The organism is uncultured Brachyspira sp., assembly GCF_944390845.1.
Classification (GTDB): Bacteria; Spirochaetota; Brachyspiria; order Brachyspirales; family Brachyspiraceae; genus Brachyspira; species Brachyspira pulli.
Genome location: NZ_CALXRM010000021.1, coordinates 1 through 49,564 on the forward strand (window position 1 = coordinate 1; position 49,564 = coordinate 49,564).

Genomic DNA, 49,564 nt, shown 5'->3' on the forward strand with positions numbered 1-49,564 from the left:
TGTCTTGTGTCTTGTGTCTTGTGTCTTGTGTCTTGTGTCTTGTGTCTTGTGTCTTGTGTCTTGTGTCTTGTGTCTTGTGTCTTGATTTCATAATACATGCCTTTTATAATATAATATTAGTTAATATAAGTCAATATATCAGTTAATATTATGTAAAATTATTCTATTGCTTATTTTATATTTTTATACTATAATTTGCAATGTTATAATTTATAATGAGGATATATTATTTATGAAAAAGGTATATATAATTATTAGTTTATTTTTATTAACTTTTGCCTTATATTCACAGGAAGCTGAAAACCAAGATACTACTAACGGTACTAACAACATATTTTTTTCATCTATAGAAAATGGTGATATAAAAAAGGTTAGAGAGTTATTAGCTCAAGGAACAGATGTTAATAGTGTAAATGAAGAAGGTTGGTCTGCTTTACATGTAGCTGTTAAAGCTAATAATGCAGCTATAGTAAAAGAATTATTATCTCATAAAAAAATAAATATGAATCCTGTTTTGCCTGTAGATACTATATTTACAGAAGGGGATAATAAATGGTATGCAGACGGACAAACACCTCTTTTACTTGCTTCTTATTATGGATATTATGATATAGTAACTATACTTTTAAGTTATGGTGCTGATGTATTAGCTAAAGATACTATAGATGATGCTATGGCTATACATATTGCTGCAGCAAGAGGATATGCTAATGTTGTAAGTGCTATATTAGATTCTAGTGCAGCAAAAAATTCAGGTGTGGATATTGCTAATATAGGAGATAATACAGGAACTACACCTTTAATGTGGGCTGCTATGAATAATCAGGTTCCAGTAATAGCTGTACTTTTTAGATATAAAGCAAATGTTAATTTACAAGATGATGATGGTTGGACTCCATTACATTTTGCTGCAGCTTCAGATAGTTACAGAGCAGTTGAAATACTTTTGAAAAATGGTGCTGATGCCAATATTGCTGATATAGAAGGTAAAAAGCCTATTGATGTTACTACTGATACAGATATAAAAGCATTATTGAATAAATATACTGAAACAACTGATGTGGCTGAAACATCAGAAATTACTGAAGTAGAAGAAACTGTTAATCAATAATTATGGAATCAAAAAAATTACAAAGATTTAGTGAATATAGCATGTCTACATATTTGCTTTGTCCTAGAAAGTATAGATATACATATATAGAAAAGCCTTTCAAAAAGCAAAAAAGAAGTGTTAATGTTTACTTTATCTTTGGTAATGCCATTCATTTAGCATGTAAAGAATTCTACGAGCAAAGAGCTGAAGAACGCACATTGGATAATTTGCATAATATATTTAGAAATGTGTGGAAAAGAAGCGGCATAAGAGCTTTTTTCAATAATAGAGAAGAAGAAAAGGAATTAGGAGAAAGAGGTCTTTATATGCTTTCTAATTTCTTTAATTCATTTGGTCAGAAAGTTCCATATAGAATGGAAAGCTATATGGAAAATAGAGTCAGAGATTATATTTTATTTGGAAGAATAGACAGAATAGATTTGTCTGCTGATGGAACTTTACAAATAGTAGACTATAAAACTACAAAGTATTATGATGTTGGTGAAGATAATGATGAAAGAGACAGAAAAACTATACAGCTTAAATTGTATGCTTGTATATTAGATGGTCTTAAATGTAAAGTTACTAGCGGTTCTTATTATCATTTTGAAGATGATAAATTTGATACAATAGAATTTACTCCGGAATCTATTAATTATTTAAGAGAATGGTTTGATGAAATTGTTGATGATATAAGATATGACAGGGCTTTTGATAAAAAAGTAGGAAGGCATTGTGAGTTTTGTGATTTTTTCAAACTTTGTCAGGGTAAAGAAGATGATGTTGATAATTTAGTGTTGCCTTCTGATGAGATTTTTATGGCTAATATAGAAAATTCTGATAATAATTAATTTTGTATTTTTAACGCTTTATTTTTTAAATTGACAATTATAAATATTTTAGTATTATTATTTTTATATTATCAAAATAATAGGTAATTTTTATGAGTAATCATAATAAAAAAGAAGATTCAAAAGAAAGCATAATAAAAAGAAAGAAAGATAAATTTAAAATAAGATATTTAACAATAGAAGATTTAGATGATTTTAATAATTTATTAAGATATGCATTCCAAGTAAGTAATAATGAACTTATAAATTTAGGTTATGAAATAGATGAAATAAAACAATCTAAATCTGCTGTTTTAAGCAAGGCCAAAGTATTAGGTTGGTTTGACGGTGAAAAACTTGCTTCTCAAATTGCTGTTTATCCTATGAAAATGAATATTCATGGTGTCATATATAAAATGGCTGGAGTTACAGGAGTTGCTACATATCCGGAATATTCTAATTTGGGACTTATGAATGATTTGATGATAAAAAGCATTGAGAACATGAAAAAAGAAGGACAAACCATATCTGTATTGTACCCATATTCTATTCCATTTTATAGAAGGAAAGGTTGGGAAATTATTTCTGACAAAATGAGTTTTACTATTAAAGATACTCAATTACCAAAAACTATGACAAGTAAGGGAAGGGTAGAACGTGTTGCTACTGATAGTGAGGATTTGAAAGGACTTTATGATAAATTTTCACATATTAGGCATGGTGCTTTGATTAGAGGTGATTTGGAATGGGAAGAATATTGGAGATGGGACGTTGATGATACTATAGTTGCTATATATTATGATGAAAAAGAAGAGGCTAAAGGCTTTTTAGTATATGTTATAGAAAATGATGTTTTTCATGTTAAGGAAATGGTATATTTGAATTTTGAGGCAAGATTGGGACTTTGGAATTATATATCAGCACATTTTTCTATGGTAGATAAAGTTCAAGGTTATAATTATACTAATGAACCTGTAGCTTTTTTGCTTGAGGATAGCGAAATAAAAGAAACTATAAGACCATATATAATGGCTAGAATTACCGATGTTAAAGGCTTTATTGCTAATTATCCTTTTTTAAGAAAACCAAAAAATAAAAAAATCAATTTGATAATAAAAGATAATATGGCAAAATGGAATAATGGAAGTTTTCTGATTTATTGGGACGAAAATAGAGAGGTTGTATGTAAACGACTGAATAAAGAATATAAAAGAAATGGTAAAGATAGATTTATTGTGAAAATGGATATTCAGACACTTACAACTATGCTTATGAGTTATAAAACACCTTCTTATTTGTACAAAATTGGAAGAATAGAATCAAGTACTAAAGGTATAAATTTATTGGAGTCTATTATACCAAAAGAACAGGCTTATTTCTCAGATTATTTTTAATTTGTTAATCATTTTTTATTTTGACAAACTTTATATTTTCAGTATAATATATTTATGAGAAATAATTTAAATATAAAAAAATATTTCAATCCTTTAAATGATTATTTTGTACGATATCTCTTTACTGATAAGGGAAGCAGTGAGTCTATACTTTTAGATTTTATAAATTCTATAATGCTTAATGCCAATATGAAGACTTTCCGCTCTGTTGAAATTTTAACCCCTTTTAATCTAAAGAAAAATAAAAACTTAAAGGAAACTATTGTCGATGTAAAATGTATTACTCAAAATGGTTCAGTAGTCATAATAGAGATACAATTACAAGGTAATTCAAGATTTCCAGAGAGAATACTTTATTATTGGGCAGCTAATTACAATAAGCTATTAAAGCATGGTGAAAGATATGATGAATTAACTCCTGTAATAAGTATTAATCTATTAAATTTCAATTTAGATAAGACAAAAAATATACATTCTTGTTATATGCTTTATGAGATGAATAATAAAAAGTTATTAACAGATCATCTTCAAATACATATAATAGAGTTAAAAAAATTCAAGAAAAACATATTAAGTAAAGATTTAAACTGTTGGTTAAAAATATTTACAAGCAAAAATTTGGAGGCTTCTATGTCTGAAATAGTAAAAGAAAAACCTATAATGGAAGAAGTACAAAAAAAATATAATAATTTTGTAAAAAGTAAATTGATGATGATGGAATATGAGAAGAAAGAGGCTTATTTATATGGTAATCAAATAATGCTTGATGAAGAAAGAAGATTAGGAAAAGAAGAAGGTATAAAAGAAGGTATAGAACAAGGTATAGAGAAGGGCATAGAACAAGGCATAGAACAAGGTGAAAAAAATAAGGCAATAAATATAGCAAAAAGTCTTAAGAAATCAGGACTCGATAATAAATTTATAAGTGATAATACAGGTTTAAGTTTAGAAGAAGTTGAAAAACTTTGAAGGTTTTATATTTATTAAAATTTTAGATTTTTTTAATTGATAAATAATTGTTTATATAAATAAAAAATTAATTTGTATGTTGTTTGTTTATGGAAGTGAAAATAATTGATACAGCTTATGGCGGATATGGAATTGCTAAAGATAATGACGGTAAAGTAATATTTGTGCCTCATTGTGTGGAAAATGATATATTAGATATTGATATAATAAAAGAAACTAAAAAATTTTCTTATGGATCTATAAATAAGATAATAGAACCGTCAGAATATAGAATTAATCCAAAATGTAAATATGCTGGTATTTGCGGAGGCTGTGTATTTAATCATATTGATTATAAAAAACAGTTGGATATAAAGAAAAATATAGTTTTGAATGCTGTTAGAAATATTGAATATAATAATGACATAAAAATTATTTATAATAATAATTCCAATTACAGACTTAGAGTTAATATGGTTTCTGTTAATGGAAAAGTTGGATTTTATAAATTTAAAACTAATGATTTTGTCAATATAGATGAATGTGTTATATTAAAAGAAAGCTTATTTGAAAGAATTAAAAATTTTATATCAGAAAATAATATAACAGGCAGTATATATGCTTTAGAAAATAATAATGATGAAGCCATTGCTTTTCTTGAAGTTAATAAAAAAACTAATTTAAAATGTTTTAATAAATATTTCAATGGAATTAGTGTTAAGCATAATAAAACAATAAAAAGTTATGGTGATGATACTATTGTTTATAAAACTAAGTATGGTGATGTAGGTATTGGTCATAGAACATTTTTTCAAAGTAATTTATATTTATTAAATGATTTTCAAAAAGAAGTTGTAAAATATTTAAATGATAATGACAGAATAATAGTTGAACTTTATGCAGGAAGCGGATTTTTTACTTCAGCTTTCTTGAATATCTTGAATAATTTTAATAATGATTATAAATTGATTTCATCAGAGATAAGTAAAGATTCAGTAACTGTTGCTTCAAAGTACGGAATAAATATTATAAATGAGGATGCCGCATTAACTTTAAAAAATATTAATTATGATATAGAGGTTTTAGTAGTAGACCCGCCTAGAGAGGGTTTAAATAAAAATGTTGTGGAAAATATTATTAGAATTAAGCCCAAAAAAATTATATACGTTTCATGTGATCCTATGACTTTTTCACGTGATATAAATTTAATTAAAGATTATTATAAATTATCAGATTTAAATATTATAGATATGTTTGCGGACACTTATCATATAGAAGTTATTTCGTTATTAGAGAAAAAATCTTAATTATTTTATTATTTTTTAAATTTGTATTATATGATGTAATAGATTACTATATTTTTTCTTAAAAAGTCATATAAATTCAATATTTTTTATTTAATACTATTGAAAACTTTAGAATTATTTATATTATTTATCAAAGAATTTATTTCTATATTTAGGAGATATAAAAAAATGATCAGCATTATTGAAAATGATAAAAAAAGAAAATTATTCTTTTTAAACACTATTTCTACATCTTTGGTTGTAATGGTTCATGAAGACAATTATGTATTTTTACCATATTGGGGAAGCAGAATAGAAGCAATTGATATAGATTATATTATTGACGGTATTACTGAAGCTAATTATATGGCTGATACAGATAATAGAAAAAAATTCCAATTAGAAGTTATACCTCAAATATATCCTTCTTATGGTTATACAGATTTAAAAGAACCTGCTTTTCATTTCGTTCATAAAGATGGTTCAAGGATTACAGACTTACGTTATAAATCACATAATATATATAAGAATAAGAAAAAATTAGAAGGACTTCCTACAGTATTGTCAGATGATGATAGTGAAGTATTAGAATTAGTTTTGTTTGATGATTTAAAACAAGTGGAAGTTATAATTACTTTAGCAGTATTTGAAAAACATAATGCTATAACTAAATCAGTAAAAGTTATAAATAAAAATTCTGCAGATTCTTTGTATATAGAAAAAATAGCTTCAGCAAATATTGATATTCAAGACTCTAATTTTGAGTTTTTACATTTAGCAGGTGCTTGGGGCAGAGAATGTCATATAAAAAGAAGAAGATTAGAACAGGGAATGCAGTCTATAGGAAGTGCAAGAGGAGCTTCAGGACATGGACAAAATCCTTTTGCGGCTTTAATATCTCCAAATACTGATGAAAATAACGGCGAAGTATATGCTATGAATTTTGTTTACAGCGGAAACTTTACTGCAAGTGCGGAAGTAGATATGCATTTGAATACTAGATTTCAAATGGGAATAAATAGTTTTGATTTCGGCTGGACATTAATGCCTAATGAGGAATTCCAAACTCCTGAAGTAGTATTAGTGTATTCTAATAAAGGTTTAGGAGAGATGTCAAGAACATTCCATAAACTTTATCAAGATTGTTTAATGTCAAGAAAGTATGCTTATAAAGAACGTCCTATTTTAATTAATAGTTGGGAATCTAATTATTTTGATTTTAATAAAGAAAGTTTATTGAAACTAGCAGAAGAAGGAAATAAAATAGGTGCTGAATTATTTGTATTAGATGACGGCTGGTTTGGAAAAAGAGATGATGATAAAAGTTCTCTTGGTGATTGGACTCCTAATGAAAAAAAACTTGGAGGAAGTTTATCAAATTTAATAGATGAAGTAAATAAAAAAGGAATAAGTTTTGGATTATGGGTTGAACCAGAAATGGTATCTCCTGATAGTGATTTATTCCGTAAGCACCCAGAATGGGCTATTCAAGTAAAGAACAGAAAAATAGAAACATCAAGACATCAGTATGTTTTAGATTTGAGCAATCCTGAAGTATGCGAATACATAGTTAATTTCATGACAGAACTTTTATCTAAAAACAATATTTCTTATATTAAATGGGATATGAATAGAAATATTACTAATATGGGTTCTTCTTATTTAAGCCCTGAAAGACAAAAAGAACAGGCTCATAGATATATGTTAGGACTTTATAGCGTATTGGAAAAGATAGTTAATGCATTTCCTAATGTATTGTTTGAAAGCTGTGCAGGCGGCGGCGGAAGATGTGATGCTGGTATGCTATATTATATGCCTCAAGTTTGGACAAGTGATGATACTGATGCTATAGAAAGACTTGCTATACAATATGGTGCTTCTTTGATTTATCCTTCAATATCTTTAGCTTGTCATATTTCAGATATACCTAATCATCAAACTCATAGAAAAGAAAGAATAGAAACAAGAGCTAATGTTGCGTCTTGGGGTAATTTAGGATTAGAGCTTAATTTAAATAAGATCAGTGAAGAAGATAAAAAAGTTATATCCGAAAAATTAGAATTGTATAAATCTATAAGAAGTACAGTTCAATTTGGAAGTCTTTACCGTTTAAAAGGTTTAGATGCAGGTAATGAATATGCTTGGCTTTATAAAAGTATTGATGAAAAAACAATAGTTGTTACTTATGTGCAAATAAATGTAAGACCTAATTTAGTTACTAAGCGTTTGCGTTTACAAGGATTGGATGCAAAATCTCAGTATAAAATAAATGATTCTAATAAAATCTATACAGGTGAAGAGTTGATGAATATAGGTCTTTTACTTGGTGAGATATTAGAAGATGCTTTATCTTATCAATGGATTATAAAGAAAATTAGTTAAATCGATATAATTAGTATTTGAGCACCTTCATTTATAAAAATACTTATTGATATTAAGAATAAAAATTATATAATATTAATTAGTATTAATAAATGGAGGTGCAATTTTATGAAGATAACTTTTTTAGGAACAGGCACTTCTGACGGTGTACCTATGATAGGCTGTAAATGTAAAGTATGCAGCAGCAAAGATAAAAGAGATAAAAGGACACGTTCTTCTATTTTAATTCAGCATAATAATAAAAATTATATTGTAGATACTTCAGCAGATTTCAGATATCAAATGCTTAGAGAAAAAATTGATAGGCTTGATGCTGTATTTTATACACATTCTCATGCGGATCATACTTCAGGTATAGTGGATTTAAGATCATTAAATTTTATTATGCATGATTCTATAGATTGTTATGGTAATAAAAATACTATGGATATATTGAGAGATAAATACGATTTCTTTTTTAATCCAATTCAAGTTGGAGGAGGGCTTCCACAAGTAGTTTTTCATCATATTGAAAATACTATGATTTTTGATGATATTAAAGTTACTCCTATTCCAGTAAAGCATGGTATTTTGGATATATTAGGATATAGATTTAATAATTTTACTTATATAACTGATGCCAGTTTCATAAGCGATGAAAGTTTTAAATTGATAGAAGGAACAGAAATTTTAGTTTTGAATGGTTTAAGATACAGACCGCATCATACACATTTATCATTACAGGAATCAGTTAATATAGCTGATAAATTGGGAGTTAAAAAGGCTTATTTTACGCATATGACACATGATGTATTGCATAGGCATTTAGAAAGAGAACTTCCATCTAATATGCATCCTGCTTATGACGGACTTACTATAGAAGTATAATCGGTTTATATAGTGTTATTATATATTTTGCTCAAATCTTATAAGTATTAACAATTTTATATTCTTGTTATTAATATGTTCTATGCTATAATTAAATAAATATATAATTGGAATAGATTTTAATATGAATAAAAAACTTATAGAAAGAAATAATTTATCTAGTATACTAGATGAATATAGAAAAGAAAATAAAAAAATAGTATTTACAAACGGCTGTTTTGATATACTTCATAGAGGACATGTTGAGTATTTACAAAAGGCTAGGGAATTGGGAGATTTACTTGTACTTGGGCTTAATAGTGATGATTCTGTTAAGCGTTTAAAAGGTAATGACAGACCAATAAATAATGAGATTGACAGAGCTATAGTTTTAGCTGCTTTGGAATGTATTACTTTTATATCTATATTCGATGAGGATACACCTCTTGAATTGATAAAGATTGTTAAACCAGATATTTTAGTAAAGGGCGGCGACTATAAAATAGAAAATGTAGTAGGCAGAGAATATGCAAAACAGACAATATTGATTGATTTTGTAGATGGTTATTCTACTACAAATATTATAAAAAAAATTAATAGTTAATTTAATATTAACAAAATAAAATTAAAGGAGTATAAATATGATTATAGTAACAGGCGGAGCTGGATTTATAGGTTCTAATATAGTAAGAGGATTAAATAATTTAGGTATTGATGATATATTAATAGTTGATAATTTGAAAAATGTTTCCAAACATAAGAATTTAAATAGAATTAAGTTTAAAGACTATATGGATAAAGAAGAATTTACTTTAGATTATTTAACTTCATTTGTAAATAATAATAAAGTTGATGCAATATTTCATCAGGGTGCTTGTTCTGATACTATGGAAACAGACGGCAAATATATGATGAAAAATAATTATGAATATACAAAAAATATTCTTCATATATGTTTGGATAAGAAAATAAGACTTTTTTATGCTTCAAGTGCCTCTGTATATGGTAATGGTGAAAATGGTTTTGAAGAAGATGAAAAAAATGAGTATCCTTTGAATGTTTATGCTTTCTCAAAATATCAATTTGACAGATATTTAAATAAATTATTTAGAGAAAATAAAGTTAATACTCAAGTTGTAGGATTAAGATATTTTAATGTTTATGGTCCTCAAGAAAATCATAAAGGAAGAATGGCATCAGTAGCTTTTCATTTATTTAATCAAATTAAAGCAGGCGAAAAGATGAAAATATTTGAAGGCAGTGAAAATTTCTTAAGAGATTTCGTTCATATTGATGATGTTGTTTCAGTTAATAATTTCTTCTTTGAAAATGCAGATAAATCAGGTATATTTAATTGCGGTACAGGAAATGCAGAAAGTTTTGTTGAAATAGCTAAGGCATTAAAAGAAGTTTATTCTAATGCTGAAATAGAATATATACCTTTCCCAGATGCTTTAAAAGGCAAATATCAAAAATATACTCAAGCAGATTTGAAAAAATTAAGAAATGCTGGTTATGATAAAAGTTTTATGAATGTTAATACCGGTGTAAAAAAATACGCTGAAGTTTTAGAAAAAAGTAACGGATATTTGATGTAATAACAAAAAAGTAGTACAAAATGTTTTACTATTATCTATTATAATGCTTTTAAAATATATAGTTTTTATTTAGGATAGTATTATGAAAAATATCATTTTATTTTTGTTTTGTATTTTAGTATATTCTTTGCCTTTGTTTTCTCAGGATCCTGAAGAAGCGGCTAAATTACTTGAATTAATTAATGCTGAAAGGAAAAAAGCAGGTCTTTATGAGTATAAAACAAGTGATGAATTAAAGAATGTGGCAGCGATAAGAGCAGAGGAGATAGCAGAAGTATTTGAATCATCAAGACCGGACGGCAGAGAGATATATACAGTTTATACAGACAATAATATTAGAGTGGCATATTATGGGGAATCTATAAGAAGCGGACATCAAACAGCAGATGGAATTTTTAGAGCTATGATGAAAGACCAAAATGATTCATCATCTATTTTGGATATAGACTATACGTACATTGGAGTAGGTATATATAAGAATGCTAAAAATACTTATTGGGCTATTCTTTATTGTTCATTAGCTGATTAAATAATATTTTTATTATAATATAAATTAAAATGGAGTAAACTCTTATGAAAAAAATTATTTTTATTTCTTGTATGATATTGTCAATGATTTTTATATCTTGTGAAGATGATAAAGTAGAAAAGAAAATTGATAAAGTAACTGATAAAATAGAAAAATCAATGGACAAAGCAGAAGATAAAATCGAGAAAGCAGGAAAAGAAACAGAAAAAGCTTTAGATAAAGCAGGAGATAAAATAGACGAACTTTTTGATTAATTTTATAAATTAGTTAAATTTAAAAAGGCTTGAGTTTTTTATGAACCCAAGCCTTTTATTATTTTTTATTTATTGTTTGAGAACTTTCTTCTCCTAATTGTAATGTAAATAATGAATAGTCAATTTTGTTTGTATATGATCTGTCTTTTGCAACTTCTTCAATATATTTTCCTATTGTATCTACATCTTTATAAGTAGATGTTAAACCTTGACCTGTAATTGTAAGAGTATTATTTTCAAATTTTAAAGTATCTTTTTGAGATATATTATAATATTTCATAGCTTCTGTTATTACAATACTTTCTGCCTCTCCAAAACTTATTGTACCAGTGCTTGGTATATTTCTTTTGGCAGAATTATGATTTAATATATATTCATTTTCAGAAATTTTTATCAATTTATCAGTATATTCTTCTTCGAGTATTACGTTTCCACCTTCATATCCTTTATTAATGACATATCCGTCAGATGTTATTTGTATTTCATTGCCATTTTGTCCATTGCCTATATAATATGTTCCAGTATAATCAGATGGTATATATCCGCTTACTTCTTTCAAATTTCCGCTTACACTATTATCATTAATTTGACCAGATAATGATAAACTTCCGCCGCTTAAATTAAGTGATACATCTACAGTATTCATATCAGAAGCACTTTGAGAAAACATTAATGATTTTGTAGTTGCTGATGAGGTATTATCATATTTTATAGTAGGCATTTGTCCTTTTATTGTATACTGTGAATCAGATTTTTTAGTAACCATTTCTTTTTTTATTGTTAATAGTCCATTCTCTATATTCATATAAATACTTCCATCTTCATTGATAGATAAAGCAGAAGCATTCCCAAATGTTCCGAATGAGAAATTACCTGTAAAAGATTGTGAATGGGCAGTATTATTATTAGTGTTTGGATCAGTTGGCGTTTTAGAACAACTGAATATAAAAATTAATAGAAATAGTGTAAATATAATTTGTTTTTTCATATTTTTCTCCTTAAAAAATATATTTATTAATTAAAATTTTTGCAATGACAAAAGATAGGATATTATTGATTAAATAGGTATTTTTAATTGATATATTATTATTATTGAAAACTATAAATTTATAGTAGAGCTTGGAGCTTGGAGCTTGGAGCTTGGAGCTTGGAGCTTGGACTGTTTTTTAAGTAAAATAAATTATACATAAAGCCATTATATATTTATATTTTATTATGTCAATATTTTTTATAATACTTTGAAATATTATAATATTATACCATAAACTAACTCATAGATTTTTATGCAGCAAAATGTATATAAATAAAAAATAAAAGGCTTAAGTTTTTTATTAAACCCAAGCATTTTATATAATTAAATCTTTAATTATTTATTTTCATGATTTTTTTTGTATTCTATTGCTTCTTGTACTATTGGCACTAATACATCAAAATCTAATGGTTTTTCGATAAGTCTGAATACTCCTTCAGCAATAATTTCTTTAACCATCTCTGTGTTACCATAAGCAGTTATTATTATGATAGGTATAGAACTTTTTCTTTTTTTCATTTCTCTGATTAAAGCAAGTCCAGTCATAGATGGCATAAGCAAATCTGTAATAATAACATCAACAGGATTATGCTCCAATATAGTTATTGCAGATTTACCATTTTCTGCTGTAACAACTTCGAGATTATGAGGCTCAAAGGTGTATGTTAGAAGATCCCTAATAGGTTCTTCATCATCTACAGCAAGTATCAAAGGTTTACCGTTTATCATACTTAAATCCCTAATATATTAAATGTATTTAGATAATCTATAGAGAACATTTTTTTTACCTAGAAGTTCGCATATATGAGATAGTTCGCTTCCAGCAGCACTTCCAGTTAATACATAACGTATTGGGTGATATAGATTAGGACCTTTTAATCCAGTTTCTTTTTGTGCTTTTTTGATTAATGCTTTCATATATTCATCAGTTATTTCTTCGGTATTTTCTATATCCTCTTTGATGAATTTAAGTAATTTTTTGCTTTCTTCTTTGTTTACGAGTTCTTTCATCTCATCAGTGAGTTCAAAGTCATTTTCAAAGAATACAGGTACATATTTAACGATATCAGATAAAACAACACAGTTATGTCTTATAACAGAAACAAGCTTTTTAGCCCAAGCATGTTCTTCTTCTGTGTAATTTTCTTTTAAGAAGCCGCCTTTAACTAAATATGGTATGAATAAATCAGTTATTTCATCTAAATCAGTATTTTTAATATGCCAAGCATTTAAGTGTCTTAATTTAGCAGTATCAAAAATAGCAGGGCTTTTAGAGAAACGGTCTAATTTGAATGCTTTAATCATATCATCATCAACCATAGTTTCCATAGCTTCTGGGTGAGTCCAACCAAGTAAAGCTAAGAAGTTTCTCATAGCTTGAGGAAGGAATCCTTCATCTTTATATTCCATTAAAGTAGCTGCACCATGTCTTTTTGATAATTTCTTTCTGTCATTACCTAATATTGAAGAAGTATGTGCAAATCTAGGAGGTTCAGCACCTAATGCTTCATATATAAGTATTTGTTTTGGAGTATTTGATATATGATCTTCGCCTCTGATAACATGTGAAATTTTCATAAGCATATCATCTATAACAACAGCATAGTTATAAGTAGGGAAGCCATTTTCTCTAACTATAATTATGTCTCCAATTTCATCACTATTAGTTTTTACAACTCCTCTAACGAAGTCGTCAAAAGTTACTATTTGATTTTTTGGAACTCTGAATCTTATTTTAGCAGGTTCTCCATTTGCAACTCTTCTTTTAGCCTCTTCTAAAGGTATATCTTTACATTTACCATCATAAATAATAGGCTGATTAAGAGTTCTCTGCATATTAGATTTTTTCTCTAATTCTTCGGAAGTACAAAAACAATAGTATGCTTTTCCTTCTTCCATAAGTTTTTCAGTATATTTTTTATATATGTCAAGTCTTTCAGACTGAAAATACGGACCATAATCTCCGCCGATTTCCGGACCTTCGTCCCAATCTATACCTAGCCATTTTAATGATTTTATAGCCATATCAACAGCTTCTTTAGTGCTTCTTTCTTGGTCTGTATCTTCTATTCTTAGAATTAATTTTCCTTTTATAGCTTTGGCATATAACCAATTAAATAATGCAGTTCTAGCATTTCCTATATGTAAAAAGCCTGTTGGAGATGGAGCGAAACGAACTCTAATATCCGACATAAAACTTACTCCTTGATTTAAAAACTTGCCTTATTATACATCAAAACAAATAAATATCAATTATATAATAGTTTTATGCAAAAATAAATTTTTTAATAAAATGTTTATTCAGTAATATAAAATACTAATATTATTTTTATAGTGGATATTTTTTGTATATTATAGCTTGAAATATTTTTTTATATATGTTATATTATATGCTAATTCTATATTTGGTGTACTATGAGCAATATTGTTGTTATTACAGCCCCATCAGCTGCAGGAAAAACTACATTAATTAAAAAATATTTATCTAATCATCCAAACGCAACCTTCAGCGTTTCTCACACTACTAGGCCTCAAAGACCAAATGAAGTTGATGGAAAAGACTATTATTTTATAGATAAAGAAAAATTTGAACAGATGATAAATGACGGAGATTTTATAGAATGGGCTTCTGTTCATGATAATTATTATGGTACATCTTTCAGAGAATTAGAAAAAGCAGATGATGAAGAAAAGATTTTGATACTTGATATAGATATTCAGGGTGCTTTATATATAAAAGAAAAAGGAATAGATGCTAATTATATATTTATAACACCTCCTTCTATGGAAATTTTAAAGAAAAGACTTGAAGGCAGAGGCACTGAAACAGAAGAAAGTATCAAACTTAGATTATGGAATGCCAAAAGAGAATTAGAATATAAAGATAAATTTGATATTATCATAGAAAATGATGATATTGATGAAGCTTATAAAAAACTTGAAGAAGCTATAAATTCTAAATTATAAAAATCAACTATATGGAGTTTAATATATGGGTATAATACCGTTAGAAAAACTTATAGAATATAAAGGCAATCGTTATGAGCTTAGCAGAGCCATGATAGAATTAGCTAAAAATGGAAATGCACTTCTTAAAGGTGAAACTAAATACAGAGGCGGAAAATATATACCTACTGTTATGAAAAATATACTTGACGGAAAAATTAAGTATGAATATGAAGAAGGTGTTGATATGACTATAGATGAAGAAGCACCTTTTAAACATTCTGAAACATCTTATGATGAAACTGAATATGCAACAGAAGAAGAAGTAGTGGAAGAAGAAGCTGTTCCTGAATACTCTGCTTCTGATATGGACGATTCAGATGATGATTTTGAAGATGAAGAAGATGATGAAAAGCCAAAAAAGAAAAAAAGAGCTTCTAAGAAAAAAGATGAATAATTAAAGTGAAAAAAATAGTATTTATATCTGGTGCAACCGCATCAGGAAAAAGTAGCTTTGTACATAAACTAATAGATAATTATTTCAATAAAGCCGCCATAATATCTATAGACTCAATTCAAGTTTATAGATATATGGATATAGGCTCAGCAAAACCCTCCAGAGAAGAAATTAATAAATATAATTACAAAATGGTTGATATACTTGAACCTACAACAAATTTTAATATAAAAGATTATCTTGATATATTTAAAAATGTCATTGAAAATACAGATAATATTCCAATATTTGGAGTAGGGGGTACAGGTTTTTATATAGATGCGATAAAATATGGCATTTTTGATGAAGAAAATGATAATAAAGAAAATTCTGAAGCTATAAGAAAAGAACTTTATGACAGAATAGATAAATATGGACTTGAAAGCTTATATTCAGAGCTTTTGAATGTTGATAAAGAAGCAGCTGAAAATTTAGATAGATTCAATGCAAGGCGTGTTGTAAGGGCTTTAGAAGTTTATTACAATACCGGTAAGAAGTTTTCAGAATTAAAAAAACAAAGAAAACCTGTGGTTGATTTAGATTATTTAAGCTATATTATTGATATTGATAGAGATGTTCTTTATGATAATATTAATAAAAGAGTTGACATAATGTTTGAAAAAGGCTTGCTTGATGAAGTAAAAAGAGTTATAGAGCTTGGTGTTGATAATAGTTATACTTCTATGCAGGCTATAGGCTATAAAGAAGTATATGATTATTTAGTTAATAATTCTATGACTTTAGAAGAAACTATTGAACTTATCAAAAAGCGTACTAGAAATTTTGCTAAAAGACAGTTAACTTGGTTTAGACGTGAAGAGCACAGAAGAATAAATGAAAATGATTTGGAAAAAGTTGCTGAAGAAATAAAATCTTTTTATAATATCAATTAAATATTTATTAAAATCTATAATTCATAATTTAAAAGATGAAAATATTTTTTTTAATAAATTTTCTTTTGGAGTCAGTCTTTTTAAATTTCTTTTTGCAAATATAAATGACGGATCCAATTCTAAAGATTTGGAATAAGCATTTTTAGCATCTTCTTTTCTTCCAATGTGTTCTAAAGCATAACCATAATCATTCCACATCATAGCATTAGTAACATTCAAATGTATGAATTTTTCATAATAATTTACAGCTTCTTCATATTTCTTTTCTCTTAAATACGCTTCAGCTAAAAAATTTTGTAATGGAGGTATTTGAGAGCTTTCTATATCATAATTATTTATCAATTCTTCTAATTCTTTTATAGCCTTATCATTAAAACCAAGCATTAAATTGCTTATTGCTGATGGATATAAAAATAAAATGTCGTTTATATTTGGAAATTTATCTTTTATATTAAAAATATTTTCTTTTATGTAAATAATATCGCTATAACGTTGTAAATAAAAAAGCTTATCAACTGTAATTGAACATAATTTTAGGAAATTATCAGCATCATTTTTATTGAAATTTTTGAATATATTTTTAATTTCTTTTAAAGCTTTATTGCAAATATTGTTATTATTATCTGAATTTTCTATTTCTTTTATTAATTCTTCTATGTTGTTATTTACGTTATCCATAATTTTTAGCATTAAAATTACTATTTATTATTATTGTTGTTAATATTACTAATATAGTTTATATATTAATTATGAGTTTTTAAAGTGATAAACGAGCAGATGATAACTGATGAAGGAAGTTGTCAGCTATTTTTTAGCGAGTTTATCACTAGCAATAATAAAAAATTATTATTTTTTTATTATTGCTAATAAAAATTGTTCGCTCAAAGGCTCTGTCAAGTAAACTTGCCAGAGGCTCACAATTTTTATAATTAGTTTTACAATATTTAAAAATTATTATTTTAACAATTAAAACATTTTATTTATGTATTTGGTGATAATATTTTTTAATTAAATAAATTTTATTTTTTATTTTTTATTATGTTTATTATATATACTTAAAATTAAGGATTTATTATGAATTATGATAAAGCTAAAGAAGTTGTTGAATTGTTAATACAAAGAGGATTAAAAATAACATCAGCTGAATCATGTACAGGCGGATTATTTGCAGCACATATAACATCAGTTTCAGGCTCATCAGAATGTTTTGAAGGCTCTTTTGTAACTTATTCCAATGAAATTAAACATAAAATGATAAATGTAAGAGAAGAAACATTGGAAAAATATGGTGCAGTTAGTGAAGAATGCGTTATAGAAATGGCAGAAAACAGCAGAAAAATAATGGATAGTGATATTGCTATCTCTATAAGCGGTATAGCAGGCCCATCAGGCGGAACGGAAGATAAACCAGTTGGTTTAGTTTGGATATGTATATCTGCTGAAGGTTATACTAAAGCTTATAAAAATATATTTTCAGGCGATAGAAATGAAGTCAGAGAGCAGAGCGTGCTATTTTCTTTGAATTTGGTTGAAAATTTCATAAAGAAATGCTGAGTTATACCGAGTTTAATGTATAAAGTTGCAATTTATCAAAAAAATCTAAAAAGTCCAATATAAATTCAAAAAATATTATGTTTACTTGTTGACAAAAACAATTATGTAAACTAATATTCATTAAAATAAAATTATTATGTAAACTTATAAAATAAACGAAACATAATTTTTTTATAAAGTAAACATAACTATAACCGATAAATTCTAAAGATAACTTTTATTAGGTGGTTTCTAATGCAGGACTTTATAAATAAATTGACAAGTCAAGTAAAAAATATTTTGTCTAAGACTACAACATTGCAAAAAGCAGTGTTAATAGGAATTTTAGTAGTAGGTCTTGGGGCAATAGTTGCAACAATAGTTCTTACTTCAAGAAAAACAGGAACATTATTGTTTCAGCAGGCATTGACTCAAGAAGATGCTAGAAATGTTATAGCAGTTTTAGATGCTAATAACATTAAATACCAATACAGAAATGGTTTTATCACACTTAACAGTCAAAATGATAAAGCTAGAGCAGAATTGGAATTAGTAAAAGAGGGAAGAATGCCAACAGGTGTTGATGGTTGGGAATTATTCGATGCCCCTCGTATTGGTATAACAGATGTTGAACTTGATATAAACAAAAGAAGATCTTTAACAAAAGCTATTACTCAGCTTTTAACTAAATTGGATTTTGTTCAAGAAGCAACAGTTGATTTAGCATTTCCTAAAAAAGAATATTTAACAGATATTGATTCTCCAGTTACAGCATCAGTAGTTATTAAAGCACAGCCTTTCAAAGAGGAAGTTTTAAGAGATCCTAAAACTGTTAGAGGCTTACAGCAATTAATAGCAATGGGTGTTGATAAATTAAAACCAGAATTTGTAACAATCACAGATAGTACTGGATATGTATTAACTGATTTTACAGATGAGGCAGCTAATTTAAAATTAAAAGTAGCTCAGGAAGAATTAAAGATTGTTGATAGAGAAAGAAAGAATATAGAAAATAAAATAAGACAAACATTAGGAAGAATCTATACAAATAGAGTAGAAACAACAATAGCATTAGAATTAATTTGGGACGATGTTAGCATAACTAATAATTTAGTTCTTCCTATTATCTTAAAAGAAGATGATCCTACAACACCTTATGATGACAGTCAGTTTACTAATAAGGTTCAGGTATCAACTCGTACAGTAACAGAGGACTGGAAAGGACAGCAATTTATACCTCAAGGTGCTGCAGGAGCTGAAGAAAATGTACCTCCAGGATATAAAGATAAAAGCGACAGATGGCAGACATATACAAAAACTGATTCACAAGACAACTATGAATTAAGTAAAAGATATGAGGCTATAAAGAAAGGAAGTTATCAAATAGGAAAGATATCTGCTGCAGTTGCTTTAGACGGTAGATGGACAAAAGTATATGATGTTAATGGTGATCCAGTTATAACTAATGGCAGCAGTTATGTTAGAGAATACCACCCAGTAACAACAGAAGAAATAAAGAATGTTACAGCATTGGTACAAGCAGCTATAGGTTATGATTTAAAAAGAGGTGACCAAGTAAGCGTAACACATATTCAGTTTGACCATTGGGATAGATTCAACGCTGAAGATGCTAAACTTATGCGTGATAGATTTATAAAGAAAACATTAATAATAACAATGATTTCTTTACTTATATTATTCGTATTAGCATTGATAATCAGAGCTATACAGAAAGAGCTTGCTAGAAGACGCAGACTTAGAGAAGAAGAGCTTGAACGTAAGCAAATGGAAATGCGTAGACAAGCTATGATGAATGCTAATGAAGAGCCTATAAACGAAATGAGTTTAGAGGATGCTGCACGTAAGAAACTTATGGACGAAGTTATACGTGTAAGTCATGAAAGACCAGACGATGTTGCACAGTTGTTGCGTACTTGGATGGCTGATGACAAGAGTTAATTAAGGTAAATAAAATTGAGTTATAAAATAAAAAATTAGGAGAAAAATTATGCCTGCAGATAAAGAAAAAGAGAAAAAGCAACGTGTTTTAAGCGGTCGTCAAAAAGTTGCTATATTTCTAGTATCACTTGGTATGGAAACATCTAGTGAGATATTTAAACACTTGAGGGAAGAAGAGATAGAGCAAATAACATTTGATATTGCTAGACTTGAAAATATAGAAGCTGCTGATAAGGATGCAGTATTCAGAGAATTCCAAGAGATGATGATAGCTCAGGATTTTATAACTCAAGGTGGTATAGATTATGCTAGAGACTTGCTTGAGAGATCCGTTGGTAGTCAGAAAGCTAGTGATATAATCAATAGGTTAACGTCTTCATTACAGGTTAGACCATTTGATTTTATACGTCGTACAGACCCAGCTCACTTGCTTAACTTCATACAAGGTGAACACCCTCAAACTATAGCACTTATTTTGGCTTATTTGGAAGCTCAGAAAGCTGCTAGTATATTGGGAGCTTTGCCTACAGAGATTCAGCCAGATGTAGCTAAACGTATTGCTATAATGGACAGAACATCTCCAGAAGTTTTAAGAGAGGTTGAAAGGGTACTTGAAAGAAAACTTTCTACTCTTGCTAGTGAAGACTTTACTTCTGCTGGTGGTATAGATTCTATAGTAGAAATCATTAACAGTGTTGATAGATCTACAGAGAAAAGTATTATTGAGAGCTTGGAGGAAGACGATCCAGAACTTGCAGAAGAAATCAAGAAACGTATGTTTGTATTCGAAGATATTGTTTTACTTGATGACAGAGCTATACAGAAAGTACTTCGTGAAGTTGACTCAAGCGATTTGGCTAAAGCACTTAAAAGTGTTGATACAGATGCTCAAGATAAAGTTTATAGAAACATGTCCAAACGTGCTGCTGCATTACTTAAAGAGGATATGGACTTTATGGGACCTGTTCGTCTTAAAGACGTTGAAGAAGCTCAGCAAAAAATCGTTAATATCATACGTAAACTTGAAGAACAAGGTGATATCGTTGTTGCTCGTGCTGGTGAAGACGAAATGGTTGTTTGATGTTAATTATATTTTGATTATTAATTAGGGAGTTTTTTATTATGCCAGAAAAGGTTTTTAAATCCAGAAGTATTGTAGAGCTTACTCAAAAAGTTAATATTGCGGTACCTCATCATAAATCACAGGAAGAATTAGAGTATGAGGAATCACAAGAAGAATATAAAGGACCTTCCATTGAAGAAATAGAAGCGGAGATTGCAGGACTTAGAGCTCAATGGGAAGAAGATTTAAGAGATATGAGAAGAAAGGCTGTTGATGAGGCAGACAGAATCATTGAAGATGCTAAAACACAAGCCTTTGAGATATTTAAATCAAAACAAAATGAAGCACATGTTATTTCAGAGCAGGCTAAAGTTGATGCTTCAAGAATAATACAAGATGCTAATGCAGAAAAAGAAAGAATACAAAGCGAATCAGAATCTATAAAAGATGCAGCTTATAAAGAAGGATATGCAAAAGGTTATGATGAAGGTTTTGAAAAATCTTTTTCTGACAGTAATAATGATTTGATTAAATTAACAGAAAAGATGAAAAAAATCTTAGCTGAAACTATTAATAAAAGAAATGAAATAATAGATGCAGCTGAAGCACAAGTTATTGAAGTTGCTGTACTTATAGCTAAACGTGTTGTAAAAATGCTTACAGAAAGAGATAAAGGTATAGTTATAAGAAATATACAGGAAGCTTTAAGGAGAATTAAAGGCAGAACAAAAATTACAATCAGAGTTAATATTGATGATTTGGAAGTTTCTGCAAGACATAAAGATGAATTTTATCAAATGTTAGATAAAATTGAAGGTGTAACAGTATTAGAAGACCCTAATGTTGATGTTGGCGGTTGTATGATAGAAACTGACTTTGGTGATATTGATGCTAGAATAAATACACAATTAAATGAAATAGAAACTGCTATTAAAGAAGTTGAACCTATTAAAGGTTTTTAATATTTAGTTTTTTATATTAATTGATGATAGGGTTATATAATGATAAAAGATGAAAATATAGATTTTGATAAAGAAGTAAAGAAAACATTTGAAAAATACAAAAAAGTTGTTGATGATGTTGCTTTATTAAAATCTTATGGAAAAGTTAAAGAAGTTATAGGTTCATTAGTTATTAGTGAAGGACCATTTTGCAGACTTGGCGATATGTGCCGTATATATATGAACGATGATACATATTTGGATGCAGAGGCTATAGGTTTTAGAAATCAAGATGTTCTTTTAGCTACTTTTGGACCAGTTAATGGAATAACTTTTGGAAATATGGTTTATTCTTTTGAAAGACCATTATCAGTTATGTGCTGTGATGAGATATTGGGTACAGTGCTTGATGCTAGAGGAAAACCTTTAGCGGGAGGCGGACATAATTTTTATGAAACTCCAATTCCAGTTTCTCATAATGCAGTAAACCCTATGAACAGACCTAGAATAAAAAGCCATATACAAACAGGAGTTAGGGCTATAGACGGACTTCTCACTGTTGGTAAAGGTCAGCGTATGGCTATAATGAGCGGTACTGGTGTTGGTAAATCTACACTTTTATCTATGATAGCTAGAAATACTAATGCTGATGTCAATGTTATAGCATTGATTGGTGAAAGAAGAAGAGAAGTAAGAGATTTTATAGAAAGAGACCTTGGAGAAGAAGGTTTAAAGAGAAGTATATTAGTTGTAGCTACAAGTGATGATGCTCCGCTTTTGAGAGTGCGTGCTGCATATACTGCTACTACAATAGCTGAATACTTTAGAGATAAAGGCAAGAATGTTATGTTTATGGTTGACTCTGTAACACGTTTTGCCTTAGCACAAAGAGAAATAGGACTTTCAAGAGGTGAGCCTCCTACAACCAGAGGTTATACTCCTAGTGTATTCTCTGAGCTTGCTAAACTTTTGGAAAGAACTGGTACTTCAAGTAAGGGAAGTATTACAGCATTTTATAATGTATTGGTTGAAGGTGATGATTTGGACGAACCTATTACAGATGCTGTTAGAGGTATATTAGACGGACACATAGTTTTATCTAGGGAGTTGGCTAATAGAGGACATTTCCCTGCCATAGATGTAAATAAAAGTATATCTAGGATTATGAATGAAATAGTTTCTAATATGCATAAGAAAGCAGCCAGAGAATTTTTAAGAATGAGTGCAGATTATAATGAGGCTAAAGAACTTATAATGATAGGCGGTTATGCTAAGGGAAGTATGCCTGAAGTAGACAGAGCCATTGATTATAAGCCTATGATGGATAGATATTTACAGCAAGATGTATATGAGGTTTCAAGTTTTGCTGACAGTAAAGAAGCACTTCTATCTATGTTCTACTCACAAGAAGAAATAGAAGAAGATTTAGTAAACAGCGGAGATGTAAAAAAAGCAGATGATAGAACAAATATTTCCGACAATGTAGAATATGCTAATAATGATGTTGTTATATTGTAGAAATACAGAAGATAATAAAAGATTGTTGGTAATATTATGAAGAAATTTGATTTTAAACTAGAGCCTCTATATAAACTTAGAAAAAATATAGAGAAGCAAAGACAAGCTGAAGTAGCTGAAGTTTCTGCTGAATATAATAAGGAACGTGACGGAAAAGAAAATTGTCTTTTGAAAATCAGCGATGGAATAAGAATTGTTGATAGTATGGAAGACAGTGAAGAAATGCTTAATATGAGTATTTATTTGGGAGAGTATATAACAGCTTTGAATTCCCAAATAGCTATTCATGAAGATAATATGGCAGTAATTAGTGTGGAGCTTAGGAAAAGACAGGAGATTTTACAGGAAGCTTCAAAGCAGAGAAGAGCGGTTGAGATTTTAAAAGAAAAAAAATTATTAGAATATAAAAAATTAATGAATAAAGAAGAACAAGCTAAACTAGATGAGTGGAAGAAAGAGTATGTTGCTAGTGATGCTTATGAATATTGATAATATTATAAGAGGGTATTATTTATGATAGAATCTATACAAAGAATACATGCTAGAATAGGAGAGATTCAGGATACTTTTAATAAATTAGGTTTTTCTCCTGTTAATACTCCGCTTCCTACAAAACCTTTTGCTGAACATTTAAATGAAGCTATGTCTAGTATTGATAATAGTACTAAAGAAAATAAAGTAAATGAACTTGGTTTAGATGGTTCTATAATCAATGAAAGTAATAAAAAATTAGATAATGGCAAAGTAATTAGCGGGGATACTTCTTCAGATGCTTTCAAAGGAAAAATATCTTTTGGAGTTTATGATGACAGTACAAATCATTTTGCTAAAGCTATTAATGCTTATAAAAAAGCTTCAGCAAGTAATTTCCCTACTAAGTATGATGATATAATTAAAGAAGCAGCTGAAAAATATTCTTTACCAGAAAATTTGATTAAGGCTGTTATAAAACAAGAATCAAACTATGTACCTACTGCAGTTAGTCATAAAGGTGCTATTGGTTTGATGCAGATAATGCCTAAAACAGGAGAGGGTTTAGGTATTACAGATAAAGAAATGCTTAAAGATCCATATACTAATATTATGGCTGGAAGCAAATATTTATCACAGATGTTAAACAGATATGATGGAAGACTTGATTTATCTTTATCAGCTTATAATGCAGGACCTAATTTGGTAGATAAATTACAGAGAATTCCAAATATTGAAGAGACAAAAAATTATGTTAAAAATATTATAGGATATATAAAGTAAAGTTAACATAATAAATTATATGTTGTTTGCTTGACTTTTTTATTCTGTAATTTTATAATATTTTGAAAAATTGCCCACTTAGCTCAGCAGGTAGAGCATCACCATGGTAAGGTGAGGGTCATCGGTTCAATCCCGATAGTGGGCTTTTCTTCATTATTATAAACCAAAAAATATCACACACTATAAAGAGGATTTATGAGAATAAAACTTCTAGCGATTATAGTATTATTTTTAATGACTATGTCGCTTTCATACACTTTCGATAAAACTCCATATTATGTAAACACAGAAACTTATGATTCTTATAGAGAATTATTAAGAGGGGTGCATTATTATAATCAAGAACGTTATGATGCTGCAATAGCTAGTTTTAGAAACTCTCTTAATACAAATCCTACTGATAAGTTTATAAGATATTGGTATAGTAAGTCTTTATATAAAGCAGGATATATGTCTTTAGCTGTTAATGAATGGCTTAACATTGCTAGAATGGGTTATGAAGATCCTATTATTGTTTCTAAAATCAATAAATATGATTCTGCTAATGCTGTAGAAGAAAAGAAAGATGTTTTCAGTAATTTTATTTATTTGAAAGCTTTTTCTACTAATGCTAATTTCTTAAAAAATATTAATCAGCCTATACAAGTAAAAGTAATGAGTGACGGTACTTTATATGTATTGGATTATAGTGATTCATCTTTAAAGAGATTTGATATTAACGGCAATATGTTAAGCAAAATATCTCATGGTAAAAGACTAGAAATTGATCATACAAGTTGGTGGAAAAAAGTATTACAATTTGTAGCTAAAGTTTATCCTTATGAAAAATTAGAAAATCCTAGAGGATTTACTATAGATAATAATGGTAATATATATATAGCAAATACTAAAAAAGATAAGATATTCAAATATAATGCTAATGGAAATTATATTACTAATATAGGTGTATCAGGTGTTGGTGATGGTCAATTATTGGGACCTTCTTCAGTATTTGTTGATAATGACGGAAATTTGTATGTATCAGATACTGGAAACAATAGAGTAGTTGTATTTGATGTTGATGGAAATTTCTTATATAATTTTGGAAGACTTGGAGAGAATGAAGGAGAATTCTTTTCTCCTGCTGGCATAGTTGTTAATAGTGATTATGTGTATATTGCTGATATGGGCAACAAAAGAATACAGCAATTTGATCTTAATGGTAATTATATAAGAACTATTAAACATGAATTATTCAATGAGCCTAGAGGTTTATCATTTGCTAATGACGGCAACATTTATGTGGCTGATGGAAATAAAGTTTTCTATTATGATATAAATGCGGATACTTTTACTGTATTCAATAATTCTGAAAGATATACAGCAACTCCTACTTCAGTTGCTGAGGGACCTAATGGTTCTATATATCTTACTGATTTTATGTCTGGAAGAATTGATGTTTATACAAGAAAAGAAGAATATTATGCTAACTTAGATGTATTTGTAGACAGACAATATTTGAATAAATTCCCTGTTGTTGTAGCATCTGTTACAGTTAGGGACAGAGCAGCAAATCCTGTAGTTGGGCTTACAGCTGATAACTTCTTTGTGAAAGAAAATTCTGCTGTTGATCATAAAGTTGGTTTTTATGATGCTCCAGAATTACATGAGTATAGATTTGTATATTTAATAGAAGATAGTGCCTCTGTTAAACCTTATGAAAATAGAATTAAAGAAGAAATTAGTAATTTCACTATGAGTTTAACAAATAATGATGAAGTTTTAGTTATACATTATAATGATCAAGTTTATAAGGCTGATAATTATGATGCTAGAAATTTGAGAATACTTGAAAATGCTAATAACTTCCATTTTACAGGCGGAATATCTGCTTTAGATGATGCTTATTATGAGGCTATAAGGCTTGCAGGAAATAGCTTTAAGAAAACTGCTATTATACACTTTACTGTAAGCAATCCTGATGATAGAGTATTTGATATGATGAATTTTAGTGATCTTTCAAGTTTTGCTAAGAATAATGCGGTTTCTATAAACCATGTTTATATAGGACCAGATAAATCTAATTATTTCTTAGATTTAATGACAAAGAATACTTATGGATATACTATCAATGCTGATTTATCTATAAATTATTCTCAGGAGCTACAGAGAATTAAAGATATTAATTTTGGAAGATATTTTATATATTATAATAGTTTCAAAAATCTTTCCCAGTCTGGACAATTCAGAGCTTTGAATGTTAGGGTTCAGTATAGAGATATGTATGGTGAAGAAGAAGTGGGATATGTGATACCATAATAAAAGTTTATAATAAAAAGAGGCTTTTCATAGTTTTATGAGAAGCCTTTTTTATATATAAAAAAGCTTCCTTATTAATTTAAGAAAGCCTTTTATTATTTTTTATTAATTAAATATTATCTTCTTTTTTTTGATTTTTTTCTTTCTTTTCTATCTCTTTTGTCCCTTCTGTCTTTTGAATTTCTTTTTTTATCTTTGCTTGATTTACTTGATTTATGAGATTTTCTTGAATATATTTCTTTTTTGTTTTTCTTTTTCTTCAAAAAATCTCTGCTGTCTATTATATCTCTGTCATCGAAACTATTATCAAATTCGCTTGCTGGTATGAAGTCAATGAACAATTCTTTTACATCAACTTTATAAACTACTATTCTTATTCTGTCGCCTAATGTGTACCATTTAGCATCTTCTTCGCTGTAGGCTGCCTGTTCATGTTCATCATATCTGTAATGTGATTTTAAAGTAGCATATCTTATTAAGCCCTCGATTCCTCTGTCTTCTATTTCAACGAATATTCCGAAATTGGTAACGCCGCTTACTATTCCGTTATATTCATTTCCAACCTTGTCTTTCATAAATCTTGCAGCTTTTACTTTATCTAAACTTCTCTCGCATTCAACTGCTATTCTTTCAGTCTTTGAACACCATTGAGCTGAATTTGTATAAAACTGCTGCATAGTAGGTTTTAAATTATTTACTCCTTCTAATGCCTGCTTTAAAAGTCTATGAGTTAGTAAGTCTGTATATCTTCTTATAGGCGAAGTAAAATGAGTATAATATTCAAAACCTAATCCAAAGTGACCTATATTATTAACATCGTATATAGCCTGCTTCATAGAACGTAAGAGTAGGGTAAGAAGTAATTTTTCGTCCGGCTTTCCCATTATAGATTCTATAAATGAATGGAAATCCAAATTACCGTCTGCATCTCTTGTAATTCTGTAGCCTCTGTTAAATGCTATTCTTGTGAATGTGTCTAGTTTTTCCTGATCCGGTGTATCATGTACTCTGTAAATAGCACCTTTTATTTTCTTTAATTTTTTTGCTACTTCACAGTTGGCAATAAGCATTAATTCTTCTATGATTTTATGAGTTTCTTTTCTTTCACCGATGAAAAAGTCTTTAGGATTTCCGCCTTTATCCAATATTATTTGAGTTTCATTAAGATCGAATTCTATACTTCCATTATCTATTCTTTTTTGAAGTAGTATTCTTTTTACGTCATCAGCATTTTTTAGTAATTCTACAAGCCAATCTTCATCTTGTTCTATACCGTCCAAAACATCTTGAGCATAATCATAGGTTAATCTTCTGCTTGATTTTATAACGCTTTTATGAAAAGTACTTTCTTTTACATTTCCTTTATTGTCTATTGTTACGAATACTGTCATTGTGAATCTGCTTACGCCTTCATTCAAAGAACATATTCCATTTGAAAGCTCATGCGGAAACATAGGATAAACCGTGTCTATTAAATAAACGCTGTTTCCTCTTTTTCTTGCCTCTCTGTCTAAAGCACTTCCCATAACTACAAAATGACTAACATCAGCAATATGAATACCTAATTTATAACCGTCATTTAATTTTTCTATACTTATAGCATCGTCAAAATCTTTTGAATCGGCTCCATCTATTGTTACAGTTCTTATATCTCTTAAATCTATTCTGTCAAATTCTAATTCTACATTTTCCATGCTGTCTGGCAATAGTTTAGCTTCTTCCAAGCATTTTTTTGGAAATTCAGTCGGCACATTATATGCTTTTGCTATTATCTCAGCATCTTTCTTTGCATTATTAACATCTATTTTTATTTCTGGTTTTGGTATGCTTGTTTTTTTTCCAGATCTTTCATCTTTTTTGCTTTTGCTTGTTTTTCTATTTTTTATTATATCTTTTTCTTTTTCATTTATTCTTTTTAATTCTCTTTCTAAATAAATTTTTCCCTCATTGGTAAGTTTTAAAGTATTAGACTTCCTCATTACAAGTCCCATTGATATGGACTTTTGAAGCATTTTATCAAAACGTAATTTATCTTTTTTTTCTTTTATATGCTCGCTTTTATAAGATGAAATATCTAATTCTTTTTGTTTATTAATTCTTTTTAATAATTTTATTACTTTCATTGTTGTTTTATTTACCTATAATTAAATTAGATTGTATTCATATTTTTCATAAATATAATTATTTGACATTAATTTCATTATAGCAATATTATTTATAATGTCAAACGGTAATAATTTTTTACATATTTATGTTCTAATTGTTTTTTAAATATAGAAAGCGTTTATTTTTATACCCCCTCATAATCAAATATGAGGGGGGATACAGTTTAATTAAATGAAGGTTATAAAATATTCGTATCACCTAAGATACAAAAGTAATTGACAAGTATTAATTTTTGTGTTTCTTTATCATTTGTTAGTATATTCTAACATATTTCTGTTTTATGTCAATACTAATAAGCGTAATTTTATTTATTTTTTCTTTCAATCCATTCATTTTTTGTAGTATTTGAATTAGTCATTAATTTTTTTAACTCATCTCTGTTTTTATTATCCAATGCCTTTTTAAAATCTTCCAAACAATTTATATATTTTTGAAGCGTATCAGATAAATATTCACTATTATACAAAAATAACTCACTCCACATATTGGCATCTATTGTTCCGACTCTTGTATGATCTCCCAAACTATTTCCTTCATAACCTAATGAAGCTAGAAAATGGTCATGATTAACAATGCCGCATGCTATTATATGCATAAGCTGACTTGTAAAGGCTATCATTTCATCATGTTTTTCTGGTGTTGAAATTATTACTTTTAAACAGCCTAAATCTTTTGAAAGTTTTTTTATAATGTTAATATCATCTTCATTTGCATTTTCATTATTTACTATTATGGCATTTGAATTTTTGAAAAGAGTTTCTGAAGAATTGCAGTATCCTCCTTTTTCTTTTCCAGCCATAGTATGAAGTCCGACATATTTTTTATCTTTTGTGTTATTAAAAATATCAGTTTTTACTCCGCAGAAGTCTGAGAGTATTTTATTATTATCAATTAAGTGTTTATATTTATTTATGATATCTATCGCTATAGAAGGCAATGTGCATAACATAATAATGTCAGACCATTTTATACATTCTTCTATACTATCATAATTACAATAACCTTTTTCAATATATCCGTCTTTTACAGCAGATTCTATATTTTCTTTATTTGTATCTATAGCGTATATATTATAATTTTGATTACTAGCTTTTAATGCTTTAATTAAAGAACCGCCCATCAAGCCCATTCCAATAACTGTTATATTTGGCATAATATTTCCTTATAATATAATTATTTTATGATTGCTTATATTTTTATTATTTGTTTTCTATATCATTTAATATTTCTAATACTTTATTTTTATCTTTTATAATGAAACTGTTTCCCTTATTGCTTAATTCGATAGGTACATCTTTTTTTATGATATAATTTATAAAACGGCTTGGTTTTTTGAATTTAGTGTGTTTTACTGCACTTGAACCGCTGTTTATTGAAAATCTTTTATTTATTTCATTCATAACATTAGCTAAAGATATATTAATGTTTTCTTCGCAATTAGCAATTATTTCATTGAATGCATATATAAAATTATTTTCACTAATTTCGCAGTTATGTAAGTTTAAAATATTAGACATTACATCTTTAAAAATATTCATATCATTAATATAAAAATCATCACCGTCTGTTTTTGTTTCTATTCCATTATTATTTAGATATTTAAGAACATTCTTTATTTTTTTGAATTGAGTTTGTTCTATAGCACTTTTTCCTTTTTCAAGATTGAAGTCTTCATTTATTTTATTACAAATATCAGAGATGGATATTCTTATATTTTTTGTTGTTTCATCATTGTTGTAAATTTCTATTATTCTATTATAGAATAAAGTTAAGAAATCATTTTTATCGATTGTGATTTCTTTTTTTATTTCTTTCTCTTGTTTATCATTTTTATCAGAAACTTTATAATCTTCAATTTTAAATATATGACTGCATGAATTTTTAAATATATCTCTTGCAGAATTCTCAGATATTGTAACTATTGAAACTAAAGCCCCAAATCTTGTTAATCTATCCATAATAACAGTATAATCAACATCTCTAGTTACAAATACTGCTATATCAATTTTTTTATCTATAACAAAATCTTCAAATGCATCTATTGAAGATATCATATCTGCCATATTTTTTGCTTTATTAACTGGAACAGAATAAACAATATCTATATGCAAATCTCTTAAACTTTTAGCATATTTTTTTATTGACTTTGCATCACCGTAAGATTTTTTTATAGAATAGAAAACTTCTTTATCTTTAAAATTGTTTTTATAATATAATAGTATATTATTGAGCATTGATTCAAAATTAACGTCATAAGTTAAATGACATATATTTTCTAAATCTATGTATATACCTATCTTTTTCATAAATACCATCTCTTATAATTTATTTATGATTTATTGTATAAAGAAATTAATAAAAATACAATACTATTTAAGGTAATTTATATATTTTAAAATATGTAAATTTTAAGATAATTCATGTATTACAGCTTCTTTATAATTTTTCATTATATCTCTTATGAATGTATCTTTTGTAAATATTACTATAGGTATATTGTATTTATTTGAATATTCTTTTATAAATGATAATGCTTCTTTGGTTCTATTATTATCAAAAGTTATGAATGGGTCATCTAATAATATAAGTCTTCCTTGTTCATGTATTTTTGTAATCATAGAAAGACGCATAGCTATATAAACTGCATCCTTTGTAGCTGAAGAAAGTAATTCTACATTTCTGCTTTCATTTTGTTTATCTTTAACCATAATTTTAGATTTATCAAAACCAGACATTGTAATTCCATTATCAGATAAACTTTTTCCTGTTATATGATTATATAAAACTTTAGCTTCATTTGAAAGTGAATTGAATATATCATCATTCTTTTTATTTATTTGAAGCAGCATATCCTCCAACATTTCTAAAGCTTTTTTCTTTTTATTCATATTTTTTATTTCTTCATTATTTTCTGCATATTCACTTTCAAGATTTATTATATTATTATGTACATTGTCTGCACTGTTTAGTTCGCCTTGAATATATGAAGCATTAGACATTACTTTATTCATATTTTCTTTTAAAGCATTTATTTCTTTTTCTAAATCTTTTAATTTATTTTCTATTGCTTTCATTTCCATTTCATTAAAACCTTCAGGATTAACTCCTTTTTCATCTAATTCTCTTAATATTCTATTACAATTAGCTTCAAGTGTTTTTATATCTTTAAGTCCGAATTTTTTTGCTTCTGTCATAAGTTTGGCAAATAATTCTTCTGTATTTTTATAAACATTATCAAAATTAGTTTTTATCTCATAATAATTTTCTTTGCTTTTTACATTAAGTTTATTTAATAAATCATTAAAGTCTTTATTGTATTTTTCTAAATTTATTAAAGCTTCTTGTAATTGTTTTTTATAATTTTCTAATTCTTTATCATCTTTTTTAGAAAGTATCAATTCTATTTTTGCCAATTCTTTTGTTAATATATCTTTAAGTGCAGAAAGTTCTAAATTATTTGCATTTATATCGAGTTCAGGTAGGGTATCTAGTATATCATTTATAAACTTATCATTTTTGCCTTCTTTTATTAAAAGGAATGGTATTGAAGGAAGTATTATTAAAAACCAATAAGGATTTTTAAAATATAAACTGAGTAATGAAGATATTAAAATTACAGCTGATAAGAAAACTATTTTTGGTATTTTATTTGTTTTTTCTCTAAGAACATCTATCTTTTTTATTGCTTTATCTATTCTTATCATTATGCTTTCATAATCAATTTTATTTTTTTCTTCTACTGCTTTTTGTAAAGGTTCTATTTTTCCTTTTAAATTATATATTTCTTTTTCACATTCATTTATTTTTTCACTTATATTGTTTATTATTTTTGAATGATCTTTTTGTAAGTATATATTATCATTTATGAATTTATCTTTTTTGTTGAAGTCATTTATCATAGTTATAATATTTAATATGACATTCTTTTCTTTTGATTTATTTTTTTCTTCTCTTACAGCATTTAATTTATTATATTCATTGATTTTTTCTTTTATAATATTATCACTTTCTTTTAAGAGTTCATTTAAATCTTTTAATTTATCTTTTTTATCTATTTCAGTATTAACTTTATTATATAAATTATCTAATTCTTCTTTTATTTCTTCGTTTCTGTATTTAAAATTTTTTAATTGAGCTGGTATAGCATTTTGAGATTTTCCGGAATGTTCGGCTTTTACTTCTGATATTATTTTTCCAACATCTATATCAGAAGCAAATAATTTTTTCTTTATTTCGCTTTCCCAATCTTTTGAATCTTTTTTACTGTCGGACATTTCAAATATAATTTCGCTTTGTCTTATAGAATATAAATTATTATAGGATTGAGGATGCATCTTTTTTGAAGGTTCTATTTCAGGAATAATATTAATATCTATATCATCGCCGTATCTTGATTTTATTTGTTTTGCAAATGTGGAAGTTCTTTTATTTTCTGAAAACAATAACATTAAGGAGTCAAATATAGTAGTTTTACCGGATTCATTTTCTCCGTAGAATAAAGTGAGTTTATCAGATATATCAAAAGATTTATTTTTAAATTTTCCAAATTTGTTTAGATTCAAAACCATTTTTATTTCCTGTTTTTATGCTTATGGCATTTTATCATTTTTAATACAAATTTCAAATTTTATAATTTTGTAATATTTGTATAAAATAAAGAATTGACATTATATTATTTTTTTATATTATAATAATAAACAGTTAATTTAAGTGAGAATAATATGAAAAAGTTAATATCATCATTGTTTTTTGTAATGGTTTTTAGTTCTGCTTTACTAGCACAGCATGGGGGTGGTGTTGCTTTATTTGTTCCGTTAACAGGCAGTTTTGCCTTTTCTGATGTTAGAGGATTGGACGGAAGTAAATTAAATATATTAAAAAACGGAAATTCCTTTGACTTTGGGGTTTTAGTTCAGCCTGGATATTTCTATGATTTCGGCGGATTATTAGGTTTTGATGCTTTGGCTGATATTGGATATTATAGAAGTTCTTACAGATATATAGATTCTGCTGAAGGAAAAGTTGTTTCATATTCATTTGACAGCTTAAATGCGGGTGCTATGTTCAGAGTTACTTTTTTAGTATTAGCTTTTGGTATAGGAGCCGGAGCAAAAATACCGTTAGCAGCTAATATTAGAGATGGTAATTATACTGCTAAATTAAATAGTGATGATATAAAAAAGTCATTTGATAATGCTGTAATACCATATTTAAAGTTTACATTAGATTTTAAATATAATTTAAGCAGTTTTGCAGCCATTGCCGCAGGTCTTTATTTTAATTATGATTTTGCTATGAATTATAAAAATCCTAATTATTCAAAATATAATATACATTCATTTGATTTTGGGGTTCAAATAGGTACTTATTTGGTTGGTACTAGATATTAATACATTATTTTTTTTCATCTGGAGCGGAATATGCTTAAAGAACTTTTACAGCCAGAAATTGAGGATTTGATAGAGGAAAAGGAATGGGAAGCATTAAGAGATATACTTCCATTATGGCAAGAGGTAGAAACAGCAAATTTAATAACTTCATTAAAAAATGAAGATAAATATAAAGTATTTAGTGTACTTCCTAAAGATTATTATTTAGGTGTTTTTCCTGAATTAGTTCCTATAGATCAGCAAAGAATAATAGAAAATATGCCTGAAGCTGATGTTAAAGAGCTTTTAGAAAATATGAATCCTGATGATAGAACATATTTTTTAGAATCAATTCCTGAAGAAATGTCAGAAAGTATATTAAAGCTATTAGGAAATGAAGAACGTGAGATAGCTTCTTGGCTTTTAGCTTATCCAGAAGGCAGTATAGGACGTTTGATGACTCCGGAATATATTAGTATTAAACCGGATTGGACTGTTGGAGAGGCTTTTGAATATGTAAGAAGCAATATAGCAGAATCAGAGACTTATACAACTATATATGTTATAGATTCAAGAAGAACATTGATTGGCTCTATAGCTTTAAGGAAATTGTTTTTTACAAATAAGGATACTCTTATATCAGAAATAGCAAATAATTGCCCATGTATATTGGTATATGAAGAACAAGAAAATGCTATTGAAATTATAAAAAAATATAATTTGCATTCCCTTGCTGTTGTTGATGACAGACATTCAATGCTTGGAATTGTAACAGTAGATGATATACTTGATATTGCTGAAGAAGAATACACAGATGATTTTCATAAAATGGCAGGTATTACATCAAGTGAAGATCAATTCGATGATAATTTAAAGATTACACCCATATTAACATTGTATAAACAGAGAATATTATGGCTTTTGGTATTGGTATTTATTAATATATTTTCTGGAGGTGTTATAGGTATATTTCAAAATACACTGCAAAAACATATAGTATTAGTAGTGTTTTTACCATTACTTATAGGAAGCGGAGGAAATGCTGGCAGTCAGTCGGCAACTTTAGTTATACGTTCGCTTGCTATTGGTGATGTTGTGTTAAAAGACTGGTTTTATATGCTTACAAAAGAAATTATAGTAGCTTCGATATTGGGGTTAAGTATGGCTGTTGGTGCTTATGTTTTAGGCATAATAAGAGGCGGATTTGAAATAGCTGCTATTGTAGGCATATCTATGTTCAGTATAGTTTTTATTGGAAGTGTTATAGGGCTTTGTTTGCCTTTTATATTGACAAAATTAAATATAGACCCAGCTATAAGCGGGGCTCCTATGCTTACATCAATATGTGATATAATAGGTACAGCAATATATTGTTCTATAGCAACTTTGGCATTTATAATATTTAAATAATGTTATAAAAATAATATTTTTTTTATTATTTTTAAATTTTTTTTAAAATATTGTTAAATTATAGTTATAATTTATAATACATTAAGTGTAAGAAAAAATGTATTTGACTATTTACTCTTTTATATTAAATTTATAGTAAACGAGGTTTGTTACTTTATGAGAGAAATTGAAATAGAATTACATGAAGCTTCGGCAAAAAATAATATATTAGCTGTAGAAATTCTTTTACAAAATAAAGATATAGATGTAAATTTAAGCAATATATTAGGTTTGACACCTTTGACTCATGCATGCAGAGCAGGATATAAAGAAATAGTTGAATTATTATTAAAAGCTGGTGCTGATCCAAATAAAGCTGATCAATTGTATATAACTCCATTAATGAATGCTTGTGCTAATGGTCATACGGATATAGTTAATATTTTATTAAAAAATGGTGCCATTGTAAATTTATCTAATTGTAATAATGAAACTCCTTTACATTATGCTTGTTCAGAGAATCATTTTGACATTATTAAGATACTTGTAGAAAATGGTGCTGATGTTAATGCTAAAACAGACACTAATGTTACTCCATTAATGTATGCTTGTCAGAAATCTAATTTTGAGGCAGTAAAATTTTTAATTGATAATAATGCCAATATAGATGATGTTGATATATACGAAGAAACTGTATTATCTTATGCCATATCAAGCGGAAATATTGATATAGTTGAGTATATGCTTAATACAGGAAATATAGAAATTCCTAAATATTCTTTGACAATAGCAGCTATAAGCGGAAATCTATCATTGGTACATTATATACATTCTAAATTATCAGGAAATAAAAATAATGTATTTTCAAGTGCATTTATATCTGCAGCCTATAATGGACATTTAGATGTAGTCAGATACTTTTTTGATAATTCTAAGAAAAAAGCTCCTAAAGCTTTAGCTATTGCTGCTTCTGCGGGTCATAAAGATATAGTAAATTATTTCCTTATGAATAAAATACCGCCTGATGGTGTTACTGATAATGGAAAATCTGCTTTAATTTCAGCTATAGAAATAGAAAATAAAGAGATTATAGATTTACTTATAAAATATAATGTAGATGTTAATAAAGCTGATGATGATGATGTAACTCCTTTAATGTATGCATGCTATATAGGAAATATCGATGTAGTAAAAACTTTACTTGACAATCATGCTGATACATCTGCAATAGACGGTATTGAGAGAAATGCTATTGTACATGCTGTTATAGCTGGAAATATAGATATAGTTGAACTTCTTCTTATGTACGGAATGACATTAAAATCGCCAGAAGATACTATTACACCTTTAATGTGGGCTGTTATATATGATAATTTAAAATCTGTTAAGTATTTGATAGAAAAAGGTGCTGATATAGAAGAAAGCGATATTAATGGCTGGAATTCTTTTATGTTTGCTTGTGCTAAAGGATATATTGATATAGTTAAATATATTTTAGAACTATATCCTGATATCATTAATAGAAAAAGTAAATCTAATGAAACACCTTTAATAATAGCAGCTGATAATGGTAGGGTAGATGTTGTTGATTATTTATTGAAAAATAATGCTTCTATTAAAGATCAAAATTCTAATGGAGATACTGCATTATATATAGCTTCTTCAAACGGCTATTTTGAAATATGTGAAAAATTAGTTAAATATTACGAGATAAACGATACTACTAAAAATGAATTTGAAAAAGAATGCGTAATTGCCAAAGAAAAAGGATATAATAGTATTGTTAATCTATTTGAAAATAAATTAAAATCATAAAAATACTTTAATATTTAATTCTATTTTTGACATTTTACTGTAAATATTATATTATCTATAGTAGTAATCTTAAATAATTAGGTTTGTATATGCATAATAAAGAAAGACTTGGTACTATAGGTGTATTTTTAACTGCATTAATTTGGGGATATAGTTTTGTTGCAGTTAAAGTTGTAGTTCAGGAAATAGAGCCGTTTTATCTTGTAGGATTCAGAAATTTAGCTGGCGGTATTTTTCTATCAATAATATTTTTTAAGAAACTTATAAAAACAACAAAAAGAGATATATTATTATCTATACCAGTTGGAACAGCATTATTTTTAGGATTTTTCCTTCAAACTATGAGTTCCAAATTTATAACTGCTTCAAAGGTGGCATTTTTCACAGGGTCTTATGTAATATTTATACCATTTTTTAGCTGGATAGTGTATAAAAAAAGACCTCATATTGCCGCATTTATAGCAGCTATAATTACTATTATAGGTTTATATCTATTAACATCTTTTGACGGATTTGGAAGCATTAAGGCAGGGGATTCATTTGCTTTGCTTTGTGCTATAGTATTTGCTATCCATTTGATGCTTATAGATAAAATGCTTGAATATGTAGATGGTATAAGAATGGCAGCTTTACAGCTTATAATAGCCGGCGCAATATCTTTTGCTGTTGGTATAATAACTTCTACGCCTTTTAATATTAATGCTGTATCTTCTGAAAGTATATATTCGCTTCTTTATTTAACTATAGGGGCAACAGGAATAGCTTATTTACTTCAAACAGTATCTCAAAAATACGTTAATCCTAGTAAAGCAGGCATTATTTTAAGTTTAGAATCGTTTTTAGGTGCTTTGGCAGGTATTATATTTATGAAAGACCCTCTCACGATTAATTTTATTATAGGCGGAATATGTATGGTAGCGGCTATATTTATATGTGAGATAGGAAGTAATATAAAAAAATCAGATTCTTAATATTTTGTATCATTAGTTGAAGTTTTTTTATAATTTATTAATTTTTATTATGAAATTAATACGTATATATGGTATATGTTTGCAAAATTGTGATTTATATATTAAAATATATGGGTAGTAATTTTATTTAAAAGAGGTTTTTTATTATGGCTTCATTTATGGATAATTTAAGAGAAAAAGTAAAATCTAATCCTAAAACTATAGTATTAGCTGAAGGATATGATGAAAGACATGTTAAAGCTGCAGTTATTCTTAAAAAAGAACAATTAGTAAAAGGTGTTGTATTAGTAGGAGATACTGCTAAAATAGAAGTTTTGGCAAAAGAAAATGCATTAGAATTGGACGGTAATTTTGCTAAAATTTTTGACCCTAATAAAGATGCTAAAACAGAAGGTTATATAGAAATGCTTTTCAAAGCTAGAGAAAAGAAAGGTATGACTAAAGACCAAGCTAAAGAATTAATAGTTAATAATTCTGTTTATACTGGAGCAGCAATACTTGCTTCTAATGAGGCAGATGGTATGGTTGGCGGTGCTGTTTATGCTACAGGTGAGATGTTAAGAGCAGCATTATTCTTAATCGGACTTAAAAAAGGTATTAAAACATTATCCTCTACATTCTTTGTAGAAAGTCCTGATAAATCTTTATTTACTAATGGTATAGCTTGTTTTGCTGACTGTGCTGTTATTCCAGATCCTACTGCTGAACAGCTTGCTGATATTGCAGAATCTACTGCAGAATCTTACAAAATTATGACAGGATTAGAACCTAAAGTAGCATTGCTTTCTTTCTCTACTAAAGGTTCAGCTAAACATGATAGCGTTGATAAAGTGATAGAAGCTAAAAAAATATTAGATTCTCGTAATGTAAGCTTTGTTTATGATGGTGAAATGCAGTTTGATGCTGCTATAGTTGAAAAAGTTGGTGCTCAAAAAGCTCCTAATTCACCTATTAAAGGTAATGCTAATGTACTAATTTTCCCAGAATTAAATGCTGGTAATATTGGCTACAAAATAGCTCAAAGAGTTGGTAAATGTACTGCTATAGGTCCTATGCTTCAAGGTATAGCAAAACCTGCTAATGACCTTTCAAGAGGATGTTCTGCTCAAGATATAGCTGATTTAGCAGTTTTAACTTCTTTACAAGCTCTATAAAGAAAAAACAAAAGGCCTTAATATTATCAATAATATTGAGGCTTTTTTATTTGATAGTAAGTAGTAAGTATTGATATTTAGAATTAATGTAGTATAACTTTATTTCTTCCAAGATGTTTAGCTTCATACATTGCAGAGTCAGCGTTTTTGATTGTGTCAGCTATTGGTTTTTTTGAAGTTCCTTTATGTTCTGCTATTCCAACACTGACGGTGACATTGATTATGGTTGATTCATAAGTAAATCTTTTCTTTTCCACTGTTTTTCTAATTCTTTCAGCTACTATATATGCCTGTTCTTTTTTAGTATTTGGACATATAACTATAAATTCCTCTCCGCCGTAACGTATAGCAATATCGCATTTTCTAAGCATGTGTATATTATCTGAAGCATTGCTTAATAATTTACCTATTCCATGAAGTACAACGTTTCCGCAATCATGACCGTAAATATCGTTTATATCTTTAAAATGGTCAAGATCCATGAATATTATTGAAATACTGTATTTATATCTTTTAGCTCTTTCAACTTCTTCTTCTATGATTTTATTGAAGTATCTAACATTGAATAATCCAGTTAAAGGGTCTATTGTAGATTGAGCATGTAAAGTGTCAATTTCTTTCATTAATTTTTTTATGACTTTATCTTTTTCCATAGAAGATTTTTTTTCTATTTCATTTATGTTTAAAGTCATATTACGCATTTTTATTTTTACTACAGTTTCAAATAGGTCATATATATTGATTACACCGATAGGATAGTTATCATTATTTATAATAACAAGATAATCCATTTTGTTTTCTTTCATTATTTCAAAGGTCATTAGAATATCATCTTCTGGGTGTGCTATTACTAGATTTTTATTCATAAATGCGGATATTTCTTTTGTTATAAAGTTTTTAGAACTTTTTTTTGATACGTCTTTTAATAAATTGATCAGAACATCATTGAAATTTATTATACCTACTATTTTATCAGAATCATTTACAACAGCAAGCACTTTATTGGAAGATTTAGATGCAAGTGATACTAACTCTAATAAATTAGAGTCTTTTTTTACTACACCTATGCAATTTTCCATAATCGATTTTACAATGCTTCTATACATTAGAAATACCCTAAATAAGATATAACCTTTCTACAATATTAACATATATACAGTTTTTTTCAATATATTTTTTTAATATGTTCATTTACTAGAAAATGTCTATTTTATCTTGATTTTTTTGCTTTATAAAGTATCATAGTAGCAAACTTGTATATTGGATATCGTAGATTTGTATGAAAAAAATTAATATTTTTATAGTATTGTTTTGTTTATATCCAACAATTATTTTTGCTGATATAAATACACTTTTTAATATGGATATATATGAAAGAAAGCTATCAGTAAATACTAATACAGGAATCTATAAAAATGAACTTTTTATAGAGCAAACTGCTTTAGGAGGATTTAATTTTATAAAATTTAATTTAGAGACTAGATTGTATTATAGATTATACATGTATAAAAATGCAACGAATTATTTATTTAAAGATACTAAAGTAGATTTTGGAATAGAAAATAATTTTTCTTTATCATCAGATATGATAGGGGCCTTTATAGATATAAAACCGCTATCTTTTTTAGGAGTTAGAATAAGCGGTTATGCAGATTTTATGTTTAATGCAATGAATTTTGGTTATGCTGGTTTTGATAATAATGATGTTAGTTATTCATTTGATGAACTGTATGCAATGGAGAAAGGAAATGCTTTCGGGTATATAATAAATATTTCTCCTTACTTTATATTTAAATTTAAAAATTTTGCTTTAATAAATAATCTAAATATGTCTTATGTTAATGTGGGTAAAAAGGCTTACTACTATGATCCTAGAACTTCAATATTGCATAAAAAAAGTGAGTTTGAATTGATTAATGATTTTTATCTTTTAGGTAAAATAAGTTTGTTTTATGTGGGCGGTTATTATGGTCTAACATATTTAATTAATTCAAAGCATTTGTCTCATAAATTAGGAATAGCAGGACTTATTAATTTTAAATTTTTAAAAGAAAGTTTACTTCTTAATATTGGAGCATCAGCTGGTTTGCATGTTGGGCTTCCGCATTATAATAATAGTACTTTTATAGAGCTTAAAGTTTCATTAGCTTATAAAATAATTTAGAAATATTTGAAAGAGAGTTTATGGTAAAAAGAAGGTTAATTCCAGATATATATTTATTAACTATATATATAGCTTTGCTTATAGCAGGATTGGTAGCTATATATGGTGCTCAGACAGTACATGAACCTAATGGCGGGTATTTTATTAACCATTTAAGATTATTATCAGTTATGTTATTAGCAACTATTGTTGTTTTGATAGTACCAGATTTTTTTGATATTTTAGACAAAATGGTTCCATTTCTTTTACTTTTTACTTTGATTCTACTTGCATGGGTATATTTTTTTGGTATAACTGTTGCTGGAAGCTATGCTAAAAGATGGCTTCTTATTCCCGGAGGTATTACTATACAGCCTTCTGAAATAGCGAAAGTAACATGCAGTATATATTTTGCAAGTGTGCTAAGTAAAAAAGGTGAAAAATTATTTGATATGAAAAAAGGTTTGTTTCCGCCTTTAGTGATTTTATGTTTGGTTTCAGGACTTATACTTATAGAACCGGATTCAGGAACTGCACTTTTATTTGCTATGGTTGGTTTTTCTGTGTTTTTCTATGGCGGAATACCTTTTAAATCTTTGCTTTTATCAGCATTGCTTTTGGCATTTTTATTTTCTTTATTTATATTCAATGTTCCATATATGAGAAGCAGAGTAAATTCGTATCTTGATCCGCAGGCACAGTCTGAAGAAGATATTTATCAAATTAGAAGGGCTAAATTAGCATTTAACTATGGCGGTGTCACTGGAATACCAGATGAAGAAATAAGAGATGTAAGCACTCATTTGCCGGCAGCATTAACAGATTTTATATATGCTTCAGTATCCCAAAGATATGGTTTAATAGGAAATTTAATAATATTACTTCTTTTTCTATCTTTCACTATTAGAGGTTTTATTATATCGTCACGGACAAATGATTTATTTTTGAAGAATCTTTCATTTGCCATAACTATGTTTATTAGTGTACAGGCTTATTTAAATATTATGGTGGCAACACTTATGATACCAACAACAGGAATGCCGCTTCCTATAATAAGTTATGGAAGAAATGCATTGGTTATCAATATGATAATGGTTGCTATACTATTAAAAATAACTCAAAGGAGTGAAAAATGAATATAATTTTATGCGGCGGCGGTACAGCTGGTCATATAACACCTGCTATTTCAATATATGATTATGTTAAGAATTTAGGACATAAACCTAGACTTGTTGTTGCTCAAAAAGATTATCATCTTATACCAAGCAATTATGATTTTAATACTATTAATATAAATCCTCCTGGTAATTTTTGGAAGAAAATATTATTTATGTTGAGATTTATACCAGCTTTAATGAAGTCTTCACGTATAATTGATAGACATAAGCCTGATTGTATAATAGGAATGGGCGGATTTGTATCTCTTCCTATGCTTTATGTTGCTAAGTGGAGAAATATACCTATTTTCTTATGCGAGCAAAATTCTATACCTGGAAAGGTTAATAGGATATTTTATAAAAATGCTAAACAAGTATATTTAACTTTTTCAAAAACATTAGAGTTTATGCCTAATGGAAAAGTTTTTGGAAACCCTGTTAGAAATGATTTCTTTGTAGTAAATAGAGAAGGAGCCAGAGCCGTTTTAAAATTATCAGATAAAGATAAATTATTGGTAGTTATGGGAGGTTCTCAAGGGGCTTTGAAATTAAATGAATTATTCTTTGAATGTATAAAAGATATAAAGAGTAAAGTTAATAATTTACGTATAGTGTGGCTTGCTGGTCCTAAATGGGCTAATGATATAATTAATAGAGTCAATGAAGCTAAATTTGATAATGTTTTTGTACATAGTTATTACAGAGATATGGCTAATTTACTTCATGCTGCTGATTTTGTTATATCAAGAGCCGGAAGCAGTTCTATAAGTGAAATATTAGCAGTTAATGTACCTTCTTTATTAGTTCCTTTTCCTTATGCTACTGATAATCATCAATATTTTAATGCTTTAGATTTGCTTAATAAGGATATGGCTTACTTGATAGAAGAATCAGATTTGAATAAAGAAAAATTAGAGAATGTTATTGTAAATAATTTGAATAATGATGAAAGATTAAAAACTATTAGAGAAAATATCAGAAATAATTGGAGTTCAAGAGCGGTGTCTTCAATAGTTGATGATATAATGAGCGTTTTGGAGAAATAAATTAAATATTATTTTGGTAGTTTGTATATTTTATATTAAATAAAAATTGGGGATTATATGTTTACAAAGAGAAAAGAAAAAATACATTTTATAGGAATTGGCGGAATAGGAATGAGTGCTATAGCTAGTGTTTTGAATGCTATAGGTTTTACTATAACAGGAAGTGATTTGGCTAAAACTGCAAAGACTGAATCATTAGAGAAATCAGGAATAAAAGTATATTATGGTCATAAAGCAGAAAATATAGAAGATGATATTACAGCAGTTGTAACTTCTTCAGCTATAAGCCCTACCAATGAAGAAATAATTACTGCTAAATCTAAAAAGATAACTGTTATATCAAGAGGTGAAATGCTTGCTGAGCTTATGCGTTTAAGATATGGCATAGCTATATCAGGTTCTCATGGAAAAACTACTACAACATCTCTTATAAGTCAGATAATGATGTGTGCAAAACTTAATCCGGTTTGTATAATAGGAGGAAATCATTTTAATTTGAAAAGCAATGCAGCTTGCAATGATTTAAGCAGTGAATATATGGTATGTGAGGCAGATGAGAGTGACGGAAGTTTTTTAAGACTTTCTCCAGTTATAAATGTTGTTACCAATATAGATAATGACCATTTAGATTATTATGGTAATGTTGAAGCTTTAAGAGTTGCTTTTTTAGAGTTTATAAATAAGGTTCCTTTCTATGGCTGTTCATTTTTATGTTTTGAAAATGATGTTGTGAAAGATTTATCTAAAAGTGCAAATAAAAAATATTACTCTTACGGTTTTTCAAGTGATTATGATTTTTATGTTGATAAGGATTCTATAAGAGTTGAAGCACCTATAACTTATTTTAAAGCATATCATAATGGAGAATTGTTAGGAGAATTTAATGTTCCATTGATAGGAATTCATAATGTTCTAAATTCATTAGCTTCAATTGCAGTAGCTTTTCATTTAGGCATAGATGTTGAGACGATAAGAGAAGGATTAAGAACTTTTGAAGGTGTTGGAAGAAGATTAAATAAACTTTATGATAAGGAGATAACATTATTTGATGATTATGCACATCACCCAACAGAAATAAAAGCTACTCTTTCATCAGTAAAGAATGCTTATCCTAATAGGCGTGTAATAGCAGTATTTCAGCCGCATAGATACAGCAGGACTGAATTACTTTTAAATGATTTTGAGTATGCATTTAATGATGCAGATGAGGTTATAATTACCGATATTTATGCTGCAGGAGAGGCTCCTATTCCTGGCGTAAGCGGTGAAATTATATGCGATATAGTAAGAAAACAAAATAATAGTGTAAGATATATACAAAATATAGAAAATGTATTACCAGTATTGGAAGATATAAAAAAAGATGGGGACATAATATTAACTTTGGGAGCTGGTAATATAGTGAGGGTTAGTAATGACTATGCAAGACAATTACAAAATAGCTGAGAATTTTCTCAAAGAAAAAAATATAGAATATTATAGAAATCACCCGTTTAGAGAATTTAGCAGTTTTTATATTGGCGGAAATATTGATTTATATATTGTTGTTAAAAAGATACAAGAATTTTTAGATATAGCTAATTTTTTACATACTCATACAATAGATTATTTTGTTATGGGAGATACAAGTAAAGTTATTGTTTCTGATAATGGTTATAATGGGATTATAGTATCATTAGAGGGAGAGTTTGAATATTTTGAGTTTTTAGATGACGATGTTTTAGTTGCTAATAGTTCTTCTATTTTGGAAAGACTTTCTCATGAGGCTAGAATAAGAAATCTAAGCGGATTAGAATTTGTGGCATTAGTTAATACTAGACTTGGTGTTGCAGTTTATGATAAATTGGAATCTTTTGGTACTTCAATTTTGAATTTTGTTGTTTCTGTAAAATTTTTTGATAAGAAAAATTGTAATGTTGTAGAATTAAATAAAGATGAGTATTTAGCTTTAACTGATAAAGAAAAAGAATTTATTATTATATTATCGGTTGTATTTAAATTAGAAAAAGATACACCGGAACGTATAGATAATAGAATAGACTGGTTTAGATATATAAGAGGTTCTGTGTCTCCTATGGAATCATATATAGGTCCGGTATTTGAAGATTGTCATGAAATTAAGGCTTATGAAATGGTTGAAAGGGTAGGCGGGCTTGCTATGAAATTGGGACATATGAGATGGCATAAGAGATTTCCTAATTATATAGTTAATGAATGTTTATATGATAACAATAATGAATTGTTTAAAGCTCAAGATGTTATTAATTTGATAGAAGATACTAGGAAAAAGATTGAACAGCATTATGCCTTTAATCCAAAAATTAATGTTGTTTTACTAAGCTGATAATTATTAAAATTGTATAATAAAAGCGGAATCTATTTTATCTTTAAAAAGTTATTATAGTTTCCGCTTTATTTTTATATAATAATTTAGTTAAAATTATTGTTCATTTAATACGTTATTGTTCATAAATCTAATTTGAACGTATTTATTAATATCTATATTAGTTGAAAGAACTTTTGTGAATATAAATATATTTTGCTGTGATTCATACCATTTATTAACTTCACCGCCAATATATGCATTTCTTACATCTTCTCCTGAGAACCATATACCAGTTTCTTTTTCTAAAGCTACATCTTCTATTGATTTTTTATTAAAATTAGCAACCATTTCAATAGCTTCCTCTAAATTGGCAGCTCTGTAATCCATAGCTTTAAGTATGGCTTTTGAGAATTTCTCAACTATATCTGGATTTTTTCTTTGATAATCAGGTGTTACTATCCAACTGCTTGGGAATGAACCTACATTATAAAAATTTGTTATAGTAGTGATTACTTTTACATCATTACTAAGTTTTTGCATTATTTCAAAAGTATATGGAGCCTGTATAGATACAGCATCAATGGTTTTATCAAATATAGAAAGTACCATTCTCTGACCGTCCATATCAAGAACTTTTACATTTTTTCTTTGTACTCCTGATGTTTGCAGTGCTAAATCCAATAAAATTTCTGATGAAGTTCCAATTTGTGTTCCGATTGTTTTTCCGTCTAAATCAGCAACAGAATTTATTTTAGCATCTTTTCTTGCTATTATTTGTTCTGATTTACTTAATCCATTTGGGAATAATACATTAACTTTTCCTTGTATAGCTAATGAATGTGCACCATGTCCTATATAAGCAAATTGTATATCATCGGCCAACATAGCATCTACTTCAGAAGGACCATTTAAGAATTTTACTAATTCAACGTCTAAATGTTCGTTTATAAAATAACCTTTTTCTTGTGCTATGATGGCTGTTGATGTTCCAGAGAAGTCTGCCATATATCCAACTTTTATTTTTGTCATATTTGTTTCTAAATTTTCATTTGCATTTTCTACTTTATCAATATTTGTAAAGCCTTCTAAATTATCATTTTTCTTACAAGATATTATCAGTATAATAAATAAAATTAACAGTATAATTTTTGATGTTTTCATGTGTCCTTCCTTCCATTTGATAATATTAATTATTTAATAATAGTTATATTCTTTTTAATTAAAAAAAATAGCAATATGAAAATATGAAGAAAAATGATATATATAGTTTTTTATAGTAAATATTTTGTATAATGATAAAATTGTATCATTTGTATTTTTATATATACTATAATTTCTAAATATATTGACCAAATTAATAGAAAATAATATTGTAGAAATGTGCTAGTAATAGCCTGTAATATAAAGTATGTTACAGGCTATTACTAATGATATAAACTTTTTCTACATAAAAATTAAGTATGCTAAACTTTAGTTATATTTCAATTTATAATTTTTTATTGTCTATTTATTAAGTGTTATATATGTATTATAATAAATTAAGTAATAAAAATCAAATTATATTATTAAATTTCGTAATATAAATATATATTTTTGATAATGAATTTATTTGAATAAAATTAAAAAAAATCATATCAAGTTAACATACTTCATAAATTTATGATTTAAACTTTCGATAATAAAACAACAATATGTCAAACAGATATACTTTTATTATGGGGTTTTATTATGAATATGCATAGTGATTATGTTTTTAATGAAAATAAAATGTATATTTTACTAGAGGAATTTAGTGATTATTTGCAGACATTAAATTATGCTGCTCACACAATAAATAGTTACAGTAAAGATTTAAGAGAATACTTTGGATTTTTAGAAAGTAAAAATATTTCATTAAATGATGCAGATCATTATACAGTGAGAGATTATTTAACTTTTTTAAAAGGAAAATCTTTAACTAATTCTACTATGTCAAGGCATCTTTCTTCTATTAAAAAATTTTATAAATATTTAATAAGAAATGGATATTCTGATAAAACAAGAATAGTAGATATGAAAAGTCCTAAGAGAGAAGAACATATAGCTAAATTTTTATCAATAGGTGATATAGATAGCATATTGGCTATAGATGATGAAGGAGATTTTACTTTATTAAGAGATAAAATGATGGCTCTTTTTATGTATGCTATAGGATTGAGGGTTTCTGAATTGGCTTCACTAAGATTGAGTATGATAAAAAAAGGAAGCGAAACTTTAAGAATATGCGGAAAAGGTTCTAAAGTTAGAGATATTCCAGTTTTACCTATAGTATATGAGAATTGGGATATATATATGGAAAAGAGAAGAATTATTCAAAAAGAATATTCTGTGAATAATGATTATCTTTTTATAAATAGATTTGGAAAACCTATAAGTGACAGAAGTATAAGAACTTCTATGAAACGTTTAATAAGAAATGCAAATATATCTGTTGATTTTTCGCCTCACACATTAAGACATACTTTTGCTACTCATTTACTTAATAATGATGCTGAAATTAGAGGTGTTCAGGAGTTATTAGGTCATGAAACTATAGCAACAACACAAAGATATACTCATGTAACAAATTCAAGATTATTTGAAGTGTATAATAAATTTCATCCTCATTCTAGTAATCAATAATTTGCTGATTATTAATTTTTATATTTCTTATGTGTAAATATATTGCAATATATTTTTATTAAAAAGATTTTAAATAATATTATTACATAAAGATATATTTATATATACCTAAACAACTATACTTTGTCAAAAGTAAAGTTATATTTTTGTTTTTATATCTGGGGCTTTGCCCCATACCCCACTTCTTTTGCGACCGTAGGGAGTGCCTGTGGTATTGCCACAAAGAAGCTATATCCTCGACAGGCTCGGATACGCTTCGCGAAAGGCTACATTTGG

43 protein-coding genes and 1 tRNA gene are annotated in these 49,564 nt (G+C 27.6%); 34 read left to right on the forward strand and 10 right to left on the reverse strand.

The genetic code is table 11. The annotated features are described in order from the left end of the window. The first annotated feature begins 232 nt into the window (after window positions 1–232). From Q0K52_RS05965 to Q0K52_RS06015, 11 genes are all read left to right on the forward strand, one after another. Window positions 233–1,111 carry an ankyrin repeat domain-containing protein gene (locus tag Q0K52_RS05965; RefSeq protein ID WP_297297485.1) on the forward strand — a complete coding sequence of 293 codons (879 nt, stop codon included), beginning with the start codon at window positions 233–235 and terminating at the stop codon, window positions 1,109–1,111. A 2-nt stretch (window positions 1,112–1,113) separates the two neighbouring features. Beyond that, window positions 1,114–1,944 (forward strand): PD-(D/E)XK nuclease family protein, encoded by an 831-nt coding sequence (locus Q0K52_RS05970; RefSeq protein WP_297297487.1) that lies wholly within the window; start codon window positions 1,114–1,116, stop codon window positions 1,942–1,944. Between the two features lie 92 nt (window positions 1,945–2,036). Next, complete coding sequence (gene eis, locus Q0K52_RS05975; protein WP_297297488.1) at window positions 2,037–3,317, forward strand: GNAT family N-acetyltransferase; 1,281 nt, start codon at window positions 2,037–2,039, stop codon at window positions 3,315–3,317. 54 nt (window positions 3,318–3,371) lie between these two features. After that, window positions 3,372–4,286, forward strand: a complete 915-nt coding sequence (locus tag Q0K52_RS05980; protein WP_297297490.1) for an Rpn family recombination-promoting nuclease/putative transposase — start codon at window positions 3,372–3,374, stop codon at window positions 4,284–4,286. Window positions 4,287–4,375: 89 nt separating this feature from the next. Then, a complete protein-coding gene (locus Q0K52_RS05985) occupies window positions 4,376–5,572 on the forward strand; it encodes a class I SAM-dependent RNA methyltransferase (protein ID WP_297297492.1) in 1,197 nt (398 codons plus the stop codon). Between the two features lie 168 nt (window positions 5,573–5,740). Next, window positions 5,741–7,933 (forward strand): alpha-galactosidase, encoded by a 2,193-nt coding sequence (locus Q0K52_RS05990; protein ID WP_297297494.1) that lies wholly within the window; start codon window positions 5,741–5,743, stop codon window positions 7,931–7,933. 108 nt (window positions 7,934–8,041) lie between these two features. Further along, window positions 8,042–8,800, forward strand: coding sequence for an MBL fold metallo-hydrolase (locus Q0K52_RS05995; RefSeq protein WP_297297496.1), 759 nt, complete (start codon window positions 8,042–8,044; stop codon window positions 8,798–8,800). Window positions 8,801–8,924: 124 nt separating this feature from the next. Continuing rightward, window positions 8,925–9,383: a D-glycero-beta-D-manno-heptose 1-phosphate adenylyltransferase gene (rfaE2, locus tag Q0K52_RS06000; protein ID WP_297297497.1), complete on the forward strand. Its 459-nt coding sequence runs from the start codon at window positions 8,925–8,927 to the stop codon at window positions 9,381–9,383. 37 nt (window positions 9,384–9,420) lie between these two features. Then, window positions 9,421–10,377 carry an ADP-glyceromanno-heptose 6-epimerase gene (gene rfaD, locus Q0K52_RS06005; RefSeq protein WP_297297500.1) on the forward strand — a complete coding sequence of 319 codons (957 nt, stop codon included), beginning with the start codon at window positions 9,421–9,423 and terminating at the stop codon, window positions 10,375–10,377. Between the two features lie 82 nt (window positions 10,378–10,459). Beyond that, window positions 10,460–10,906, forward strand: a complete 447-nt coding sequence (locus tag Q0K52_RS06010) for a CAP domain-containing protein (protein WP_297297502.1) — start codon at window positions 10,460–10,462, stop codon at window positions 10,904–10,906. Between the two features lie 44 nt (window positions 10,907–10,950). After that, window positions 10,951–11,160 (forward strand): hypothetical protein, encoded by a 210-nt coding sequence (locus tag Q0K52_RS06015; protein ID WP_297297504.1) that lies wholly within the window; start codon window positions 10,951–10,953, stop codon window positions 11,158–11,160. A 58-nt stretch (window positions 11,161–11,218) separates the two neighbouring features. Here Q0K52_RS06015 and Q0K52_RS06020 read toward each other — a convergent pair whose 3' ends face one another. The 3 genes from Q0K52_RS06020 to gltX form a co-directional block, all read right to left on the reverse strand. Beyond that, entirely contained in the window at window positions 11,219–12,148 is a 930-nt protein-coding gene (locus tag Q0K52_RS06020) for a hypothetical protein (protein ID WP_297297506.1), read from the reverse strand. Between the two features lie 378 nt (window positions 12,149–12,526). Next, on the reverse strand, window positions 12,527–12,919 hold the full coding sequence (locus Q0K52_RS06025; RefSeq protein ID WP_297297508.1) for a response regulator: 393 nt from the start codon (window positions 12,917–12,919) through the stop codon (window positions 12,527–12,529). An 18-nt stretch (window positions 12,920–12,937) separates the two neighbouring features. Continuing rightward, window positions 12,938–14,383: a glutamate--tRNA ligase gene (gene gltX / locus Q0K52_RS06030; protein ID WP_297297510.1), complete on the reverse strand. Its 1,446-nt coding sequence runs from the start codon at window positions 14,381–14,383 to the stop codon at window positions 12,938–12,940. Window positions 14,384–14,605: 222 nt separating this feature from the next. Between gltX and gmk the strand changes: the two genes are divergently transcribed. The 3 genes from gmk to miaA are packed head-to-tail and all read left to right on the forward strand — an operon-like array spanning window position 14,606 to window position 16,525. After that, on the forward strand, window positions 14,606–15,157 hold the full coding sequence (gene gmk / locus Q0K52_RS06035; protein ID WP_297297512.1) for a guanylate kinase: 552 nt from the start codon (window positions 14,606–14,608) through the stop codon (window positions 15,155–15,157). 25 nt (window positions 15,158–15,182) lie between these two features. Continuing rightward, the gene (locus Q0K52_RS06040) at window positions 15,183–15,593 is read left to right on the forward strand and encodes a hypothetical protein (RefSeq protein ID WP_297297514.1); all 411 of its coding nucleotides are present in this window, start codon (window positions 15,183–15,185) and stop codon (window positions 15,591–15,593) included. A gap of 5 nt (window positions 15,594–15,598) precedes the next feature. Next, on the forward strand, window positions 15,599–16,525 hold the full coding sequence (miaA, locus tag Q0K52_RS06045; RefSeq protein ID WP_297297516.1) for a tRNA (adenosine(37)-N6)-dimethylallyltransferase MiaA: 927 nt from the start codon (window positions 15,599–15,601) through the stop codon (window positions 16,523–16,525). Between the two features lie 21 nt (window positions 16,526–16,546). On the opposite strand, the gene Q0K52_RS06050 is transcribed toward miaA, so the two are convergent. Next, window positions 16,547–17,203 carry a tetratricopeptide repeat protein gene (locus Q0K52_RS06050; RefSeq protein ID WP_297297517.1) on the reverse strand — a complete coding sequence of 219 codons (657 nt, stop codon included), beginning with the start codon at window positions 17,201–17,203 and terminating at the stop codon, window positions 16,547–16,549. A 396-nt stretch (window positions 17,204–17,599) separates the two neighbouring features. On the opposite strand from Q0K52_RS06050, the gene Q0K52_RS06055 reads away from it, so the two are divergent. The 9 genes from Q0K52_RS06055 to Q0K52_RS06095 all read left to right on the forward strand — a co-directional run bounded on the left by Q0K52_RS06055 (window position 17,600) and on the right by Q0K52_RS06095 (window position 27,091). Beyond that, window positions 17,600–18,079, forward strand: coding sequence for a CinA family protein (locus Q0K52_RS06055; protein ID WP_297297519.1), 480 nt, complete (start codon window positions 17,600–17,602; stop codon window positions 18,077–18,079). 234 nt (window positions 18,080–18,313) lie between these two features. Then, entirely contained in the window at window positions 18,314–20,017 is a 1,704-nt protein-coding gene (gene fliF / locus Q0K52_RS06060; RefSeq protein WP_297297521.1) for a flagellar basal-body MS-ring/collar protein FliF, read from the forward strand. Window positions 20,018–20,066: 49 nt separating this feature from the next. After that, the gene (gene fliG, locus Q0K52_RS06065) at window positions 20,067–21,098 is read left to right on the forward strand and encodes a flagellar motor switch protein FliG (RefSeq protein ID WP_297297523.1); all 1,032 of its coding nucleotides are present in this window, start codon (window positions 20,067–20,069) and stop codon (window positions 21,096–21,098) included. A 41-nt stretch (window positions 21,099–21,139) separates the two neighbouring features. Then, entirely contained in the window at window positions 21,140–22,042 is a 903-nt protein-coding gene (fliH, locus tag Q0K52_RS06070) for a flagellar assembly protein FliH (RefSeq protein WP_297297525.1), read from the forward strand. A gap of 39 nt (window positions 22,043–22,081) precedes the next feature. Then, entirely contained in the window at window positions 22,082–23,539 is a 1,458-nt protein-coding gene (locus Q0K52_RS06075; RefSeq protein WP_297297527.1) for a FliI/YscN family ATPase, read from the forward strand. 36 nt (window positions 23,540–23,575) lie between these two features. Next, the gene (locus Q0K52_RS06080; RefSeq protein ID WP_297297529.1) at window positions 23,576–24,028 is read left to right on the forward strand and encodes a flagellar FliJ family protein; all 453 of its coding nucleotides are present in this window, start codon (window positions 23,576–23,578) and stop codon (window positions 24,026–24,028) included. Between the two features lie 24 nt (window positions 24,029–24,052). Further along, entirely contained in the window at window positions 24,053–24,793 is a 741-nt protein-coding gene (locus tag Q0K52_RS06085; RefSeq protein WP_297297531.1) for a lytic transglycosylase domain-containing protein, read from the forward strand. Window positions 24,794–24,865: 72 nt separating this feature from the next. After that, window positions 24,866–24,938, forward strand: a tRNA-Thr gene (locus Q0K52_RS06090). Window positions 24,939–24,988: 50 nt separating this feature from the next. Continuing rightward, window positions 24,989–27,091, forward strand: a complete 2,103-nt coding sequence (locus Q0K52_RS06095) for a 6-bladed beta-propeller (protein ID WP_297297533.1) — start codon at window positions 24,989–24,991, stop codon at window positions 27,089–27,091. 116 nt (window positions 27,092–27,207) lie between these two features. Here the strand turns inward: Q0K52_RS06095 and Q0K52_RS06100 are convergent, their stop codons facing one another. From Q0K52_RS06100 to Q0K52_RS06115, 4 genes are all read right to left on the reverse strand, one after another. Next, a complete protein-coding gene (locus tag Q0K52_RS06100) occupies window positions 27,208–29,214 on the reverse strand; it encodes a ribonuclease R family protein (protein WP_297297535.1) in 2,007 nt (668 codons plus the stop codon). A 347-nt stretch (window positions 29,215–29,561) separates the two neighbouring features. After that, on the reverse strand, window positions 29,562–30,410 hold the full coding sequence (locus tag Q0K52_RS06105; RefSeq protein WP_297297537.1) for a prephenate dehydrogenase: 849 nt from the start codon (window positions 30,408–30,410) through the stop codon (window positions 29,562–29,564). A 46-nt stretch (window positions 30,411–30,456) separates the two neighbouring features. Next, window positions 30,457–31,563 carry an NYN domain-containing protein gene (locus Q0K52_RS06110; protein WP_297297539.1) on the reverse strand — a complete coding sequence of 369 codons (1,107 nt, stop codon included), beginning with the start codon at window positions 31,561–31,563 and terminating at the stop codon, window positions 30,457–30,459. Between the two features lie 102 nt (window positions 31,564–31,665). Continuing rightward, window positions 31,666–33,825, reverse strand: coding sequence for an AAA family ATPase (locus tag Q0K52_RS06115; RefSeq protein ID WP_297297541.1), 2,160 nt, complete (start codon window positions 33,823–33,825; stop codon window positions 31,666–31,668). A 153-nt stretch (window positions 33,826–33,978) separates the two neighbouring features. Between Q0K52_RS06115 and Q0K52_RS06120 the strand changes: the two genes are divergently transcribed. The 5 genes from Q0K52_RS06120 (at window position 33,979) to pta (ending at window position 39,955) form a co-directional block, all read left to right on the forward strand. Continuing rightward, on the forward strand, window positions 33,979–34,647 hold the full coding sequence (locus Q0K52_RS06120) for a hypothetical protein (protein ID WP_297297543.1): 669 nt from the start codon (window positions 33,979–33,981) through the stop codon (window positions 34,645–34,647). 30 nt (window positions 34,648–34,677) lie between these two features. Next, complete coding sequence (gene mgtE, locus Q0K52_RS06125; protein WP_297297545.1) at window positions 34,678–36,036, forward strand: magnesium transporter; 1,359 nt, start codon at window positions 34,678–34,680, stop codon at window positions 36,034–36,036. 156 nt (window positions 36,037–36,192) lie between these two features. Then, entirely contained in the window at window positions 36,193–37,830 is a 1,638-nt protein-coding gene (locus tag Q0K52_RS06130; RefSeq protein ID WP_297297547.1) for an ankyrin repeat domain-containing protein, read from the forward strand. Window positions 37,831–37,919: 89 nt separating this feature from the next. Then, complete coding sequence (locus Q0K52_RS06135) at window positions 37,920–38,801, forward strand: DMT family transporter (RefSeq protein WP_297297549.1); 882 nt, start codon at window positions 37,920–37,922, stop codon at window positions 38,799–38,801. A 146-nt stretch (window positions 38,802–38,947) separates the two neighbouring features. Then, on the forward strand, window positions 38,948–39,955 hold the full coding sequence (gene pta, locus Q0K52_RS06140) for a phosphate acetyltransferase (protein ID WP_297297551.1): 1,008 nt from the start codon (window positions 38,948–38,950) through the stop codon (window positions 39,953–39,955). 83 nt (window positions 39,956–40,038) lie between these two features. Here the strand turns inward: pta and Q0K52_RS06145 are convergent, their stop codons facing one another. Beyond that, a complete protein-coding gene (locus Q0K52_RS06145; RefSeq protein ID WP_297297553.1) occupies window positions 40,039–41,061 on the reverse strand; it encodes a diguanylate cyclase in 1,023 nt (340 codons plus the stop codon). Window positions 41,062–41,234: 173 nt separating this feature from the next. Here Q0K52_RS06145 and Q0K52_RS06150 point away from each other — a divergent pair, with 173 nt between their 5' ends. From Q0K52_RS06150 to Q0K52_RS06170, 5 genes are read left to right on the forward strand one after another with little or no spacing between them, the layout of a single operon-like run. Continuing rightward, window positions 41,235–42,119: a toxin A gene (locus Q0K52_RS06150; RefSeq protein WP_297297555.1), complete on the forward strand. Its 885-nt coding sequence runs from the start codon at window positions 41,235–41,237 to the stop codon at window positions 42,117–42,119. A 20-nt stretch (window positions 42,120–42,139) separates the two neighbouring features. Next, window positions 42,140–43,234, forward strand: a complete 1,095-nt coding sequence (locus Q0K52_RS06155; RefSeq protein ID WP_297297557.1) for an FtsW/RodA/SpoVE family cell cycle protein — start codon at window positions 42,140–42,142, stop codon at window positions 43,232–43,234. Beyond that, window positions 43,231–44,301 (forward strand): glycosyltransferase, encoded by a 1,071-nt coding sequence (locus Q0K52_RS06160; RefSeq protein ID WP_297297559.1) that lies wholly within the window; start codon window positions 43,231–43,233, stop codon window positions 44,299–44,301. Before Q0K52_RS06155 ends, Q0K52_RS06160 begins: the two co-directional genes overlap by 4 nt. Before the next feature lie 57 nt (window positions 44,302–44,358). Then, window positions 44,359–45,747 carry a UDP-N-acetylmuramate--L-alanine ligase gene (gene murC, locus Q0K52_RS06165; protein ID WP_297297561.1) on the forward strand — a complete coding sequence of 463 codons (1,389 nt, stop codon included), beginning with the start codon at window positions 44,359–44,361 and terminating at the stop codon, window positions 45,745–45,747. Continuing rightward, window positions 45,716–46,645 carry a UDP-N-acetylmuramate dehydrogenase gene (locus Q0K52_RS06170; RefSeq protein ID WP_367270977.1) on the forward strand — a complete coding sequence of 310 codons (930 nt, stop codon included), beginning with the start codon at window positions 45,716–45,718 and terminating at the stop codon, window positions 46,643–46,645. Before murC ends, Q0K52_RS06170 begins: the two co-directional genes overlap by 32 nt. 96 nt (window positions 46,646–46,741) lie before the next feature. On the opposite strand, the gene Q0K52_RS06175 is transcribed toward Q0K52_RS06170, so the two are convergent. Continuing rightward, window positions 46,742–47,788 (reverse strand): ABC transporter substrate-binding protein, encoded by a 1,047-nt coding sequence (locus Q0K52_RS06175; protein WP_297297565.1) that lies wholly within the window; start codon window positions 47,786–47,788, stop codon window positions 46,742–46,744. A 567-nt stretch (window positions 47,789–48,355) separates the two neighbouring features. Here Q0K52_RS06175 and Q0K52_RS06180 point away from each other — a divergent pair. Next, a complete protein-coding gene (locus Q0K52_RS06180; RefSeq protein WP_297297567.1) occupies window positions 48,356–49,288 on the forward strand; it encodes a tyrosine-type recombinase/integrase in 933 nt (310 codons plus the stop codon). Window positions 49,289–49,564: the final 276 nt, after the last annotated feature.

Coding starts and splice junctions, on each gene's coding strand:
- Q0K52_RS06160 (WP_297297559.1), top strand. CDS start 43,231: ATGAATATAATTTTATGCGGCGGCGGTACAGCTGGTCATATAACACCT.
- eis (WP_297297488.1), top strand. CDS start 2,037: ATGAGTAATCATAATAAAAAAGAAGATTCAAAAGAAAGCATAATAAAA.
- Q0K52_RS06025 (WP_297297508.1), bottom strand. CDS start 12,919: ATGATAAACGGTAAACCTTTGATACTTGCTGTAGATGATGAAGAACCT.
- Q0K52_RS05965 (WP_297297485.1), top strand. CDS start 233: ATGAAAAAGGTATATATAATTATTAGTTTATTTTTATTAACTTTTGCC.
- Q0K52_RS06055 (WP_297297519.1), top strand. CDS start 17,600: ATGAATTATGATAAAGCTAAAGAAGTTGTTGAATTGTTAATACAAAGA.
- Q0K52_RS06115 (WP_297297541.1), bottom strand. CDS start 33,825: ATGGTTTTGAATCTAAACAAATTTGGAAAATTTAAAAATAAATCTTTT.
- fliF (WP_297297521.1), top strand. CDS start 18,314: ATGCAGGACTTTATAAATAAATTGACAAGTCAAGTAAAAAATATTTTG.
- Q0K52_RS06020 (WP_297297506.1), bottom strand. CDS start 12,148: ATGAAAAAACAAATTATATTTACACTATTTCTATTAATTTTTATATTC.
- fliG (WP_297297523.1), top strand. CDS start 20,067: ATGCCTGCAGATAAAGAAAAAGAGAAAAAGCAACGTGTTTTAAGCGGT.
- Q0K52_RS05990 (WP_297297494.1), top strand. CDS start 5,741: ATGATCAGCATTATTGAAAATGATAAAAAAAGAAAATTATTCTTTTTA.
- Q0K52_RS06170 (WP_367270977.1), top strand. CDS start 45,716: ATGACTATGCAAGACAATTACAAAATAGCTGAGAATTTTCTCAAAGAA.
- Q0K52_RS06085 (WP_297297531.1), top strand. CDS start 24,053: ATGATAGAATCTATACAAAGAATACATGCTAGAATAGGAGAGATTCAG.
- Q0K52_RS06010 (WP_297297502.1), top strand. CDS start 10,460: ATGAAAAATATCATTTTATTTTTGTTTTGTATTTTAGTATATTCTTTG.
- Q0K52_RS06180 (WP_297297567.1), top strand. CDS start 48,356: ATGAATATGCATAGTGATTATGTTTTTAATGAAAATAAAATGTATATT.
- murC (WP_297297561.1), top strand. CDS start 44,359: ATGTTTACAAAGAGAAAAGAAAAAATACATTTTATAGGAATTGGCGGA.
- Q0K52_RS06135 (WP_297297549.1), top strand. CDS start 37,920: ATGCATAATAAAGAAAGACTTGGTACTATAGGTGTATTTTTAACTGCA.
- Q0K52_RS05985 (WP_297297492.1), top strand. CDS start 4,376: ATGGAAGTGAAAATAATTGATACAGCTTATGGCGGATATGGAATTGCT.
- Q0K52_RS05980 (WP_297297490.1), top strand. CDS start 3,372: ATGAGAAATAATTTAAATATAAAAAAATATTTCAATCCTTTAAATGAT.
- Q0K52_RS06095 (WP_297297533.1), top strand. CDS start 24,989: ATGAGAATAAAACTTCTAGCGATTATAGTATTATTTTTAATGACTATG.
- Q0K52_RS05970 (WP_297297487.1), top strand. CDS start 1,114: ATGGAATCAAAAAAATTACAAAGATTTAGTGAATATAGCATGTCTACA.
- Q0K52_RS06075 (WP_297297527.1), top strand. CDS start 22,082: ATGATAAAAGATGAAAATATAGATTTTGATAAAGAAGTAAAGAAAACA.
- Q0K52_RS06015 (WP_297297504.1), top strand. CDS start 10,951: ATGAAAAAAATTATTTTTATTTCTTGTATGATATTGTCAATGATTTTT.
- Q0K52_RS06155 (WP_297297557.1), top strand. CDS start 42,140: ATGGTAAAAAGAAGGTTAATTCCAGATATATATTTATTAACTATATAT.
- mgtE (WP_297297545.1), top strand. CDS start 34,678: ATGCTTAAAGAACTTTTACAGCCAGAAATTGAGGATTTGATAGAGGAA.
- Q0K52_RS06105 (WP_297297537.1), bottom strand. CDS start 30,410: ATGCCAAATATAACAGTTATTGGAATGGGCTTGATGGGCGGTTCTTTA.
- Q0K52_RS06150 (WP_297297555.1), top strand. CDS start 41,235: ATGAAAAAAATTAATATTTTTATAGTATTGTTTTGTTTATATCCAACA.
- Q0K52_RS06040 (WP_297297514.1), top strand. CDS start 15,183: ATGGGTATAATACCGTTAGAAAAACTTATAGAATATAAAGGCAATCGT.
- fliH (WP_297297525.1), top strand. CDS start 21,140: ATGCCAGAAAAGGTTTTTAAATCCAGAAGTATTGTAGAGCTTACTCAA.
- Q0K52_RS06145 (WP_297297553.1), bottom strand. CDS start 41,061: ATGTATAGAAGCATTGTAAAATCGATTATGGAAAATTGCATAGGTGTA.
- Q0K52_RS06110 (WP_297297539.1), bottom strand. CDS start 31,563: ATGAAAAAGATAGGTATATACATAGATTTAGAAAATATATGTCATTTA.
- rfaE2 (WP_297297497.1), top strand. CDS start 8,925: ATGAATAAAAAACTTATAGAAAGAAATAATTTATCTAGTATACTAGAT.
- rfaD (WP_297297500.1), top strand. CDS start 9,421: ATGATTATAGTAACAGGCGGAGCTGGATTTATAGGTTCTAATATAGTA.
- Q0K52_RS06050 (WP_297297517.1), bottom strand. CDS start 17,203: ATGGATAACGTAAATAACAACATAGAAGAATTAATAAAAGAAATAGAA.
- Q0K52_RS06080 (WP_297297529.1), top strand. CDS start 23,576: ATGAAGAAATTTGATTTTAAACTAGAGCCTCTATATAAACTTAGAAAA.
- gltX (WP_297297510.1), bottom strand. CDS start 14,383: ATGTCGGATATTAGAGTTCGTTTCGCTCCATCTCCAACAGGCTTTTTA.
- Q0K52_RS06175 (WP_297297565.1), bottom strand. CDS start 47,788: ATGAAAACATCAAAAATTATACTGTTAATTTTATTTATTATACTGATA.
- Q0K52_RS06100 (WP_297297535.1), bottom strand. CDS start 29,214: ATGAAAGTAATAAAATTATTAAAAAGAATTAATAAACAAAAAGAATTA.
- Q0K52_RS05995 (WP_297297496.1), top strand. CDS start 8,042: ATGAAGATAACTTTTTTAGGAACAGGCACTTCTGACGGTGTACCTATG.
- Q0K52_RS06120 (WP_297297543.1), top strand. CDS start 33,979: ATGAAAAAGTTAATATCATCATTGTTTTTTGTAATGGTTTTTAGTTCT.
- Q0K52_RS06130 (WP_297297547.1), top strand. CDS start 36,193: ATGAGAGAAATTGAAATAGAATTACATGAAGCTTCGGCAAAAAATAAT.
- pta (WP_297297551.1), top strand. CDS start 38,948: ATGGCTTCATTTATGGATAATTTAAGAGAAAAAGTAAAATCTAATCCT.
- gmk (WP_297297512.1), top strand. CDS start 14,606: ATGAGCAATATTGTTGTTATTACAGCCCCATCAGCTGCAGGAAAAACT.